General features: G+C 62.6%; 46 protein-coding genes and 3 pseudogenes (1 of these 49 only partly in view). 24 read left to right on the top strand and 25 right to left on the bottom strand.

All coding sequences use genetic code 11. The features are described 5' to 3' along the window. Positions 1 to 108: 108 nt before the first annotated feature. The 14 genes from hutU to SJ05684_RS22890 form a co-directional block, all read right to left on the bottom strand. A complete protein-coding gene (gene hutU, locus SJ05684_RS22955) occupies positions 109 to 1,782 on the bottom strand; it encodes a urocanate hydratase (RefSeq protein ID WP_034857597.1) in 1,674 nt (557 codons plus the stop codon). Between the two features lie 2 nt (positions 1,783 to 1,784). Then, entirely contained in the window at positions 1,785 to 2,600 is an 816-nt protein-coding gene (hutG, locus tag SJ05684_RS22950) for an N-formylglutamate deformylase (protein ID WP_034857598.1), read from the bottom strand. Between the two features lies 1 nt (position 2,601). Beyond that, on the bottom strand, positions 2,602 to 4,137 hold the full coding sequence (hutH, locus tag SJ05684_RS22945; protein WP_034857600.1) for a histidine ammonia-lyase: 1,536 nt from the start codon (positions 4,135 to 4,137) through the stop codon (positions 2,602 to 2,604). Next, the gene (gene hutI / locus SJ05684_RS22940) at positions 4,134 to 5,381 is read right to left on the bottom strand and encodes an imidazolonepropionase (protein WP_034857602.1); all 1,248 of its coding nucleotides are present in this window, start codon (positions 5,379 to 5,381) and stop codon (positions 4,134 to 4,136) included. Before hutI ends, hutH begins: the two co-directional genes overlap by 4 nt. A gap of 224 nt (positions 5,382 to 5,605) precedes the next feature. Continuing rightward, positions 5,606 to 6,193: a phosphonate metabolism protein/1,5-bisphosphokinase (PRPP-forming) PhnN gene (gene phnN, locus SJ05684_RS22935; protein ID WP_034857603.1), complete on the bottom strand. Its 588-nt coding sequence runs from the start codon at positions 6,191 to 6,193 to the stop codon at positions 5,606 to 5,608. Continuing rightward, positions 6,190 to 7,329: an alpha-D-ribose 1-methylphosphonate 5-triphosphate diphosphatase gene (locus SJ05684_RS22930; RefSeq protein ID WP_034857605.1), complete on the bottom strand. Its 1,140-nt coding sequence runs from the start codon at positions 7,327 to 7,329 to the stop codon at positions 6,190 to 6,192. The genes phnN and SJ05684_RS22930 overlap by 4 nt, the downstream gene beginning before the upstream one ends. A 1-nt stretch (position 7,330) precedes the next feature. Next, complete coding sequence (locus tag SJ05684_RS22925; RefSeq protein WP_034857606.1) at positions 7,331 to 8,038, bottom strand: DUF1045 domain-containing protein; 708 nt, start codon at positions 8,036 to 8,038, stop codon at positions 7,331 to 7,333. Between the two features lie 121 nt (positions 8,039 to 8,159). Further along, positions 8,160 to 9,677 carry a phosphonate ABC transporter, permease protein PhnE gene (gene phnE / locus SJ05684_RS22920; protein ID WP_034857607.1) on the bottom strand — a complete coding sequence of 506 codons (1,518 nt, stop codon included), beginning with the start codon at positions 9,675 to 9,677 and terminating at the stop codon, positions 8,160 to 8,162. 9 nt (positions 9,678 to 9,686) lie between these two features. Beyond that, entirely contained in the window at positions 9,687 to 10,649 is a 963-nt protein-coding gene (gene phnE / locus SJ05684_RS22915; RefSeq protein ID WP_034857608.1) for a phosphonate ABC transporter, permease protein PhnE, read from the bottom strand. Between the two features lie 99 nt (positions 10,650 to 10,748). Beyond that, a complete protein-coding gene (gene phnD / locus SJ05684_RS22910; protein WP_034857679.1) occupies positions 10,749 to 11,654 on the bottom strand; it encodes a phosphonate ABC transporter substrate-binding protein in 906 nt (301 codons plus the stop codon). Between the two features lie 87 nt (positions 11,655 to 11,741). Beyond that, on the bottom strand, positions 11,742 to 12,584 hold the full coding sequence (gene phnC, locus SJ05684_RS22905; RefSeq protein ID WP_034857609.1) for a phosphonate ABC transporter ATP-binding protein: 843 nt from the start codon (positions 12,582 to 12,584) through the stop codon (positions 11,742 to 11,744). A 428-nt stretch (positions 12,585 to 13,012) separates the two neighbouring features. Then, positions 13,013 to 14,902 carry a molecular chaperone HtpG gene (gene htpG, locus SJ05684_RS22900; protein WP_034857610.1) on the bottom strand — a complete coding sequence of 630 codons (1,890 nt, stop codon included), beginning with the start codon at positions 14,900 to 14,902 and terminating at the stop codon, positions 13,013 to 13,015. 143 nt (positions 14,903 to 15,045) lie between these two features. Beyond that, positions 15,046 to 16,521: an NAD-dependent succinate-semialdehyde dehydrogenase gene (locus tag SJ05684_RS22895; RefSeq protein WP_034857611.1), complete on the bottom strand. Its 1,476-nt coding sequence runs from the start codon at positions 16,519 to 16,521 to the stop codon at positions 15,046 to 15,048. Between the two features lie 179 nt (positions 16,522 to 16,700). Continuing rightward, positions 16,701 to 17,969: a 4-aminobutyrate--2-oxoglutarate transaminase gene (locus SJ05684_RS22890; RefSeq protein WP_034857612.1), complete on the bottom strand. Its 1,269-nt coding sequence runs from the start codon at positions 17,967 to 17,969 to the stop codon at positions 16,701 to 16,703. 192 nt (positions 17,970 to 18,161) lie between these two features. On the opposite strand from SJ05684_RS22890, the gene SJ05684_RS22885 reads away from it, so the two are divergent. The 5 genes from SJ05684_RS22885 (at position 18,162) to SJ05684_RS22865 (ending at position 24,498) form a co-directional block, all read left to right on the top strand. After that, entirely contained in the window at positions 18,162 to 18,989 is an 828-nt protein-coding gene (locus SJ05684_RS22885) for a MerR family transcriptional regulator (RefSeq protein WP_034857613.1), read from the top strand. A gap of 410 nt (positions 18,990 to 19,399) precedes the next feature. Further along, positions 19,400 to 20,560 (top strand): acyltransferase family protein, encoded by a 1,161-nt coding sequence (locus tag SJ05684_RS22880; protein WP_034857680.1) that lies wholly within the window; start codon positions 19,400 to 19,402, stop codon positions 20,558 to 20,560. A gap of 2 nt (positions 20,561 to 20,562) precedes the next feature. After that, on the top strand, positions 20,563 to 21,678 hold the full coding sequence (locus SJ05684_RS22875; protein WP_034857614.1) for a glycosyltransferase family 2 protein: 1,116 nt from the start codon (positions 20,563 to 20,565) through the stop codon (positions 21,676 to 21,678). A gap of 28 nt (positions 21,679 to 21,706) precedes the next feature. Then, positions 21,707 to 22,711, top strand: coding sequence for a glycosyltransferase family 2 protein (locus tag SJ05684_RS22870; RefSeq protein WP_034857615.1), 1,005 nt, complete (start codon positions 21,707 to 21,709; stop codon positions 22,709 to 22,711). Continuing rightward, complete coding sequence (locus SJ05684_RS22865; RefSeq protein WP_034857616.1) at positions 22,711 to 24,498, top strand: ABC transporter ATP-binding protein; 1,788 nt, start codon at positions 22,711 to 22,713, stop codon at positions 24,496 to 24,498. The genes SJ05684_RS22870 and SJ05684_RS22865 overlap by 1 nt, the downstream gene beginning before the upstream one ends. A 66-nt stretch (positions 24,499 to 24,564) precedes the next feature. On the opposite strand, the gene fba is transcribed toward SJ05684_RS22865, so the two are convergent. Continuing rightward, complete coding sequence (gene fba, locus SJ05684_RS22860) at positions 24,565 to 25,608, bottom strand: class II fructose-bisphosphate aldolase (protein ID WP_034857617.1); 1,044 nt, start codon at positions 25,606 to 25,608, stop codon at positions 24,565 to 24,567. A gap of 714 nt (positions 25,609 to 26,322) precedes the next feature. On the opposite strand from fba, the gene SJ05684_RS22855 reads away from it, so the two are divergent. The 7 genes and pseudogenes from SJ05684_RS22855 to SJ05684_RS22825 all read left to right on the top strand — a co-directional run. Next, complete coding sequence (locus tag SJ05684_RS22855; RefSeq protein ID WP_050980132.1) at positions 26,323 to 27,921, top strand: peptide ABC transporter substrate-binding protein; 1,599 nt, start codon at positions 26,323 to 26,325, stop codon at positions 27,919 to 27,921. A 52-nt stretch (positions 27,922 to 27,973) separates the two neighbouring features. Then, positions 27,974 to 28,897 carry an oligopeptide ABC transporter permease OppB gene (oppB, locus tag SJ05684_RS22850; protein ID WP_034857618.1) on the top strand — a complete coding sequence of 308 codons (924 nt, stop codon included), beginning with the start codon at positions 27,974 to 27,976 and terminating at the stop codon, positions 28,895 to 28,897. Next, on the top strand, positions 28,890 to 30,020 hold the full coding sequence (locus SJ05684_RS22845; protein ID WP_034857619.1) for an ABC transporter permease: 1,131 nt from the start codon (positions 28,890 to 28,892) through the stop codon (positions 30,018 to 30,020). The genes oppB and SJ05684_RS22845 overlap by 8 nt, the downstream gene beginning before the upstream one ends. Before the next feature lies 1 nt (position 30,021). After that, positions 30,022 to 31,623, top strand: coding sequence for an ABC transporter ATP-binding protein (locus SJ05684_RS22840; RefSeq protein ID WP_034857620.1), 1,602 nt, complete (start codon positions 30,022 to 30,024; stop codon positions 31,621 to 31,623). Between the two features lie 333 nt (positions 31,624 to 31,956). Continuing rightward, positions 31,957 to 32,889, top strand: a complete 933-nt coding sequence (locus SJ05684_RS22835) for a VOC family protein (RefSeq protein ID WP_034857622.1) — start codon at positions 31,957 to 31,959, stop codon at positions 32,887 to 32,889. A 163-nt stretch (positions 32,890 to 33,052) separates the two neighbouring features. Continuing rightward, positions 33,053 to 33,658, top strand: coding sequence for an alpha/beta hydrolase (locus SJ05684_RS22830; RefSeq protein ID WP_034857626.1), 606 nt, complete (start codon positions 33,053 to 33,055; stop codon positions 33,656 to 33,658). Positions 33,659 to 33,700: 42 nt separating this feature from the next. Beyond that, positions 33,701 to 33,925 (top strand): annotated as a pseudogene (locus SJ05684_RS22825) (type II toxin-antitoxin system Phd/YefM family antitoxin); the annotation flags it as partial. 20 nt (positions 33,926 to 33,945) lie between these two features. Here SJ05684_RS22825 and SJ05684_RS22820 read toward each other — a convergent pair. The 9 genes from SJ05684_RS22820 to SJ05684_RS22780 all read right to left on the bottom strand — a co-directional run bounded on the left by SJ05684_RS22820 (position 33,946) and on the right by SJ05684_RS22780 (position 43,507). Next, a complete protein-coding gene (locus tag SJ05684_RS22820) occupies positions 33,946 to 35,058 on the bottom strand; it encodes an ABC transporter permease (protein ID WP_034857629.1) in 1,113 nt (370 codons plus the stop codon). A gap of 1 nt (position 35,059) precedes the next feature. Further along, entirely contained in the window at positions 35,060 to 36,205 is a 1,146-nt protein-coding gene (locus SJ05684_RS22815) for an ABC transporter permease (RefSeq protein ID WP_034857632.1), read from the bottom strand. Next, positions 36,205 to 37,947, bottom strand: a complete 1,743-nt coding sequence (locus SJ05684_RS22810) for an ATP-binding cassette domain-containing protein (protein WP_095694351.1) — start codon at positions 37,945 to 37,947, stop codon at positions 36,205 to 36,207. The genes SJ05684_RS22815 and SJ05684_RS22810 overlap by 1 nt, the downstream gene beginning before the upstream one ends. Then, entirely contained in the window at positions 37,944 to 38,951 is a 1,008-nt protein-coding gene (gene hlyD / locus SJ05684_RS22805) for a secretion protein HlyD (RefSeq protein ID WP_034857634.1), read from the bottom strand. Before hlyD ends, SJ05684_RS22810 begins: the two co-directional genes overlap by 4 nt. Further along, positions 38,948 to 39,640 carry a CerR family C-terminal domain-containing protein gene (locus tag SJ05684_RS22800; RefSeq protein ID WP_034857636.1) on the bottom strand — a complete coding sequence of 231 codons (693 nt, stop codon included), beginning with the start codon at positions 39,638 to 39,640 and terminating at the stop codon, positions 38,948 to 38,950. Before SJ05684_RS22800 ends, hlyD begins: the two co-directional genes overlap by 4 nt. Before the next feature lie 114 nt (positions 39,641 to 39,754). Beyond that, entirely contained in the window at positions 39,755 to 40,936 is a 1,182-nt protein-coding gene (locus SJ05684_RS22795) for an HPP family protein (RefSeq protein WP_034857637.1), read from the bottom strand. Between the two features lie 164 nt (positions 40,937 to 41,100). Continuing rightward, entirely contained in the window at positions 41,101 to 42,453 is a 1,353-nt protein-coding gene (locus SJ05684_RS22790) for an ATP-binding protein (protein WP_034857639.1), read from the bottom strand. Further along, on the bottom strand, positions 42,450 to 43,124 hold the full coding sequence (locus SJ05684_RS22785) for a response regulator transcription factor (RefSeq protein ID WP_034857640.1): 675 nt from the start codon (positions 43,122 to 43,124) through the stop codon (positions 42,450 to 42,452). Before SJ05684_RS22785 ends, SJ05684_RS22790 begins: the two co-directional genes overlap by 4 nt. A 104-nt stretch (positions 43,125 to 43,228) precedes the next feature. Continuing rightward, positions 43,229 to 43,507: a PepSY domain-containing protein gene (locus SJ05684_RS22780; RefSeq protein WP_034857641.1), complete on the bottom strand. Its 279-nt coding sequence runs from the start codon at positions 43,505 to 43,507 to the stop codon at positions 43,229 to 43,231. Positions 43,508 to 43,765: 258 nt separating this feature from the next. Here SJ05684_RS22780 and SJ05684_RS22775 point away from each other — a divergent pair, with 258 nt between their 5' ends. The 4 genes and pseudogenes from SJ05684_RS22775 to SJ05684_RS30960 all read left to right on the top strand — a co-directional run. After that, on the top strand, positions 43,766 to 45,457 hold the full coding sequence (locus tag SJ05684_RS22775) for a phosphoethanolamine transferase (RefSeq protein ID WP_034857643.1): 1,692 nt from the start codon (positions 43,766 to 43,768) through the stop codon (positions 45,455 to 45,457). A gap of 95 nt (positions 45,458 to 45,552) precedes the next feature. Next, positions 45,553 to 45,933 (top strand): hypothetical protein, encoded by a 381-nt coding sequence (locus SJ05684_RS22770; protein WP_034857645.1) that lies wholly within the window; start codon positions 45,553 to 45,555, stop codon positions 45,931 to 45,933. A gap of 283 nt (positions 45,934 to 46,216) precedes the next feature. Beyond that, entirely contained in the window at positions 46,217 to 46,882 is a 666-nt protein-coding gene (locus SJ05684_RS22765; protein WP_034857646.1) for a metallophosphoesterase family protein, read from the top strand. A 79-nt stretch (positions 46,883 to 46,961) separates the two neighbouring features. After that, a pseudogene (locus SJ05684_RS30960) lies at positions 46,962 to 47,178 on the top strand (HAD family hydrolase); the annotation flags it as partial. A gap of 1,305 nt (positions 47,179 to 48,483) precedes the next feature. Here SJ05684_RS30960 and SJ05684_RS22745 read toward each other — a convergent pair. Further along, positions 48,484 to 49,212 carry a GntR family transcriptional regulator gene (locus tag SJ05684_RS22745; RefSeq protein ID WP_083846231.1) on the bottom strand — a complete coding sequence of 243 codons (729 nt, stop codon included), beginning with the start codon at positions 49,210 to 49,212 and terminating at the stop codon, positions 48,484 to 48,486. Between the two features lie 129 nt (positions 49,213 to 49,341). On the opposite strand from SJ05684_RS22745, the gene SJ05684_RS22740 reads away from it, so the two are divergent. The 8 genes and pseudogenes from SJ05684_RS22740 to SJ05684_RS30560 all read left to right on the top strand — a co-directional run. Further along, positions 49,342 to 50,385, top strand: a complete 1,044-nt coding sequence (locus SJ05684_RS22740) for a Gfo/Idh/MocA family protein (RefSeq protein ID WP_202947471.1) — start codon at positions 49,342 to 49,344, stop codon at positions 50,383 to 50,385. Next, a complete protein-coding gene (locus SJ05684_RS22735; RefSeq protein ID WP_095694350.1) occupies positions 50,382 to 51,398 on the top strand; it encodes a Gfo/Idh/MocA family protein in 1,017 nt (338 codons plus the stop codon). Before SJ05684_RS22740 ends, SJ05684_RS22735 begins: the two co-directional genes overlap by 4 nt. After that, on the top strand, positions 51,395 to 52,450 hold the full coding sequence (locus tag SJ05684_RS22730; RefSeq protein WP_034857650.1) for a Gfo/Idh/MocA family protein: 1,056 nt from the start codon (positions 51,395 to 51,397) through the stop codon (positions 52,448 to 52,450). Before SJ05684_RS22735 ends, SJ05684_RS22730 begins: the two co-directional genes overlap by 4 nt. A gap of 53 nt (positions 52,451 to 52,503) precedes the next feature. Beyond that, a complete protein-coding gene (locus tag SJ05684_RS22725) occupies positions 52,504 to 53,772 on the top strand; it encodes an ABC transporter substrate-binding protein (protein ID WP_034857652.1) in 1,269 nt (422 codons plus the stop codon). Between the two features lie 84 nt (positions 53,773 to 53,856). After that, on the top strand, positions 53,857 to 54,825 hold the full coding sequence (locus SJ05684_RS22720) for a carbohydrate ABC transporter permease (RefSeq protein WP_034857653.1): 969 nt from the start codon (positions 53,857 to 53,859) through the stop codon (positions 54,823 to 54,825). Then, the gene (locus SJ05684_RS22715; RefSeq protein WP_034857654.1) at positions 54,818 to 55,873 is read left to right on the top strand and encodes a carbohydrate ABC transporter permease; all 1,056 of its coding nucleotides are present in this window, start codon (positions 54,818 to 54,820) and stop codon (positions 55,871 to 55,873) included. Before SJ05684_RS22720 ends, SJ05684_RS22715 begins: the two co-directional genes overlap by 8 nt. Before the next feature lie 27 nt (positions 55,874 to 55,900). After that, the gene (locus SJ05684_RS22710; RefSeq protein ID WP_034857656.1) at positions 55,901 to 56,980 is read left to right on the top strand and encodes an ABC transporter ATP-binding protein; all 1,080 of its coding nucleotides are present in this window, start codon (positions 55,901 to 55,903) and stop codon (positions 56,978 to 56,980) included. A gap of 308 nt (positions 56,981 to 57,288) precedes the next feature. Next, positions 57,289 to 57,671: pseudogene (locus SJ05684_RS30560) on the top strand (HAD family hydrolase); its annotated part runs 18 nt beyond the window's last position; the annotation flags it as partial.

Here is a 57,671-nt window from a genome sequence, read left to right as displayed (position 1 = left end):
TCCCGCAACAATTGCATTGAGCAGGGCTCGCCAGAGTTGGAACGACCGGCGTTTCCGCCGGTCGTTCTGCCAGGCTATCGAGAAGGAGACCACTGCGGGGGCCTCCCGTCAGTTCCCGAGAATGGCGGGCAGGCGCAGCCCCTGTTCCTCGGCGCAGTCCACCGCAATGTCGTAGCCCGCATCGGCGTGGCGCATGACGCCGGTCGCCGGATCGTTCCAGAGTACCCGCGCGATGCGGCGGTCCGCATCCTCGCTGCCGTCGCAGCAGATCACCATGCCGGAATGCTGCGAGAAGCCCATCCCGACGCCGCCGCCATGGTGCAGCGACACCCAGGTGGCGCCGGAAGCGGTGTTGAGCAGCGCGTTGAGCAGAGGCCAGTCGGACACCGCATCGGATCCATCCTTCATCGCTTCCGTCTCGCGGTTCGGCGATGCCACCGAGCCGGAATCAAGGTGGTCGCGGCCGATGACGATAGGCGCCTTCAACTCGCCCGTTCGTACCATCTCATTGAATGCGAGGCCGAGGCGATGACGCTCGCCAAGGCCAACCCAGCAGATGCGTGCCGGAAGGCCCTGAAAGGCGATGCGTTCGCGCGCCATGTCGAGCCAATTGTGCAGGTGCCTATTGTCCGGCAGCAGTTCTTTCACCTTCCGGTCAGTCTTGTAGATGTCTTCCGGATCGCCGGAAAGGGCGGCCCAGCGGAACGGTCCGATACCCTTGCAGAAGAGTGGGCGAATATAGGCGGGCACGAAGCCGGGGAAGTCGAAGGCACGCGCCAGGCCCTCGTCCTTCGCGACCTGGCGGATGTTGTTGCCGTAGTCGAGCGTCGGGATGCCCACGTCCCAGAAGGCGAGCATGGCTTCGACATGCTCGCGCATCGATGCGCGGGCTGCCCTCTCGACCTCTTTCGGATCGCTTTCGCGCTTGGCCTTCCATTCGGCCATCGTCCAGCCCTTGGGCAGATAGCCGTTGATCGGATCGTGCGCCGAGGTCTGGTCGGTGACGATATCGGGGCGAATGCCGCGGCGGACCATTTCCGGGAGAATTTCCGAAGCGTTGCCGAGCAGCCCGACGGACTTTGCCTCGCCTGCCTCTGTCCAGCGCTCGATCATCGCCATCGCGTCCTCGAGCGTCTCCGCCTTCTCGTCGAGATAACGGGTGCGCAGGCGGAAATCGATCGAGTCCGGATTGCACTCGACCGCAAGGCATGAGGCGCCGGCCATGACAGCCGCGAGCGGCTGCGCGCCGCCCATGCCGCCGAGGCCGCCAGTCAGGATCCATTTGCCCTTGAGATTGCCGCCATAATGCTTGCGGCCTGCCTCGGCGAAGGTCTCGTAGGTGCCCTGCACGATGCCTTGCGTGCCGATGTAGATCCAGGAGCCGGCCGTCATCTGGCCGTACATGGCAAGGCCCTTCTTATCCAGTTCGTTGAAATGGTCCCAGGTCGCCCAGTGCGGCACGAGGTTGGAATTGGCAATCAGCACACGCGGCGCATCCTTATGGGTGCGGAAAACGCCGACAGGCTTGCCGGACTGGACGAGCAGGGTCTCGTCCTCGTTCAGGTCCTTGAGTGTCGCGACAATGCGGTCGAAATCGGCCCAGGTCCGGGCCGCGCGACCGATGCCGCCATAGACGACGAGTTCGTGCGGGTTTTCGGCAACCTCCGGGTCGAGATTGTTCATCAGCATCCGGAGCGGCGCTTCCGTCAGCCAGCTCTTGGCATTGAGCTCGGTTCCGCGCGGGCTGCGCACCTCGCGGATATTGTGGCGCGGATTGTTCATGTTCATGCCTCACTCCCTATGCGTTTGATGTCGCATGCCTTTGTTTCGATGCGTTCCAGGATGGCCTTGAGATGGACGCGAAGCCGTTCTGCCTTGGCTGCGTCGAGCGCGAAGGGCGGCGCTTCCGTTGCAAGATGCGTCGACTGCGCCAACTCCATCTGAATTGCGTGCACGCCGTCTTCCGGCCTGCCATAGTGGCGGGTCGTCCAACCGCCCTTGAAGCGCCCATTCAGGACATGGCTGTAACCCGCGGCTTTTGCGGCACATTCGACTGCCGCGGCCTCGATTGCCGGGGCACAGGTCCGGCCCATATCCGTACCGATATTGAAGTCCGGCAGCTTGCCCTCGAAGAGAAAGGGAATATGCGAGCGGATCGAATGACAGTCATAGAGGACTGCGACGCCGTGGATCGCCTTGACGCGAGCGATCTCCGTGGCAAGTGCGGCATGATACGGTGCGTGAAAATCGCGCAGCCGCGCTGTGACGTCCGCGTCTGTGGGGCCTTCGCCCTCCTGCCAGATCGCCGTGCCGTCAAAATCGGTCTCCGGCACAAGACCCGTCGTATTCTGACCCGGATAGAGGCTGACGCCCTGCGGGTCGCGATTGGCGTCGACGACGTAGCGATGGATGGTCGCCCGCACCGTCGTCGCTTCCGGCAGCAGGCCTTCATAGAGTTCGTGGATGTGCCAGTCGGTGTCGGCCAGCAGCCGGCCGTTGTCGTTCAGCCGCTGCCAGATCGGCGCCGGCACGTCTGTGCCCGTGTGGGGAAAGCTGAGGATCACGGGCGAGGTGCCCCGCCGGATTTCGAAGACGGCCATGTCAGTTCTCCAGTTCCGGCAGGATACCCTTGGAGACGGCGGAGGCGAGCCGGCCGGTGGCGACGAGTTCGCCGGCCGCCCGCAAGTCGTCGGCCATGTAGCGATCCTCATCGATCGTTGGCGAGACGGCGCGCACCGCGGCGGCGGCCTTCTGCAGTTCCGGGCTAGTCGTCAGCGGGGCGCGGAACTCGATGCCCTGCACGCCGGCGAGCGCCTCTATGCCGACGATCGAGAAGAGGTTGTCGGTCATCTGCCCGAGACGGCGGGCGCCGTGGCAGGCCATGGAAACATGATCTTCCTGGTTTGCCGAGGTCGGCGTCGAGTCGACCGATGCGGGGTGCGAGAGTTGCTTGTTCTCCGACATCAGCGCCGCCGAGGTGACCTCGGCAATCATCAGGCCGGAATTGAGCCCGGGGTTGCGGGCAAGGAAGGCGGGCAGGCCGTAGCTCAGCGCAGGATCGACGAGAAGTGCGATCCGCCGCTGCGAAATGGCGCCGATCTCGCAGACCGCAAGCGCGATCTGATCGGCGGCGAAAGCCACCGGCTCGGCGTGGAAATTGCCGCCGGAGACGACGGTATCGTCCGAGAGCACCAGCGGGTTGTCCGTCACGGCATTGGCCTCGACGGTCAGCGTGGCGGCGACGGAACGCAGGAGATCGAGACAGGCGCCGTCAACCTGCGGCTGGCAGCGGATGCAATAGGGATCTTGCACCCGTTCGTCGCCTTCGACATGGCTCTGGCGAATGGCCGATCCATCGAGCAGGCGGCGAAGCGCGGCGGCAGTGTCGATCTGACCGCGGTGGCCGCGCAGCGCATGGATATCCGGATGGAAGGGGGCGGAGGAACCCATGGCGGCGTCGGTCGAGAGCGCGCCGGTGATGAGCGCTGCCTGCGCAGCGCGATGGGTGCGGAAGAGGCCGGCGAGCGCCAGCGCCGTCGAAACCTGCGTGCCGTTGATCAGCGCCAGGCCCTCCTTGGCAGCGAGCGTCACCGGCGAAAGCCCGGCTGCTCTGAGCGCGGCGGTCGCCGTCATGCGCGCGCCTGCGAAGAAAGCTTCGCCCTCGCCGATCATCACCGCAGCCATGTGAGCGAGCGGAGCGAGGTCGCCTGAGGCGCCGACCGACCCTTTTTCGGGGATCAGCGGAATGACGCCGCGCTCCAGCATTGCCTCGATCAGACGAACGAGTTCCAGCCGCACGCCGGAGGCGCCGCGGCCGAGCGAGATCAGCTTGAGTGCCATGATGAGGCGCACGATGTTCTCCGGCAGCGCCTCCCCAACGCCGCAGCAATGCGAGCGGATGAGGTTGCGCTGCAGCGTCGCCACGTCGGCGCTGTCGATCTTGATCGATGCCAGTTTGCCGAAGCCGGTATTGATGCCATAGACCGGGGCGTCGCCGGCAACGATCTCCGCAATCCGGCCGGCAGCCTTCTCTATCGGGGCATCGAAGGCGCGATCGAGCAGGGCCGGCTCGCCGGTCCAGAAGATCGTCTGCAGGTCATTGAGCGGAACCGAGCCGGGCTTGAGGGTGATAGTCATCGCAGGGTCCTTTCGCCCTTGAATATTCGCTCGTGCAGGGGATTGAAGCCGATGCGATTGATCAATTCCGCCGGTTCCTCGATGTTCCAGACCGCAAGGTCGGCCGACTTTCCGGCTTCGATCGTGCCGGTCTCATCCAGAAGGCCGAGTGCACGGGCTGCTTCGCGGGTGGCGCCCGCCAAACACTCTTCGAGCGTTAGCCGGAAGAGCGTCGCCGACATGTTCATCGTCAGCAATATCGAGGTTAGTGGTGAGGTGCCCGGATTGCAGTCCGTGGCGATGGCGATGTGGGCCCCCGCGGCGCGCAGCGCTTCGATCGGCGGCAACTGCTTTTCCCGAAGCGTGTAGAAAGCGCCTGGCAACAGCACCGCGACGGTTCCCGCCTTCGCCATGGCGGCCGCCCCCTCGGCATCGAGATATTCGAGGTGGTCGGCCGAGAGCGCGGCGTAGGAGGCGGCAAGCTTGGCGCCGCCGAGATCGGAAAGCTGCTCGGCGTGAAGCTTGACCGGAAGTCCGAGCGCCGTCGCCCGCTCGAAGACGCGCGCGATTTCCGCCGGCGAGAAGGCAATGCCCTCGCAAAATCCGTCGACCGCGTCGATGAGACCTTCGGAATGCGCACGGTCGAGGCCGGGAAGGACGACCTCATCTATGTAGGCACCGTTGCGGCCCTTGTATTCCGGGGGCGTGGCGTGAGCGGCGAGATAGCTGGTGACGATGCGGACGGGGCGATGTCGTTCCAATTGCCGCGCCGCGCGCAGCATCTTCAGCTCGGCATCGATATTGAGGCCGTAACCGGATTTGACCTCGACCGTCGAAACGCCTTCGGATAGCAGCGCATCGAGTCTCGGAAGCGCCGCTTCGACGAGTTCATCGACCGCGAGGGCATTCGTCGCCTTCACGGTGGAGGCGATGCCGCCGCCCGCGCGCGCAATCTCCTCATAGGTCGCGCCTTCCAGTCGCAGCTGAAACTCGCGGGCGCGGTTGCCGCCGTGAACGATATGCGTGTGGCAGTCGATCAGCGCCGGCGTCATCCAGCGGCCATGGCAATCGATGACGTCGCCAGCATTGGTAAGTTCCGACGGCAGTTCGCTCTCGGCCCCGGCATATACGATCCGGCCATCGCGAACCACGACGGCGCCATTTTCTAAGATGCCAAGCGGACCCGATCCTTCACGAAGGGTCGCCAGGTGCAGATTGCGCCAGAGGCGCGTCCGCTTCGCGCCCCGCTTTTCGTTTGCGTTCATCCGTTCCGTTCTCCCTGATGTATTATAATGTATATACATAATATCTGGGGCGCAAGGAGAAAATCACGCCCTCCAGGTCAGAGGTAACGCGGCGCGGCCAGCAGGCGAGGAGCGAAAACGAAAAGCCCCGGAACCGCGGTCCGGGGCCTTGCATCGATCAGAAAAGTTGCAGCGACTATTGCGCGTCCGAAAACGCGTTGCGCTGTTGTGGGCCGACACATTACTCAGGCGGGGTGATGCATCTCGGCTGAGCAGCCCTCGACAAGTGCGACGAAGCGGTTTCCCGCGACTTCAAGCCGGCCGCTATTGTCGATCACCGTCACGTCCGGACCGGCGATGATTTCGGGTGCCTGGCGCGTCAGACGGCGCAGCACGTCCGCCTCGCATTCGCGTCCCCTCTCTGCGAGGCGTCTGGCGAGAACCGGTGGCTCAGCCGTAACGAGCGCCACCGAAATCTCGCCGAATGCGGCCCGGAAGGCCGGCAGGGCCGTGCGGCTGCCGTTGACGATCGCGATCATGCCGTTTGCGACCTTGTCGGCGATCTCCCGCGGAACGCCATAGCTCAACCCGTGCGCCTGCCACGAAACGGCGAATGCGCCGCACCGGAGCATTTCTTCGAACTCCGCGGCAGAGACGCTTTCATGCACTTCGCCGCCGGCGTCCGAAGGGCGCGTGATCACCCGCCGGACGAAGAGGATGTCCGGGCGGTTTGCGAAGTGGTGGGCGGCAAAACCCATGACGCTATCCTTGCCGGCCCCGCTCGGACCGACGACGGCAATGAGGGTCCCCCGACCTTTTGCTTGTCCCATCATGCAACACGCCTCCCTTCACGCCAGACGGAGCGCACCACCGGAACGCCCTCACGTCGATGGATGCGGGCGATGTCGGCCCGTAGCCCGACGGCGATCCGGCCGCGATCGTTGAGCCCGACGGTCCGCGCCGGCGTTGCCGTGACCATGGCGATCGCCTTCGGCAGGTCGATCGCCTCGATCTCGTCGGCAAGTACAAAGGGTGCATGGATCAGGCTGAACGGCACATAGTCCGAAGATAGCACATCGAGCACGCCGCGCTCCGCCAGGTCGCGCGCGGCAATATTGCCGGAATGCGACTTCCCCCGGACGACATTCGGCGCGCCCATGAGCACACTCAGACCCGCGCGGTGCGAGGCTTCCGCCGCCTCGAAACTCGTCGGAAACTCCGCCAGGCGAACGCCGTAGCCGATGGATTCCTCGACATGTTCGATCGTCGCGTCGTCATGACTGGCGATTGCGATGCCGCGGAGTTCGCAAGCCTCGGCAAGCGCCGTGCGGTGCGGCGTGGCATAGCGGGCGGAAAGCGCCTGCTGGCGCTCGACGAAGGCGGCAAAGGCTTCGTCGGACAGGCCGCGCTTGGTTTTGTAATAGAGCGTGTATTGGTCCATCGTCTGGAACTGGCGCTGGCCGGGCGCGTGGTCCATCATTGATACGAGCCGAACCTGCGGGTCATTCTGAAAATCCTCGAATTGATCGAGAACATCGGCGGTCGACACCTCGCAGCGCAGGTGGATCAGGTGGTCGGCCCTGAGCCGCCCCTCGTCCTTGGCCTGTGCCAGTGCATCGGCCATGCCACGCATTTCGCCCTTCGGGAAGCCATTGTCCTCGTCGGTGCCTAGTCGCAGGCAGTCGAATACTGTGGTGATGCCGGAAGTGACGACCTGCGCGTCATGGGCCTGGATGGCGGCGATCTTGAGCCAGCGGACGCCGGGCCGGGGCGAGTAATGGGCCTCCAGATGGTCCGTGTGGAGCTCGATCAGGCCGGGCAGGAGATAATCGCCCTCGAAATCGTCGCCGACACTGCTTCCGCCTTCGGAAATGTCGGCAATCCAGCCGTCGCGGATAAGCACCGAACCGTCGACAATGTTGTCTTCCAGGACGATTCGGGCATTGGTCAGAACCTGTTCATTGCTCATGTCATGCGGTCTTTCGTGTGGAAGCGCTGCCGAGCGGCAGCAGGGAATGAACGGTAAACGGAGCACCGCGGCTGGTCTCGGCAAAAAGCGCAACCGTATCGACGGCAAGCGGTTTGCCGATGAAGTCGGCGAAAGCGGCTTCGAGTGTTTCCCGCACAAGGTCCTGCATCTCTTCGGCCACCGGTCCGGTGAGGGTTAGATGGAACAGGAACTCCTCGAAAACATAAGGGTACCCCCAGGCGGCAAGGTATTCCCGCTGACGCTGTGTCAACCTCTCCGGGTTGCGGCGGGCAATATCCACTCCCGAAAGCGGCGCCCTGAAGGGCTCGAACCGGCGTACCGCCTGGGCCGCCAGGTCGTGGAGCGCCGTGCAATTCTCCTTCGCAACCAAGGCAAAGAATGGTCCAAGCTGCTGAAGCGCCATTTCCGGCACGACAAAGGACTCGATCTCCGCGGCGAATTCATCGAAGGCCGCAATCAACTCGGCCTCGCTGCGGCCGGGCGCAAGTGCGAAGGGCGCCTTCAACGTGCCGTGGAAGCCGTAGCGGCGCGGTTCGGCAGTCAGGGCAAGCTGCTGCTCGGGAGTGAAAACAGAGCCTTCCGGCCACGCCAAGGCACCGCCGGTGAAGGCGTCCCGCCCGAGCCAATGGGCTGCCGTCAGCGACAGCCGGTCATCGGCCGGCGGCGCGAAGTAGATTGCGTAACGCACGGGCTTCACTTTCCGTATCTATTTGTCGCCGGCCTGCGGCAATGGGCTGTTCGCGGGTTGAGATGCGCAGCTACCCGATTTGCGTGACAACATCATGATACCGATGCGCAAATAGAACCTATCAGTGAACCTTGCCTCCCACCAGCCGCGAGCGGCACGCGTTGGAGATGCTGTCGAAGACGAAGACAACCATCAAGATCAAAAGCACCATATAGGCGACATTTTCCCAATCCGAATTGGTGCGCATCGCTTCCCAGAGCTTGAGCCCGATACCCCCGGCGCCGACGGCGCCGATGATCGTGGCCGAACGCGTATTCGACTCCCAAAAATAGAGCGCCTGACTCGCAAATACAGGCAGTACCTGTGGCAAGACGCCGAAACGCTGCACCGCGACCGGTGCTGCGCCGACCGATTTGACGCCTTCGCGCTGCTTGTCGTCGATATTTTCCAGGGATTCGGAATAGAGCTTGCCGAGCGTGCCCGTGTCGGTGAAGAAGATGGCCGAGATGCCGGCGAGCGGACCGGGGCCGAAGGCGCGGGTAAAAAAGAGCGCCCAGATGAACATGTCCACCGATCGCAGGAAGTCGAACAGCCGCTTGACGGCCTGGTTGGCGAAAAGGCTTGGCGTGATATTCCGCGCCGCCAGGAAGCAGAGCGGAAAGGCGACCAGCGACGCGAAGAGCGTGCCGACGAAGGCCATGACGATCGTCTGCAGGAGCTTGGTCCAGACGTCGAGATGCTGCCACTCGGCATTGTAGAGAATGTTGTTCCAGGCAAGCGAGAGATTGGAGCGTGCAGGATCGATCCGCTCCGCGGAAAGCAAGAGCGCAAACACCTCGCCATAGGACTTCCCAAAGAAGGGCGAGTTGGTGTCGAACAGGAAGTTCGCCCAGCCGAAGAAACGGTTGCGGATCGAGATCTCGTCGCCTTCGACTTCGGCCCAGCCGGTCGGGCCGAAAGAGAGCGTGATTTTTTCGCCCGGTCGCTTCTGCGTCGCCCAGCCGGGCAGGGGGCCTTGCGGTATCACCAGGCCGTCGCCGTCGACCCGCATGGCGAAGGTCTCGCCGGCACGGGTTGCTATAACCAGCTTGTCCGTGACTTCGATGTGCGTCGAGTGGTCATAGGTGACGACGGCACGCGTGACGACCTCCTCGGCGCGGGTCGCGGCCAAATCCGACTCTTCGGCGGAGCTCCGGTCTCCCCCGCGTGGCGCGGCCGGTGCCATGAAATCGAAAGAAGAACTCGCCTTCGGCTTCGGCGTCGCAGCCGCCGCCGGTGTCTCGCCCATGCGCGTGACGGTTTTAGTATCGAGCGCAACCCAGTCGGGGTTTGGATTGGGACCGAGCGGCGAGTTGCGCGGGTAGGAAACGCGCATCGTTCCGTCGCGGGCAATTTCGATCTCGGGGCGAACCTCATAGGATACCCAGTCGGCGAGATAGGTCCCGGCGATACCCCAGTTGCCGTTCGAAAGCACGTGGCCGATAGAGAAGAACCACCAGCAGAAAATCATGTAGAGAAAGACGCCGCCGACCACAGCCGCGAGCCTCAACCGCTCTATCGCGGAGGATTGCAGCAGGTGCGGGTGACGGGCCGCTATGGCTTCCATTTCGCGCACGCTGGGTATGGTCGAGGCAATCATGGCGCGCTCCTATTGGGCAAGTTGAAAGGCCTGGTCGCCGACGAGGCGGCGGCGAAGCCAGGCGGAAAACTGATCGACGGCGCAGATCGCCGTGAAGAGCAGGATGACGATCGCCAGTGTCTTTGCCGGATGGTTCTGGCTGATCGAGAGGCGCAGCAGCTCTCCAATGCCACCGCCGCCGACCGCGCCGATGATCGTCGAGGCGCGGACATTGATCTCGAGGCGCAACAAAAAATAGCTCATGAAATTCGGCAGAACCTGCGGCACGATGCCGAACCAGACGCGCTCGATCCAGTTGCCGCCGGCGGCGCGCAGGCCTTCTTCCGCCTTCATGTCCGCATTCTCGACGACCTCGAAAAACAGCTTCCCGAGTGCTCCGACCGTATGGATCGAAACCGCGGCGATGGCGGGGATCGGGCCGAGCGAAAGGATTGCCAGGAAAAATCCGGCGATCACCACCTCGGGAAATGCGCGCACCACTTCCATCACACGGCGCACGGAACCGCGGATCCACGGATTGGGCATCAGGTTCCGCGCCGCGAGAAAGCACAGAATGAAGCCGAAGAAGGCACCGATCACAGTCGAGAAGATGGCGATGTTCACGGTCTCCAGCATCTTGTGCACGTATTCGGGGATGTAGATGCTCTCGGTGAGATAAAGCCGGCCGTCCGGGTAATCATACTTGAAGCTGCCGTCGTCATGAGGCGACGGCAGGTCGAACATGGCGCGTACAATCTCCGTCCCGTCGTGTGGCATGAGGTCGCCGACGAAATCGAAGAGATGCGGCAGGCGGTCGAAAAACTTGCCGGCATTGGAATCGTTGGCGAACCAGAGCGAGGCAGAGAGCGTCACCGCAAGCGCCGACAGGCCCAGCCAGGTGTAGAGACGCCGGCGGGCGTTGAGCTCTTGCCAGTGACGTTCGATCAGGTTGCCGTTCTCGCTCAAATGCCGGGAAAGCACGGAATTGGCCATGGGATTTCCGGCAGCGCCGGCCTCTGCAACGGGCCCGAGAGGCCCTGACAGTCAAAGGCCGGCCGCTGAGGCGGCCGGCCGGCACGATGGGAATAGCGGTCAGCCGCCGATCGTCGCCTTACGGGCTTCGATGATCGGCTTGTAGAAATCGCTGTCGACTTCGACATAGCCGGTGAAATCGCCGCCCTGGATGGCGGAGAAGCAGGCGGCGTCGGTCTTCGGCAGATCCATCATGAATTGCTTGAACTTCGCCTTCACGTCGTCGTTCAGCGAGGTGCGAATAACGATCGGGCCGTTCGGGATCAGCGGCGACTTCCAGAGTTCGACGAGATCGTTCATGTCGAGGATGCCCTTCTCGACCATCTTGTGCAGATTGCCGGAAGTGTAGCCGTCCTTGAATTCGCCGACGCCCGAACCCCAGGTCGTGCCGGCGTCGAAGTTGCCTTTGACCACTTCGAGCACGAGGTTCTCATGGCCGCCGCCAAAGCCGGTCTCGCCAAAGAATTCCTTGACCGGCGCGCCGATCGCTTCCGGCAGGGTGACGAGCGGAACAAGGTAGCCTGAGGTGGAATCCGCATCAGCGAAGCCGAGCTTCTTGCCCCTCAGGTCGTCGAGCTTGGTGATGCCGGAATCCTTGCGTGCGACCATAATCGAATGGTAGCCGGTCGAGCCGTCGATCTGGACCGTCGTCAGGATCGGCTCGACGGCGTCGGCCTTGGCGAGGTAGATCTTCGCATAGCCGGAGGCGCCGAGTTCGGCATAGTCGAGTGTGCCGCCGAGCAGGCCCTGGATGACGCCGTCGTAATCGGCCGCCGGGAAGAGCGAGACCTTTTCGACGCCGATCGCGGCCGGGAGCTTCTCGACGAGGCACTGGAAGTTGCGCAGGCGATCGGCTTCGTTTTCACCGCCGAGGATGCCGATGCGGAATTCCTTGAGGTCCTCGGCATGGGCCTGCCCGACGAGGGCAAAAAGCGCGACGGCGCTGAGAACAGCTTTCTTCAACATATGGTTCATCTCCCGTTTTCCGGCCGTACCGGATCAGTCTCGGTTGCTAAGAGGTGCCCTTGACGCGGGCGCTCGATCCTGGCGGTTTCAGATGCCGGCCAGTGCCAGCGGCTTCACGCCGGCCGATGCGGTTTCTTCCCGGGCCGCGGCCGCGGGAATGTTGATGCTGGTCGAGGTCATCGATTCCTCGATCTTCGTGTCGGCGCCGTAGATCTCGGCGACCGCTGCGGCCGTCAGCTCCTTCGGCTGGCCATCGAAGACCACGCGGCCATGCGCCATGCCGATGATGCGCTCGCAATAGTTCCGCGCCGTGTCGAGCGTGTGCAGATTGGTGATGACGGTAATGCCGTCCCGCTCGTTGATGTCGCGCAGCGCGTCCATGACGATCTTGGCATTGAGCGGGTCGAGCGAAGCGATCGGCTCGTCGGCGAGAACCACCTTGGGCTGCTGCATCAGCGCACGGGCAATCGCCACGCGCTGCTGCTGCCCGCCGGAAAGGGTGCCGGCCTGCTGCAGCGCCGTCTGTTCGATGCCCAGCCGCTCGAGCGCGCCGATCGCCATGATGCGTTCCTCGCGGCTGAACAGGTTGAGAATGCTCGATACCGTCGAGCGGTGATTGAGCCGGCCGAGCAGCACGTTGGTCAGCACGTCGAGGCGCGGCACAAGGTTGAACTGCTGGAAGATCATCGCGCAATCGCGCTGCCATTGCCGCAGCGCCGCCCCTTTCAGCGAGGACACCTCGCGCCCCCCGAACTCGATCGAGCCAGAGGACGGGTCGACAAGACGGTTGATCATGCGCAAGAGCGTCGACTTGCCCGCACCCGAGCGGCCGATGATGCCGACCATCTGTCCTGGAGGGATGTTGAAACTTACCGAACTGACGGCAGTCTTCTTGCCAAACCGGCGAGTGACATCCTTCAACTGAAACATGGGGCGCAGGTCCTCTCTTGCAGGGAGACCGATATCGGTATGTCCCCTGCCATAGCTGCGCTTCGTGAAGGTCAAATGTCAGTTTGTTGTAGGTTCTGTTAAAGTACGGGGAATCCGCCGTCTGGATGCGCAAGTTCGGCTGTCCATCGATGATGGAGGATTGGCGTCCGATCGCCAGTCTTGCCAGACTCCGGCGGAACAGCGGATCAGCGCGCTGCCGACCCACAGACAGATTTCACGGGAAGCGGAATTCCAAGCGATCGACTCACCTTGGCCCGAAAACCGCCGAGGGCTTCACATGCAGGTGAATTCACCTGACTACAAAAGCTTTTACAGCGTCGGGCGGCCTTCAAGACGCCCGACGCTGCAAGTCTTTGAGTCTGCGCATCGCGCCTTCGGGAATGCGGGTCCGATTTCGGGCCGATGCTTTAACGCTTCAAAGCCCGGTCGAACACGCGTGAGAGCCGTTCGGCAAAGGCACGCGGGTTCTCCGGCTTGTCGCCGTCGAGGACGCGTGCCTGATCGAAGAGCAGGTTCACCGCGTCTTCGCGGAAGGTCTGGTCTTCCGACGGGCTGGCGGCGAGTGCCGCGATCAGGGCGTGGCCGGGATTGATTTCGAGAATGGGCTTTGCCGCATCGTCGATACGACCGGCTCCCTGCAGCATCTTCTGCAACTGGCGGTCGGGGCCGTGCTCCGGTGCCACAAGGCAGACGGCGCTTTCCGTCAAACGGTCGGAGGTCCTGACATCCGAGACAGCCTCGCCGAGGGTAGTCTTGGCAAAGGCCACGAAGTCGGTCACCGACGGGTTTGCTTCGGGCGAGGCCGCGGCTGCATCGTTCTCCCTGGCAACGGCTGCGAGGTCGGCTGCGCCCTGAGTTATCGACTTGAAGGGCTTACCTTCGAAGTCGGGCGCCGTCGTTACCCAGAAACTGTCGACGGGATCGGTCAGGAGCAGCACCTCGATCCCACGAGCGCGGAAGCCCTCGAGTTGCGGCGAGGCTTGCAGTTGCGCAAGGTTCTCCCCGGTCAGGTAGTAGATTGCCGCCTGGCCGTCCTTCATGTCCTTGACATATTCGCTCAAGGCGCGCGTTTTGTCCTCGGCAGCGGTCGTGCGGAAGCGGGAAAGCGCCAGCAGTTGGGCCCTCCGCTCGAAGTCCTCGTAGATGCCTTCCTTGATGACGCTGCCGAAGTTTTCCCAAAGCTTGGCGAAGGCGTCCGGGTCGCTGTCGATGAGCTTTTCGATGCTCGTCAGCACCCGGTTCGTCAGGCCCTTGCGGATATTGGCGAGAAGAGGGCTCTCCTGGATCATTTCGCGCGAGACATTGAGCGGCAGGTCGGCCGTGTCGACCAGTCCCCGCACGAAGCGCAGGTAGCGCGGCAGCAAGTCCGCTTCGTCGGTGATGAACACGCGCTTGACGTAAAGCTTCATGCGGCCCTTGCGGTCGGGGTCGAAGAGGTCGAAGGGCTTTGAGCCCGGCACGAAAGCAAGCGCCGTATATTCGTGGCGGCCCTCTGCGCGGAAGTGCACGGTCAGCGCAGGCTCGTCATATTGCCCCGCGACGCCGCGGTAGAAGTCCGTATAATCTTCCTTGGAAATCTCGCTCTTCTGCTTGGTCCAGAGCGCCGTGCCATCGGCGACCTGCGCCGGCTCGGCTCCGGGCTTTTCCACGATAGAAATCGGCACCGGCACATGGCCGGATTGATCCTTGACGATGCGTTCCACCGTCCAGCGCAAGGTGTAGGTCTTGGCATCATCCTTCAGGTGCAGGGTTATCCGCGTGCCGCGGGCCGGCGCATCGGCAAGGTCGACGGCGGAAACCGTATAGCTGCCCTTGCCCTCCGAAGCCCAGTGCCAGGCTTTGTCCGAACCTGCGCGGCGGGAGACGACGTCGACATTGTCGGCGACCATGAAGGCGGAATAGAAGCCGACGCCGAACTGGCCGATCAGCTGTGCGCCATCCTTGCTCTGGGCGGCTTCGACACGCTCCATGAAGGCGCGTGTGCCGGAGCGGGCAATGGTGCCGAGGGACTCGACGAGTTCATCGCGGGTCATGCCGATGCCGTTGTCCTCGACGATGAGCCGGGCGTGCTCCTCGTCAAGCGTCAATACGATGCGCGGGGTCGGATCGCTGCCGAGGAGGTCGGGTGCGACGATCGCCTCGTAGCGAAGCTTCTCGCAGGCGTCCGCCGCGTTCGAAATCAGTTCGCGGAGAAAGACATTCTTGTCGGAGTAGACGGAATGCACCATCAGGTGCAGCAGTTTCGCCACGTCGGCTTCAAATACGTGCTTCTCTACGGACATTTCGACTTCACTCATCGCGTTGCGGACCTCTTGAAATCGCGTTTAAAGTTGCGAGGGGCGACATCCATTCAGGGTGGCTGATCCCGCTCCGTCGTTTGCGGCCCCAATTGGCAAGCCGCAGCAAGAATTTCAAGGGGCGTGCGAGGGGGACCGCCGGCTCAGATATTCCCCATGCAGAGATACTTCATCTCAAGATAGTCTTCGAGCCCGTGGCGGGAGCCTTCGCGGCCGATGCCGGACTGCTTGATGCCACCGAAGGGAGCGGCTTCGGAGGACATGCGCCCGGTATTGATGCCGACCATGCCGTATTCCAGCGCCTCGGCCACATGCCAGACGCGCTTCAGGTTCTCCGCGTAGAAATAGGCGGCGAGGCCATAGATCGTGTCGTTCGCCTCGGCCACCACCTGCTCGGCGCTGTCGAAGCGGATGATCGGTGCAATCGGGCCGAAGGTCTCTTCCTGAGCGACGCGCATCTCGTGCGCAATGCCGGTCAGCACCGTCGGTTCGAAAAAGGTACCCTTCGTCCCGATCCGCTTGCCGCCGCAGCGAAGCTCGGCCCCCTTCGCGAGCGCGTCGGCGACATGCCCCTCGATCTTCTCGATCGCGTGGCCGTCGATCATCGGGCCGATCGTGATGCCGGCGGAAAAGCCGTCGCCGACGGTCAGCTCGCGCACCCGCGCGACGAACTTCTCCGCGAAGGCATCGTGCACTGCCGCTTGTACATAGATGCGGTTCGCCGAAACACAGGTCTGGCCGGCATTGCGGAACTTCGCCTGGATCGCACCGTCGACCGCCGCATCGATATCCGCGTCGTCGAAGACGATGAAGGGCGCATTGCCGCCGAGCTCCAGGCTGACTTTCTTGATCTGGTCGGAACATTGCCGCATCAGCAGCCTTCCGACCTCGGTCGAGCCGGTGAAGCTGATCTTGCGCACCTTCGGATTGCTGCACAACTCGCGCCCGATCGGCGCTCCCTCGGCGGCATAGACGAGGTTGAGGACGCCTTCGGGGAAGCCCGCTCTATCGGCAAGCGCGAACATCGCGCCGGCAACGAGCGGCGTCTGCTCGGCCGGCTTCAAGACGATGGCGCAGCCGGCGGCGAGTGCAGGCGCGATCTTGCGGGCAACCATCGAGGCCGGAAAGTTCCACGGCGTGATGGTGCCGACGACGCCGACTGGCTGCTTGATGACGAGCATGCGGCGGTCGTTGGCGGGGGCGGGAAAGGTCTCGCCATAGACGCGCTTGGCTTCCTCCGCATACCATTCGATATAAGAGGCGGCATGCAGGACCTCCCCCTTCGCCTCGCCGAGCGGCTTTCCCATTTCGGCCGTCAGTATCGCCGCGAGATCGTCTGCGTGCTCGACGATCAGATCGTGCCATCGGCGCAGGATCGCGCTCCTGTCCTTGGCTGGCTTGGATGCCCAGAGCGTCTGCGCCGCCTGGGCCGCTTCGATTGCGGCGCGCGCCTCGTCAACGCCCATGTCCGGAAGGGTCGCAAGCAATTCGCCCGTCGAGGGGTTGAGGACGTCGAAGGTCGGACCGGTCCACGGCGCGCAGGGGCGGTATCGGCAGTCGACCGTCGCGAAGAAATCTGCAGCGTGGAGGTGTTTGGTAAGTGCAGGGGTCAGGGCCATGACGTATCCTCCCGCGATGCCTGCCGCAGCCACAAGCGCGATGTTGTTCTTTTTACGGGCGGGCCGATGGCCCACGCCTCACAGCGCGGCGCGTTTCAGACAGCGGCGCTGTAGGGAAAACGCAGTGGGCCGGCGCCTTGCCAGCCGGACCACTGCGATAGCGGTCGTCCGGTGTCAGGTCAACTGCGCGCTTCGAGGATCGACGCTTCGAGAATATCCAGTGCCTCGGCGAAGACCTCATCCTGGATCGTGATTGGCGCCAGGAAACGAACGACATTGCCGTGCACGCCGCAAGTGAGCAGAATCAGGCCCTTCGCAAGGGCATTGAGCCGGACCTTGTTGGCGAAGTCGGCGCTCGGCAGATTCGTTTTCGCGTCATTGAATTCGACCGCATTCATGAAGCCCGGACCGCGGATGTCGACGATTTCCGGTGTCTTTTCGCGGATTGCTGCAAGCCGCTGCTTCAGCCGGTTGCCGAGCTGGTTCGCCCGGTCGCACAGCTGTTCCTCCTCGATCACGTCGAGTACGGCATGGGCTGCTGCGATGCCAATCGGGCTGCCGCCATAGGTTCCCCCGAGGCCGCCTGGTCCTGGGGCATCCATGATCTCTGCGCGGCCGGTTACTGCGGCGAGCGGGAAGCCGCCGGCCAGGCTTTTCGCCATGGTCAGCAGGTCCGGCGCGATATTGTGATGCTCCATTGCGAAGAGCTTGCCGGTGCGGGCAAAACCGGTCTGGACTTCATCGGCAATCAAGAGAATGCCATGCTCGTCGCAGATTTCGCGAAGCGCCTTCATGAAGACCGTCGGTGCCGGATAGAAGCCGCCTTCGCCCTGGACCGGCTCGAGGATGATGGCGGCGACGCGGCCCGGATCGACATCGGCCACAAAAAGCTTCTTCAAGGCTGCAAGCGATTGCTCGACGCTGACACCGTGCAGTTCGATCGGGAAGGGGGCGTGGAAGACGTCGGCCGGCATCGCGCCGAACCCGACCTTATAGGGAACGACCTTGCCGGTGAGCGCCATACCCATGAAGGTGCGGCCGTGAAAGCCGCCGCCAAAGGCGATGATCGCCTGACGTCCGGTGGCCGCACGGGCGATCTTGACGGCGTTTTCCACCGCCTCGGCGCCGGTGGTGACGAAGATCGTCTTTTTTGCAAAGTCGCCGGGGGCCAAAGCGTTCAGCCGTTCGGCGAGATGCACGTAGTTTTCATAGGGCACGACCTGATGGCAGGTATGAGTGAAACGATCGAGCTGCGCCTTGACGGCTGCGATGACCTTCGGATGGCGATGGCCGGTATTGACGACGGCGATGCCGGCGGCGAAATCAATGTAGCGATTGCCATCCTTGTCCCAGATTTCGGCATTTTCCGCACGGTCTGCATAGATCTGCGTGGTCATTCCCACGCCACGGGAAATGGCGGCATTCTTGCGGTCGGTCAGGCTGGTCATCGCTTTCGTCCCTAGGCTCCGTGTAGATAAATTGCAGTTTTTCTGCAACTTTTATCCGGAAGTCGTACATCCTTTCGAAGGGAATGCAAATCAAATTTGTTTATGGAGAAAGCGCGACGCCTGATGGGCGCGCTTGGCAGCCCTGGGCCGCCCAGCTAGATTGCCGCCGGCGATGCCGTGACGGGGAAATAAATGAACGGAGATAGCGAAATACGCTACAAGGTTGCCGAGGCGGCAAGGCTCGCCGGCGTTTCGGCATCGACGCTGAGGCTTTGGGAAACGCAAGGCCTCGTGGTACCGGAGCGGTCGGCGACAGGCCACCGCCAATATACCGAGGCCGACCTTCAGCGCTTGAAACGAATCTCCTGGTTTCGCTCCGAGCGCGGCTTGAACCCGGCTGCTATTCGCGAGGCGCTGGAGGCGGAAGCCCCCAACGACGAGGAGACCGGCCCCGCAGGCGCCCAGGAGAGCAATGTCGATCTGCAAGTCGGCCGCAAGTTGCGCAGCCTCAGGCATGCGGCGGGGAAAACGCTCGAACAGGTGGCCGGGGATATCGGCATCGCGGCATCCGTCCTCTCCACGCTCGAGCGAACGTCGCAGGGCGTGTCGATCGCCGTGCTGCACAATCTCGCGGAGTATTTCAGCACCACGGTTTCGAGCCTCGCCGGCGAGGACGAATTGCGGGACCGGACGCTCGTCCGGGCCGGCGAGTGGCGCACCTGGCCGCGGACCACCCCCGGTGTGACCATCCAGGTCCTCGCCGAAGGTAAGAACCAGATGGACTGCCATCGATTCGTACTCGCGCCCGGCGCGTCGAGCGAGGGGGCCTATGGGCATGAGGGTGAGGAGTTCGTCTACGTGCTCTCCGGCCGCGTCGAATTCGTGTTGGATGGGGATCAGTTCTACGATCTACACCCGGGCGATTCGCTCTATTTCGCGAGTCGCCGCCGCCATGCATGGTCGAACCGACATGACGGTGAAACCGTCCTGCTCTGGATCAATACACCGCCAACGTTCTAAGCCCAAAGAGTTAGGCGCTGATTTCCTGCGCCATGGTCGCTTCCAGCGCAGCTAAATCGCGCATTGCCAAAATTGTTGCAACCAAAAATAAGCCTCTTTGAGGCGCCGCTAAATACAACTACGGCGTTTACGGCCCATCTCGCGAAGAACACGTCAAATTTCTCTTGTTTCGTGAAGGCAAGTTCTTGCGCCCGAAGAGTCGTATTTGACCCAATTCGACCATAGATTTGCCCCAACCGCTTTTTAACTATTCGTGCACCTGCGGCGCCGCGCTTATCAGGAGCGCAAAGGCCGCTGTAGCAGTTTGAATTGCCTCCCGGAGGTGCATTCAAGGAGACATGCAGTAGCAAGCCCACCGCCTGGTAGGGTCGTGAGGAGCCCGCAAAGGTCAGACTCGAAGGGGAATGTTCATGCGGATTGCGCGCGACCAACAGCTGGACGGATTGCGAGCCGTCGCCGTCTCGATGGTGGTTTACGCGCATTTCTATGCGGAAGACGGATCCCACTGGGGCCATATAGGCGTCAGGCTGTTCTTCATATTGAGCGGCTTCCTGATTACCCGGTTGCTCCTGGAAGCACGGGACGACCCGCGCTACGAGCCGGCGACGGCGCTGAGATCTTTCTATGCGCGTCGGTCGTTGCGCATCCTTCCGCCCTATTTCGCAGTTCTTGCAGCCGTCTGGCTGATCGGCCTGGAAAGCTCCGAGAAGGTGCTCGTCTGGCACGCGCTTTACCTGTCGAACTTCTGGTATGCGCTTCAGGACGCCTGGTCACCCTGGGTTCTCTGTCACACCTGGAGCCTCAGCATCGAGGAGCAGTTCTATATCGTCTGGCCGCTGATCGTGCTGACGGCACCGCGGCGTTCGATAGGGGCCATTTGCGTGGGCGTCATCTGCTGCTCGCTCGCTTTCCGCTTCTACTGGCCCGTGACCGGAACGCCGACGCTGGCACGTGATCTGTTGCCGCCTGCCTCGATGGATGCCTTGGCGGCGGGAGCACTGCTGGCGGTGCATCGGTCAAGCGGCGCCGCCATGCCGAACTGGGCGGAACGCTGTTGGAAGCCGCTCCTGATCGTATCCCTGTTCCTGTTCTCGATCAGGACCGTGCCGACGACGCCGTTGCTCGAGTGGTTTGTCTGGATCGGTCTCGAGGTTTTCCCCCTTCTGCCGCTGACGCTGCTCGTCGGAGCATGCTCTCAGGGCATTGGCGGCTATCTCGGACGGTTGGCCCAAGCTCCGCCTGTCACCGCACTCGGGCGCATCAGTTACGGAGTCTATCTCTACCATGCCGTCGTCCTTGCGCTGCTCGTCCAGGCGCAAGCCTTCATTCCGATCAATGTCTCGGAGCAGGGCGCTGGGCGACTCGTTGTCACCGGGGCCGCCACTTTGCTCCTCGCCTCGATCTCCTGGATCGCATTCGAAAGACCGCTAAACGCGCTGAAGCGCCATTTCCCCTATGCGCGGGGAGCCAGCAGCGCCCCCGTTGCGGCAGAGGCGGAAGGCGTGCGCCCAGTCTATCCAGGGATATCGGTCGAGCACGGAAAAGCCCTCCAGGTTTCGAACACGCGATAGACATGAGCCAAGCAACGTCCACACCATTGGTTTCCGTGCTGCTGCCCGTTTACAATGGGGAGCCTTATCTTGTCTTGGCAATCGAAAGCTTACTGCGCCAGGACTACAAAAGCCTCGAGATCATCGCGATCGATGATGGATCGACCGACCGTTCGCTTGAAATACTCGAGCGACTTCGCCAAGCCGATCGGCGAATTTCGATTGTCTCGCGGGAAAACCGCGGCCTCATCGCTACCCTGAATGAAGGGCTCAGGCTTGCCACCGGCGAGTTCGTCGCCCGCATGGATGCCGATGATGTGGCCTATTCCACGCGCCTTTCGCGCCAGATGGCGCTGTTCGACGAGCAGCCTCGTTTGGCGATGTGCGGTACGGGCGTCGATAGGCTGATCGGCAGTCGCGTGCTTCGCGGCAAGCCAGACCCGATCTATCGGGCGGCGAGCCTGCCCGTTCTCTCGGCGTTCTTCACGATCTTCATCCATTCGACAGTGGTCTACAATCGCCGCGTGATCCCCAACGACTTGCTCGTTTACGATTCGGCCTATCCGCATGCCGAAGATTTCGATCTGTTCCGGCGCATCGCCGGGCGCTTTCCGGTTGCGATGATCGATGAGGCCTTGATTGCCTATCGCATTCATGATGGCAGCGTCACAAGCAAGCACCTGAGGCAGATGCGTCAAACACATCTGAAGATCGTTGCCGAAAACATTGAACGCCAAGGACTTTCCGACGATACGGGCGCCCTGCGGGAAATCGGGCTTTCCGTGACGTCAGGCAGCATTCGCTCCCTTGCCCAGTTAGTCCTCGCGCTCGAGCGGACGATTGCCGTCCAGCCGACGGAGACGCGAGGCGCTTACGAGGACGGTTTTCTCCAATTCTTCTATTTCCTCTACCAGCTGATCGCCGATGAGAACCGCCCGGAACTCACGCATGAGTTCCTGACGCGAACGGCCAAGTGGGGGCTCATCCGCCGGCGTGAGCGGTACGGGCTGATGCCCGCCGTACGCGCCCCCTGGTGCAGCCGCCTTTCGCTCGCAGCCAGCCGCAAGGCGGACGATCTGGCGCGCTATCTGCAGTCGGTGCCGGCCGCGACGGTCCTGCCTCAATTTGGTTGGCTGTGAGATGGCATTCACACGTTCCTTCACAGAGATGAAGCATTGCGATGCCGTGAGGACGGTATCTCGGGCCTCGACCGATCGAGTGCCATTTGCGAGCTTCATCGTCTGCACGCGCAACCGGGCGAAGGCGCTTGCCGCATGCATTCGCTCCATCGAAGAGACTTGCCGCGCCTACCCCGCGATCACAACGGAGCTCGTGGTAGTCGACAATGGCTCGACGGACGAGACGCAGGCTGAGCTCCGCCGCATCTCTGCCGCCTCGGGCGTGGCGATCACCATCGTCATGGAAGGCCGGCCGGGGCTTGCCTTTGCCCGCAATGCCGGGATGCAACGGGCGCGCGGACGCGTCCTGGTCTTCATAGATGACGATTGCGAAGTCGGTCGCGGCTATCTCGGCGATTTGCAGCGGTATTACACCAAGGGTAACCGAGTCATTCGGGGCGGGCGCGTCGAGCTCGGCAATTCTTGCGACCTGCCGTTCACGGTCAAACGATCACTGGTACCTGCGCGGTTCACTCCCGACGTCCACCCGGGCGGTTTCGTGCTCGGTTGCAACATGACCATGCATAGGGAAGTGGCCGCCCGCATCGGCCGTTTCGATGAACGCTTCGGCGCGGGCGCGCCGCTGCAGTCCGCGGAGGACACCGATTATCTCGTGCGCGCCTACGCGCTCGGCATCCCGGTCGAATACGTGCCGGATATGATGGTATACCATCATCATGGGCGACGGGAACGTGCGGAGATCGAGAAGCTTCACCGAAGCTATAGCCTTGGCAACGGCGCCCTATGCCTGAAGCATCTCTTCAAGGCGCCGTGGCTGCTGAAGCACTTCTTCTGGACAGTGCGATCGGCTTTCGGCGAAACTTTCTCCGGCGCGAGGTTCGATGCCGATTTGCAGCTTTCCCACTGGCCGATCGTGCTGATGAATCTCGTCGGAGCGGTGAGGTTCGCGCGCCTCTGGCTCGCCGGCCGAGCAACACCGACCGAACTGCACGACGTCAGCGAGGCGGTATCAAGGCTGGAGCGAGGTCCTTAATGTTGCGAATGCTTGTACCCGGCTTTCAGCTGTTGCGTGACACCCTCGGGCGGCAATTGCGACTGCTGCCGGCGGTCGTGCTTCTCGGTCTTGCGAGTGCCACGCTCGAAGGCGCCGGCATCGGCCTCATTATCCCGATGCTGGGCATCATCGCGGGCAACGATGACACCTCCGGGCTCAGTGGGATCTCCGCTCTCTTCGAGCAGGTGGGGGAAGGCCTTGACGACGGCGAGCGGCTGCTGGCGATCGCAGGCGCGGTGTTGGCGCTGATCTGCCTTAAGAACGTGCTCGCCTTCGCGAATGCGGTTCTGACGACCTTCATCTATGGCAAGGCGAGCCATGCCATCCGAAGCGCACTCTCCGACCAGTTGCTGCGGATCGGCTATCCCTTTTTCCTTCAGGAAAACCCCGGCCGCCTGCTCAACATCATTTCGAACGAATCGTGGCGCGCGTCCGATGCCGTCCAGACCGCGCTCTCGGCGATCGTGCACGCCTGCGCCGCGGTGATCCTGCTTGCCTTTCTGCTGCTTTTGTCCTGGCAGATGACGCTGTTCGTGGCGACCGGCCTCGTCCTCGTCCAGCTCGCGCATGCCGCGCTCTCCGCTACGCTCAAGGGGCCAAGCCGCGATGTGACCTCCTACAACAGCGAGCTTGCGGCCCGAATGCTTCATCTCGTGCATGCGGGGCGGCTGATCCGCGTCTTCGGCCAGGAGGATCGCGAGAAGTCCGCCTTCGATACCGCCTCCGATGCCGTCCGTCGCGCCGGCTTCGTCCTGCAAACCCGTCAGGGCGCATTGCCGCCGCTCACGGAGGTGCTGCATTCCGCTTTGTTCCTGGCGGCAGTCGTGAGCGCCTGGCTCGTCGGCGTGCGCTTTCCGGTGATCGTCGCTTTCGTCGTTCTCCTCTATCGACTCCAGCCCCATATGCGGGCGCTGCAAATGTCCTGGAGTCAGTTCCAGGGTTGGAGCGGTTCTCTGGAAGAGGTGCGTTGGCTGCTCGACTCCTCCGACAAGCCGAAGCCGCCGTCCGGAAGCCTGCCGGTCGAGGGCCTCGGCGAGCGAATCGAATTCGAAAGGGTGAGCTTCAGGTACCCGGGTTCCGGCGCCCGAACCATTGTCTTGCACGCGGCGAATTTCGAAATCCGCAGCGGATGCTCGACTGCGATCATCGGCCGCTCGGGCGCCGGCAAGACCACCATCGTCAATCTCCTGTGTCGGTTCGTGGAACCGGATGAGGGGCGCATTCTTGTGGACGGCGTGCCGCTTAGCGAAATCGATCCGGCGCAGTGGCGGCGCCAGATCGCCGTCGCCAGCCAGGACCTGGAATTGGTGGACGGAACGATCCTTGAAAACATTAGCTATGGCCAGCACGCGACCTTCGCCGAGGTGGAGCGCGCGGCAAGGCTGGCGGAGGCGCATAGCTTCATCGAGCAGTTCCCGGAAGGCTATGGAACGGTCGTCGGCTACAGGGGGGCCAGTCTCTCGGCCGGACAGCGACAGCGGATCGCGCTCGCCCGGGCTTTGGTGCGCGACCCGGCCGTCCTGATCCTCGACGAAGCGACGAATGCGGTGGACGGCCTCTCGGAGGCGGCAATCGTCGAGACTCTGAAATTGAGGGCTGGACGGCGCACGACAATCGTCATCAGCCACCACCGCAGCACGATCTCCTTCTGCGATGATATCGTGGTTCTTGGTAGCGGCCGCGTTAAGAGCCAGTCACGGCTTTCGGATGTGGCCTCCCTCACCATGGATCAGCTCTATGAGCACGAGGCGCCGGCAATGAGGTGATATACAAGGCAAAGCCGCACCCCTTTCGAGAGCGCGGCTTTGCCATGTCTACGTCAGTCGCACGCCTCAGGCGGCCGCATAGCGCTTAGCCATCTCCGGCAGTCGAAGGACGCGAATCTTCGAAGCCTGGCCGGCCGCGCGGAACGCTTCGAACCGCTCCTTGCAGACGTCAGTCATATGCGCGATCGCCGGCTTCAGATAATTGCGCGGATCGAAATTGTCCGGATGCTGCAGGTGATGCTTGCGGATCTCGCCGGTGAAGGCGAGGCGCAAGTCGGTGTCGATATTGACCTTGCGGACGCCGAGCGGAATGGCCTTCTGGATCTCCGAGACCGGCACGCCCCAGGTCTTTTTCATCTCGCCGCCATAGGCGTTGAAGAGCTCCTGCAACTCAGCCGGCACGGAAGACGATCCGTGCATCACGAGATGGGTGTTCGGCAGCTTCTTGTTGATCTTGGCGATCGTGTCGATCGAAAGGATCTCGCCGTCGGGTTCGCGCGTGAACTTGTAGGCGCCATGGCTCGTGCCGATCGCAACGGCCAGCGCATCGACGCCGGTCTTGGAAACGAATTCGTACGCCTGCTCCGGATCGGTCAGCAGTTCCTCACGCGACAGCTTGCCTTCGAAGCCGTGTCCGTCTTCCTTGTCGCCGGCGCCGGTTTCGAGATTGCCGAGGCAGCCGAGTTCGCCCTCGACGGAGACGCCGGCCGCATGGGCGATCTTCACCACCTCGGCGGTCACGGCGACATTGTATTCGTAGCTCGCAACCGTCTTGCCGTCCTTTTCGAGCGAGCCGTCCATCATCACCGACGTGAAGCCGTTGGTGATCGCGGAGATGCAGGTCGACGGCTGGTCGCCATGGTCGAGGTGGAGACAGATCGGAATATGCGGATATTCCTCCGCGGCGCCGAGGATCAGGTGGCGCAGGAAGGCGTCGCCCGCATAGGCGCGCGCCCCGCGGCTTGCCTGCAGGATAACCGGAGAGTCCGTCGCATCGGCGGCGCGCATTACCGCTTGGATGTATTCGAGATTGTTCACATTGAAGGCTGGCAGCGCATAATCGTTCTCCGCCGCATGGTCGAGCAATTGCCGCAACGTGATCAATGCCATTCGAATCTCCCTGATGTACGGCACCTCACTCCGGGCGCCGCGATATGGATGGACGAATTCTCGCCCGCGAAAGCGCGTTCGACCCTTTGCCGGTCCTGTTTCGGTGCGGGTTGATGCACGCTCCGACACTCCCGAAACCGACGGGAGGGCTCAAGTAAAGGGCACAATAATTGATGCCGGTCATTTGGCAACGGGCCTGGCGACCGCGCAGAGCATTTGATTTACGTGCGTCAGTCGCATTTGCTGTGGATGGAGAGCCACAGCGTCGGAAATCGCGACATTCGCGCTCTGGTGGTGTCTGGAACCTGAGCCCGTTCGATGTCCGCTGTTGTGCCGTTCCGCCCCGGCCGGGCACTTGCCCCTCAAGACGTCTGAAACGACCGGCGTAACAAGATTGCGAAAAACCTTCGCATTCTTTCTGCATATTACGTAAGGTGCAGGTTTAATTCGTGAAGTTTGCATGAGGGCAGAAACGGGTGTGAATGGCGGCGGTCGAAACGGAACTGAAACGTTGCAGTGGACGGCGCCTGAGTCATAATTGGACGGCGGCCGGACGTCGCAATGGCGGCGTAATCGAGCGCAGAAGAGGCACAACCATCGCGATAATTGAGTGTTCCGCTTTATAGGAGAGGCTGCACAAATCACCTTGCCTTTCGAGGGAATTTGCACTTCTCTCCTGCAATCAACACCAGAAAGAGGGGAAGGAGAAGTACGATGGCTTCACTGAAACTCAACCTCGGCGCGGCAGCGCTCATCGGTTCGCTGCTCATCGGCGCGAGCCCGGCGCTTGCCGAGGCTGTGCTCCATCGCGGCAATGCCGGAGAGCCGCAGACGCTTGATCAGGCACACACCTCCATCAACATCGAAGAATTCATTCTCAAGGACCTCTATGAAGGCCTGACGATCTACGACGCCTCCGGCAAGATCGTGCCCGGTGCTGCCGAGACCTGGGACCTGTCGGACGACGGTACCGTCTATACGTTCAAGCTGCGCGCCGATGCCAAATGGTCGGACGGATCACTGGTCACTGCCGAGGACTTCGCCTTCTCCTTCCGCCGTGTCGAGGATCCACAGACGGCAGCCGAATACGCCCATATTCTCTTCCCGATCAAGAATGCGGAGAAGGTGAACAAAGGCGAGCTGCCGGTCGACCAGCTGGGTGTGAAGGCCGTGGACGAAAAGACGCTTGAAATCACCCTCGAGCGCCCGGCCCCGTTCTTCCTTGAGCTGCTTGCCCACCAGACCGCGCTTCCAGTCAGCAAGGCGAGCGTCGAGAAGAATGGCGCCGATTTTGTCAAACCGGGCGTCATGGTCTCGAACGGCGCCTTCCGGCTGACCGCACATGTGCCGAACGACAGCCTGACGGTCGAAAAGAATACGCATCACTGGGATGCCGCCAGCGTCAAGCTCGACAAGGTGATCTTCTATCCGATCGACGACCAGGCGGCCTCCGTCCGCCGCTTCGAGGCGAAGGAGATGGATCTCGTCTATAACTTCTCCGCCGACCAGCTCGATCGCCTGCGCCAGTCCTATGGCGATCAGGTCCATGTCTCGCCGACGCTTGCCACCTATTACTATGCCTTTGACACGCGGCAGGAGCCCTATAGCGACGTCCGAGTTCGCCGGGCGCTGTCGATGGCCGTCGACCGGGATTTCCTTGCCAATGAAATCTACAGCGGTTCGCAGATTCCGGCCTATTCCATGGTGCCGCCGGGCATCGAAAGCTATGGCGAGCCTGCAAAGGCAGACTTCGCCGACCTGTCGCAACTTGATCGTGAGGACAAGGCGATCGAGTTGATGAAGGAAGCGGGCTACGGGGAGGGCGGCAAACCGCTCAGTATCGAAATCCGCTACAACACCAACCCGAACCATGAGCGCGTCGCTACGGCCGTTGCCGATATGTGGAAGAACACGTTTGGGGCACAGGTCTCGCTCGTGAACCTCGACGTCTCCTCGCACTACGCCTATCTGCAGGAAGGCGGCAAGTTCAACGTTGCCCGCGCCGGCTGGGTCGCGGACTATGCCGATGCGGAAAACTTCCTCGCCCTCTCCATCAGCACCAACAAGTCTTTCAACTACGGCAAGTTCGAGAACGCGGAATACGACGCGCTGATGAAGAAATCTTACGAGGAACAGGATCCCGCCGAGCGCTCGAAGATCCTGCATGAAGCTGAAGCGTTGCTGATGAAGGAGCAGCCGATCGCACCGCTTCTGACTCAGGCCGATCTCTGGCTCGTCTCGGATCGCGTGAAAGGCTGGCAGGACAATTCGCCGAACCAACATCTGAGCCGGTTCCTGAGCGTCGCCGAATAAGGAACTGAGGCGACGCGCGGGACGGCCCGCGCGTCGCCACCGGAGCACGTCCATGATCGCCTTTGTCCTTCGCCGCCTGGCGAGCGCGGTGCCGACGTTGTTCATCGTCGTCACCATATCCTTCTTTCTGATGCGGTTTGCCCCCGGCGGCCCCTTCAATCTCGAGCGTCCTCTTCCTCCGCAGACAATGGAGAACCTGATGAGGACCTATCACCTCGATCAGCCGCTCTGGAGCCAGTATGTTCATTATCTCGGCAACGCGGTGACGGGCGATTTCGGTCCGAGTTACATCTACCACGACAACAATGTTGCGGAGCTGATCGGCAAGGGCCTGCCCTATTCGGTGGAGCTTGGCTTCTATGCGCTTCTGCTTGCCTTCGTCGGCGGCGTCATCGCCGGCACGATTGCCGCGCTTCGCCAGAACAGTTTCATCGACTTCGCGGTTATGTCGATCTCGACGATCGGCGTGACGGTGCCGAATTTCGTCGTCGGCCCGGTGCTGACGCTCGTCTTTGCGATCGGGCTCGCCTGGCTGCCGGCCGGCGGGTGGGGCGACGGTTCGCTCCGCTTCCTGATTCTGCCGATGATCGCGCTCGCGCTGCCGCAGCTCGCCGTTTTCGCCAGACTTACGCGCGGCTCGATGATCGAGGCGCTCAACACCGACCATATCCGCACGGCCAGGGCCTACGGTCTGCCGTCGCGCACCGTTGTCGTCACGCATGCGATGCGCGGTGCCATGCTGCCGGTCGTTTCCTATCTGGCGCCTTGCGCAGCGGCGCTTCTCACCGGATCCGCGGTCGTGGAAACGATCTTCACCATCCCCGGGGTCGGTCGTTATTTCGTTCTCGGGGCGATCAACCGCGACTACACGCTGGTCATGGGCACCGTGATCCTTGTCGCCATCTTCGTGATCGTCTTCAACCTTCTGGTCGACCTTCTCTACGGCCTGCTCGATCCGAGGGTTCGTCATGACTGATATCGTCCAGACCCCGTCCGTTTCCCCGGAAACGAAGGGCCGCAGCCTCTTTCAGCTCGCGGCCATGCGCTTCCGCCGCAACCGCGCCGCGATGGCGGGCTGCATCATGCTGGTGCTGATTGCGCTCTTCTCCTTTGTCGGACCGCTGTTTTCGCCGCACAGCTACGATCAGGTCTTCCCGTCTTACGTGACGATCGGTCCGAGCCTCGAGCCGCGGCCCGATGTTTCGACGCTCGAGGAGGTGATGGAGGGCATTGCAGCCCGTGCCCGCGTCACGCTGAAGGAATTCGCCGTTGACGGCGGAACCTTCACCGCCACCGTTACATCGGAACGACCGATCGACCCACGCTCGACGCGATACTTCGATCGAGCCAACGAATTCGAGAACACGACGGTCGTCGCAACGGAAGATCACGGCCGGACGATGAACGTCCAGGGACAGGTGGCCCGCGAATACTTCCCCTTCGGTACCGATTCCAACGGCCGCGACCTGCTCGTGCGCGTCATGCTCGGGGGGCAAATCTCGATTGCCGTAGGCCTGCTCGCAAGCCTCGTCTCGCTTGGCATCGGCGTCGTCTATGGCGCGACCTCCGGCTATATCGGCGGCCGCGTCGACAATGTGATGATGCGCCTCGTCGAGATCCTCTATTCGCTGCCCTTCGTCTTTCTCGTCGTCGTACTTGTCGTCTTCTTCGGCCGCAGCTTCATCCTGATCTTCCTGGTGATCGGCGCGGTCGAGTGGCTGGACATGGCGCGGATCGTGCGCGGGCAGACGCTGGCGCTGAAGCGGCGGGAGTTCGTGGGAGCGGCCCAGGCGCTTGGCCTGACCGACTGGCAGATCATCCGCCGCCACATCATTCCGAACACGATTGGTCCGGTCATCGTTTTCGTCACCGTGATCGTGCCGAAGGTCATCCTGCTCGAGAGCTTCCTGTCCTTTCTTGGTCTCGGGGTACAGGCGCCGCTGACGAGCTGGGGGGCGCTGATCTCAGAAGGCGCCAATAACATCCAGTCGGCGCCGTGGCTCTTGATCTTCCCGGCGATCTTCTTCGTCGTCACGCTGTTTTCGCTGAATTTCGTGGGCGACGGCCTGCGCGACGCGCTCGACCCGAAAGACCGCTGACATGGCAGACATGAAGGAAACCATTCTTGCCGTGCGCGGCCTCAAGGTGGATTTCGAGACACCGGATGGAACCGTCGATGCTGTGAAGGGCATCGATCTCGACGTGAATGCCGGCGAAACGCTGGCGGTCGTCGGCGAGTCCGGTTCGGGCAAGAGCCAGACCATGATGGGCATCATGGGGCTGCTTGCGAAAAACGGGACGGTTGCCGGTTCTGCGCGCTATCGCGGGCAGGAACTCATCGGGCTTTCGCCGAAGGCGCTGAACCGCGTCAGGGGCTCGAAGATCACCATGATCTTCCAGGAGCCGATGACATCGCTCGATCCGCTATACACGATCGGGCGACAGATCGCCGAACCGATCGTCCACCACCGCGGCGGCACCTTCAAGGAGGCGAAGAAGCGCGCGCTCGAACTCTTGGAACTCGTCGGCATTCCCGAGCCGGTCCGCCGCATCGACAGCTACCCGCACGAACTGTCCGGCGGGCAGCGCCAGCGCGTGATGATCGCCATGGCGCTTGCCAACGAGCCGGACATCCTGATCGCCGACGAGCCGACGACGGCCCTTGACGTGACCATCCAGGCGCAGATCCTGGAACTTCTGAAATCGCTGCAGAAGCGCTTTGGCATGGCGATCGTGCTGATCACCCACGATCTCGGGATCGTCAAGCATTTCGCCGATCGTGTCGTCGTACTGCGGCGGGGAGAGGTGGTGGAGCAGGGGCCGACAGCGGAGATATTCACGCGGCCGAAGGCCGATTACACGAAGATGTTGCTCGCTGCCGAGCCGAGCGGTCGCAAGGCGGCGCCAGCGGACCTTGCCCCAATCGTCCTCGAGGGTCGCGACGTGGCGGTGGATTACACGATCTCCGGCGGGTTCTTTCGCGGCAGCTCTTCCGTGTTCCGTGCCGTCGATGGCGTCAATCTCCGGCTGCGCCAAGGCCAGACGATCGGCATCGTCGGCGAATCCGGGTCGGGCAAGTCGACGCTCGGGCGAGCGCTTCTGCGGCTTCTCCCTAGCAGCGGCTACTACCGCTTCGGCTTGACGGACATTTCCGGCTTCGATCGCGGCGCGATGCGGCCGCTGCGCCGCGAGATGCAGCTGGTCTTCCAGGACCCCTACGGCTCTCTGTCGCCGCGACGGACCGTCGGCGAGATCATCACCGAGGGCCTTTATGTGCACGAGCCGGAGCTCAGTCGGGCGGAGCGGGACCGCCGCGCGACCGCCGCGCTCAAGGAGGTCGGGCTCGACCCGGCCGCCCGTAACCGCTATCCGCACGAGTTCTCGGGTGGCCAGCGTCAGCGCATAGCGATCGCCCGCGCGATGATCCTGAAGCCGAAGGTGGTGATCCTCGACGAGCCGACCTCGGCGCTCGATCGGTCGGTGCAGGGTCAGGTGATCGAGCTCCTGCGTGAGCTGCAGGCGAAGCACGACCTTTCTTACATCTTCATCAGCCACGACCTTTCGGTCGTGAAGGCGATCTCTGACTATGTCATCGTGATGAAGAACGGCCGCATCGTCGAAGAGGGACAAACGGACGCGATCTTCGAGGCGCCTAGGGAACCCTATACCAAGACCTTGATCGGGGCGGCGCTCCACGTGTGAGGCGGCGAACGGCGCCGGTTGTTTCGGCTGCAATGGCCCCTCATCCGGCCTGCCGGGCACCTTCGCCCCGCAAGCGGGGCGAAGGGGACCCGCGGCGAACGCCGAGGAAAAACCCCTTTCCCCTCTTGCGGGGAGAGGGGCTGGGGTGAGGGGCAATCGGGGGCAATCACAGCCACCGAAATGCGCTTCACACCTCCTGCAAACGAGCAGACAATCGCGTCAACGCCGCATTGACAATGCGTCTGTTTCCCCGGCCTTTTCTCGCATGGTCAAAAGGCGCATCTGTTCGTCACGAACGCGCCCGATCGAAGATGGGCAGAAAGGCAGCGAAACATGCTCGACCAGATCAAAGGCCTGCATCACGTCACGTCGATGGCGGATGACGCCCGCACCAACAATCACTTCTTCACGCACGTGCTTGGGCTGCGCCGCGTCAAGAAGACGGTGAATTTCGACGCGCCCGACGTCTACCATCTCTACTACGGCGACGAGATCGGCACGCCCGGTACGGTGATGACCTATTTCCCCTTTCCCGAGATGCCGCGCGGCCGCGCCGGTACCGGAGAGGTCGGGACGACGGTGTTCTCGGTTCCGCAAGGCGCGCTCGATTTCTGGCGCGATCGCCTGGCGGCGCTCGGCGTCAGCGGTCTGAGGGAAGAGGAGGCCTTCGGCGAGAAGCGGCTGAATTTTGCCGGCCCGGATGGCGACGGCTTCGCTCTCGTCGAAGTCCGGGACGATCCGCGCATGCCCTGGACCGACGGCGGGATAGCCGAGGATCACGCCATCCGCGGATTCCACTCGGTCTCGATGCGGCTGCGCGACGAGGGCGCCACGGCCGAACTGCTCAAGTTCATGGGCTATGAGGAACTCGATCGCAAGGATGGCGTCACACGGCTGATCGTGCCCGGCGGCAACGGCGCGAGCCTTGTCGACATCGAGACGATGCCGAACGTCAACCGGGCCGCGCAGGGCGCGGGCTCGGTGCACCACGTCGCCTTCGCCGTCGACGACCGCGAGAAGCAGCTTGTGGTGCGCAAGGCGCTGATGGACACGGGCTATCACGTCACGCCGGTCATTGACCGCGACTATTTCTGGGCGATCTACTTCCGCACGCCGGGCGGCGTGCTCTTCGAGGTCGCGACCAACGAGCCGGGCTTCGATCGCGATGAGGATGTCGCCCATCTCGGCGAAGCATTGAAGCTGCCGCAGCAGCACAAGCACCTGCGGCCGATCCTCGAAAGCCATCTACAGAAGCTCGAGGATTAAGCGGAACCCTATCCCGCCTCTCGCGCCTGCCAGGGGAGGGGCAGTCGCATAAGCGCATCGGTCCGATAGGCGGACCCGATTTTCGGAAAGCGGATGTGTTGAATTCAAAAACCATTGGCCGTCCGAAAGGACGCACGGCGCTGTAGACCCAAAGGAGATACCGATGCCCGACCACGGCTACGTGCATAAGTTGAAGACCGGCCCCTCCGGCAGCCCTATCCTTTTTGTCCTACATGGTACGGGCGGTGACGAGAACCAGTTCTTCGGCTTCGGCGCCGAGTTGTTGCCGGATGCGACCATCGTGTCGCCGCGGGGCGACGTTTCGGAACATGGCGCCGCCCGCTTCTTCAAGCGTACGGGGGAGGGCGTTTACGACATGCCGGACCTCGCCCGCGCGACGCGGAAGATGGCGAGCTTTGTCAAGGCGCTCGCAACCGAGCATGGCGCCTCGGAAATCATCGGCCTCGGCTATTCGAATGGCGCCAATATTCTTGCCAATGTTATCATCGAGGAGGGCATCTTCGACAGCGCGGTTCTCATGCATCCGTTGATTCCATTTCGGCCGAGGGACAACCCGACGCTCGAGGGCCGAAGAATATTGATCACCGCGGGCGAACGAGACCCGATCTGCCCCGCGCCGTTGACGCAGGCGCTTGCGGGCTACTTCATAGAGCAAAAGGCGAAGCTTGAACTCGAATGGCACCCCGGCGGCCACGACATTCGCCAGACCGAGATCGCTGCGATTGAGCGGTTCACGAGGGCAAGTTAAGCTAGGTTCGGTAGGCTAAGTTCATGCCCACGGAGATACTCGGTGGAGACCATTAATATACACGGGGCGCAGACGCACCTGTCGCGGCTGGTTGAGAAGGCCGCGCGGGGTGAGCCTTTCATTATCGCCAAGGCGGGAAAGCCCACGGTGAAGGTCGTGCCGATCGATCAACCTTCCGGGGGCGAAAAACGGCGCCTTGGCTTTCTTGCGGGCCAGATCAGCGTTCCCGACGATTTCGATCGGATGGGCAGTGATGAGATCAGAGAGGCCGTTCGGCGAATGAACCTTCACTCCAGCCGCCGACGGAAGAGCCACGCGGCGGCGGAGAGGGTGACGAGGGCAATGATGCAGAGCGGCGCCGTCTGGCGCGCAATCTCGGCAAGAGGCAGGTCCTTGAGGAATACGCCCTTCACGATCACCAGGAAATAGCGCAGCGGGTTTATGAATGTCACCGACTGCAGCCAGCCGGGCATGTTCTCGATCGGCGTGGCGAAGCCCGAAAGCAGCATCGCTGGCACCATGAACAGGAACGCGCCGAGGATGGCCTGCTGCTGCGTCATCGAGATCGCCGATATGAAAAGACCGATGCCGACGACCGCGGCGAGATAGAAGATGGCGCTGCCGTAAAGCAGGAACAGCGAGCCGCGCAACGGCACGCCGAAGATGAAGACGGCCGCCAGAATATAGATCGTGATGTGGAAGAGTCCGATCATCATCGGCGGGATGAGCTTGCCGAGGAGAATTTCGTGCGTGCGCAGCGGCGAGACGATCAACTGGTCGAAGGTGCCGAGCTCGCGCTCGCGAGCGACCGATAGCGCCGTGACGATGAGACCGATCAGAAGCGCGATGCTCGCCACCAGGTTCGGCACCATGAACCATTGATAGGTGAGGTTGGGGTTGAACCAATTGCGGAACTCGATCCTGACTGCATTGGATAGGGCGCGCTCGCCCGCCGGCGTCCTGGCTGCAAGCGTCCCGACGATTCGGCCGAGATAGCCGGAAACGATTTGCGAGGCATTGGAGCGCCTTCCGTCGAGGATCACCTGCACTTCCGCCGGCCGCCCCGCTTCTATGTCGCGCGAGAAGCCGGGTCCGATCTCGAGCGCAGCGAGCACGCGTTGGCTATCGATTGCCGCGCGGATCTCCCTTGGGCTTGTCGCAAAGCGGATCGTGCGGAAGGTTGGCGACCCGCCGATCTCTTGCACAAGTTCCTGGCTCCAATGGCCCGCATCGCGGTTCAGCACGACGAGATCGACATTCTTCACTTCGAGCGTTGCCGCATAGGAGAATACGAGGAGCTGGATGATCGGCGGGCCGATGAGGATGGTCCGGCCTTTCGGGTCGCGCAGGACTGCCAGCAATTCCTTGACGATCAGCGCCTTCAGTCTCGCCCACCACATGTCAGTTGATCCTCTTCCTGGTATTGCGGGCGGCAAGCGCGAAGAAGATGGCGCCGATCAGCAGCATGACCGCGATCGCCTGCGCGAACATAGGCCAGATATCGCCGGCGAGAAACACGGTCTGCAGGCTCGGGATCAGATAGCGCGCCGGCACCACATAGGTGATCCATTGTATGACCGTCGGCATCGAATTGATCTCGAAGAGAAAGCCGGAAAGCAGGAAGGCGGGCAGGAAGCCGGAGATCAGGGCGAGCTGTGAGGCGAGGAACTGGTTCTTTGTGACGGCCGAAATCAGGAGGCCTTGTCCGAGGGCCGGCATGAGGAAGGTGGCCGAGAGCACGTAAAGGGCGCCAACCGAGCCGCGGAACGGCACGTCGAAGAGGAAGACCGCGATCAGCACGCAGAGCGTCATGGCGGTGAGACCGAGAATGAAATAGGGCAGGAGCTTGCCGGCGAGCAGTTCCGCGGCCGAGACCGGCGTTGCCATCATCGCCTCCATCGTGCCGCGCTCCCATTCCCGGGCGACGACGAGCGACGTGAGCAACGTACCGACGAGCGTCATGACGATGGCGATCGAGCCCGGAACGAGAAAATTGCGGCTTGTCAGCTCGGGATTGAACCAGAAACGCTGCCCGGCGGCAATCGCCGGAGGAAGCGCCAGACCCTGGTTCGTGCGCTGTCGTTCCCAGTTGGCGACGGCGCCCTGCACATAGTTCTGGACGAAGTTCGCCGTGTTCGGATCGGCCCCATCGACAATGACCTGGATCGTCGGCTCGCGCCCTGCTTCGAGATCGGCGGCGAAGCTTGCGGGGATCACTACGAGGCCGCGCACGCGTCCGAGCACCAAGTCGTCCTTGAAATCGCGGCGGTCACGCCCCTCGACGACGGCAAAATAGCGCGAAGCCTCGAAGCTCGCGGCGAGGTCGCGCGTGAGCGGCGTCTCGTCTTTGACGACGAGGCCGATCCGCGTGCGAGTCGTGTCCAGGGAAACGCCATAACCGAACAGGAAGAGGAGGATCATCGGCAGCACGAAAGCAATGAGGATGCTGCTCGGATCGCGTATGATCTGGTAGCTTTCCTTGCGCACCAGGGCGGCAAAGCGTCGTACGCCGCCGGCGCGCGCCTTCCAGCTTCTGGGCGTAACCATCAGGCTGCCTCCTCCGACGCCTGGATCAGCGCAATGAAGGCATCTTCCATAGTCGGATCCGGCAGGTTCTCGCTTGCGGCGCGCGTTTTCATCTCGTCCGGCGAGCCGAGCGCGATCGAGCGGCCGCGATAGATCAGCGAGATCCGATCGCAATATTCCGCCTCCTCCATGAAATGGGTGGTGACGAGTACGGTCACTCCCCTTTCGACGAGGCCATTGATATGGGTCCAGAACTCTCGGCGGGTGATCGGGTCGACGCCGGAGGTTGGCTCGTCGAGAAAGAGTACTTCCGGTTCGTGCAGCACGGCGCAGGCAAGCGCGAGCCGTTGCTTGAGACCGAGCGGCAGGTCCTTCGCCGACATGTCGAGGATTGGCTGGAAATCGAAGATTTCCTTCATCAGTTCGATACGTTCGCGCTTCTTCGCGCGCGACAGGCCATAGACGCCGGCGAAGAAATTCAGATTCTGGATGACGCTCAAGTCGCCATAGAGGGAGAACTTCTGGGCCATATAGCCGAGCCGGTTGCGCGCCTCGGGCGCGTCGCGCCGCAGGTCGAAGCCGGCTACGCGTCCTTCGCCGGCGGTCGGCTTCAAAAGGCCGCACAGCATCTTGAATGTGGTCGACTTGCCGGCGCCATTCGGCCCCAGCAGACCAAAAATTTCGCCGCGAGGAATGTCGAAGGTGATTTCGGCGGCCGCGGTGAAATCGCCGAAGCGCTTGGTAAGTCCGCGTGCCTCGATGACGGGGCTGTTATCGTCGACGACGAAGCATCGCTGGGTTTCCGCCAGGCGGGACCGGCCGCCGGGTCCGCCGCCGAGCATGTCGACGAAAGCGTCCTCGAAACGCGGCGGCGCGGCGGTGGTGCGACCCGCCGATTCGTTATCTTGCAGGGGCCGGGGAGGGGTAACACCGGGCTTCATCACGAGGCGAATGGCTTCGCCCTGGATCACGCCGTCGATGACGCCTTCATCATCGAGCAGGCGCGCGAGCCGATCGCGGCGCCGGCCATCGATGCCTGTGAGGCGATAGACGCGGTCGTCGACGCGTGCAGTCATTTCCCGAGGCGGACCGGTAAACATGAGCCTGCCGCGGTTCAGCAGGAGGACGTGATCACATGCTTCCGCCTCTTCGAGATAGGCGGTCGACCAGACGACGCCGATGCCTTCCTCCGTAAGCCTCCCGACCATTTGCCAGAGTTCGCGCCGCGAAATCGGATCGACGCCCACGCCGGGCTCATCGAGGAGCAGCAATTGCGGCTTGCGCATCAGCGCGCAGGCGAGGCCGAGCTTCTGCTTCATGCCGCCGGAAAGGCGGCCGGCCAAGCGCGTCGTGAAGCGGGTGAGATCAGTGAATTCGAGCAGTTCGGCGAAGGTGCGGGCGCGTTCTTCCGCCGGCAAGCCGCGCAGATCGGCGTAGAGATCGAGATTCTCCTGCACCGACAGGTCTTCATAGAGGCCGAAGCGTTGAGGCATATAGCCGATGGCCGCCTGTATCGCGGCAGGATGCCGGCGGGTGTCGTGGCCAAGTACCTCGACGGTTCCGTGCTCCGGCAGCATGAGCCCCGTCATCAGCCGGATCAAGGTCGTCTTCCCGGCACCGTCGGGGCCGACGAGACCGGTGATCTCACCGCCGCGGATGATCGCTTCGATGCCATCGAGTGCCGGCGGGGCCCGGCCGAAGCGCTTGGTGACCGCCGTCAGGCGCGCGAAGGCAGTAGGCCCGCGCTCGTCGCGGGCCGTCATCGCGATGCCTCCTCCTTAGGCTGCAGGTGAATGGTCACCGGCATGCCCTGGCGCAGGTCGGGGCCGGGTTCGTTGACGACGATTCGCAGCCTGTAGACAAGGTCGGTTCTAAGCTCCGGCGTTTCCACCGACTTTGGCGTGAATTCCGCCACGGGCGAGATGAAGCCGACCGTTCCCCGGTAAGGGCGCTCGGGGCTGGTGTCGGATGTGACCGCGACCTCCATGCCGGGATGGACGCGCCCGAGATCGGTTTCGGGAACATAGGCGCGCACCCAGACCGGCTTTGTGAGCGAAAGGACATAGACCGTATCGGCAGGGGAAACGATCGCCCCCGTTTCGCGCACGCGTGACAGAACGATCCCGTCGCTGGGCGCAAGCAGTGCCGCGTCCTCGAATGCGATACGGGCGCTTGCTGCCTTTGCCTCGGCGGCTGCAAGCTGCGCTTCAGCCGCCGTTATGTCCTCCGGGCGGCTGCCCTCCTCGAGCAGGGCGAGGGCCTCGCGTGCCGATGCGGCGCGGGCAACGGCGGCGGTGCGGGTAGCACTCGCCTGGTCGAGCTCTGCCTGCGATATCGTACCGGCCGGCCGCAATCGCTCGGCACGCTCATGGGCAAGCTTGGCATGTTCCAGTTCTGCAAGGCGTTCCTCATACGTGGCCTGTGCCTGCGCGATCTCACCCTTGCGGGCACCGGTCTTCAGTTTTGCGAGCGCCGCCCTGTGGGCGTCCGCTTCCGCTTTCGCCGCGTCCAGCGCCTGCTTCAGCGGCTCGGCATCGAGCCGGGCGAGCACGTCGCCAGCTTTGACGGCGTCGCCTTCGTCGACGAGGAGTTCGGCGATGCGGCCGCTGACGCGAAAGCCGAGCGACACCTGGCGGATGTCCACATTGCCGTAGAGAATTTGGTGCTGGTTCGTCTCCATCCAGCCAAGCCGCTCCGGGGCGTCGAACCACCAGCCGGCGGCGATGGCTGCCGTAAGAAGAAGCAGGATGAGGGCGACTCTTCTCATGGTCGGTCGCCCTTCTCGGCACCGAGCACGGCTACAAGTTCGGCGGCGTGGCGCTGCAGGATCTCAAGCTCTCGCGGTCCGGCCGTCTTCCATTCGAGCTGCGCGAAGACGGCCGCATGGGCGGTACGGAAGACCAATACGCTACCGATGAAGGACAACGTCCTGAGTCTTATGTGTTCCGATGCCGGATTCTCCCCCAGAATGGCGCCGATCAAACGGCGCGCCATCTCGATCATCGGCCGCATTATCTTACCGTAGATGCGCTGGAAAGCTTCCGTCGGCTCCATCTGCTCGCGGATGATGAACCGTGCCCAGCTTTCCGATTGCTTGCTGACGAAGAGCATCATCATTCTCTCGATCATCTGTGTGAGAAAGCCACGTGCCTCGGCAGACGTCATCTGTCTGCTTTCGACGTCGAGTTCGGCGAAACGGTTCTGCAGCACGACGCGTAGGTCGTCGACGTGGCCGCCGATGAGAGAGGCGAGATGTTCGGCCGCGGCGATGAAGAGGCCTTCCTTGCCGCCGAAATAATAGGGGATTGCCTGGAGATTGACGCCTGCCGCATCGGCGAGCTTGCGGGTCGTGGCGCCGTCGAAGCCGTAGCGCCCGAAGACGTCGATCGCGGCATTGAGAAGCTTGTCGCGCGTGGCGTCGCCGCGGGGCTGCATGATGGGGTCATTCTTTGCCATGGCATCAATCGTCTATCATTCATATGAATAAGTCAATCGAATGAATTTCTCCGATGGCCGTCCAGATGCGGAAGTCGTCGTTCTAGCTGACTACAAGAGGTATGCCGACAAAGTTCAGGCGACGTCGCGCGAGTTCTCGCCGGCGTCGAGGCGCCGCTGGAATAAAGCGGCGATCAAGTCGGATTGGGTGACAATCCCGACGACGCGATTGTCCCCGTCCACCACCGGCATGTGATGCAGCCCCATGTCCGCCATCGGCGGGACGAGCTTGGCGATCATGGTTGCCGGCAAAGCGGATTGGACGCGCCGCGTCATGATCTCGGAAACGAAGCGTGGCGATTTCGCCGGCAAGCCGATGATGTTGCCGATTCTTTCGCGCAGACCGACTTGGAGTCTGCCGTCCGGCGTCAGCGTCGCGTGCTTCATGAAGTCCGTTTGGGTGATGATCCCGACGAGGCCGTCCTTTTCGGTGACGACCGGAAGCGCCTTGAAGTGGTGATCGACGAGCATGCGCCACGCCTTGCCTAGCGGAGCTTCCGGGGTAACGGTCGCCACGTCGCGAGACATGATCTCGCCGCAGGTGATTTCACCGGACCGGCGGGTGAATGCGCGGATCTGCGCCTGATGGATGAAACTATCGAGATCTTCGGGGCTGATGTCGACGACCTCGCCATATTGCGCCAACACCGCCTGCAGGTCCTCCGGCGCGACGCCTAGGCGTTTGCTTGGCAGCGGGTCCTGTGTGTTGTGCGGATTGGCGGGCGGCGCCAGGTGAGGATAGCGGCGGCCGGTCAGATTGTTGAAGACGAGCGCGACTGCAAGAATGAGCAGCGAATTTATGGCGACGGGGGAGAGCACGAAGGCATAGCCCGCCTCGCGAATGGCCGGACCACCCAGCACGGCCGTGAGCGCGACGGCGCCGCTTGGCGGGTGCAGGCAGCCGAGAAGAAGCATCACGCCGATCGCAACGGCGACGGCGACAGCGGCGGCAACGACCGGATCAGGTATGAGAAGCGCAGCGGTCACACCGACAGCCGACGAAACGATGTTGCCGCCGAGAATCGACCAGGGCTGTGCCAGCGGGCTCGACGGCGCGGCGAAGAGCAACACGGCGGAGGCGCCCATCGGGGCGATGAGAAGCGGCAGGCTCGCATCGTCGCCGATTGCAAGCGTGCTGATGAACCCGGTCAACAGGATTCCGAGCAGAGCGCCGCCTGACGAGCGAAGTCGCTCGACCTGGCTGACCGGCACGAGAGAGGGAAAGAAACGGCGAAGCAGGAGTGTAGCCTTGGACATGAATGCTCGGGGGCCGTGGGGCTGCTTTGGACTAGGGCAGGTGACGTTGCACAGCTGAATAGCATGTGACTGCATAATGGGCACGAAAACGGCATCCAAGAATAGGATCCGGATTAAAAAATATGCATCGTGCCTATAAATGCCACGCCAGCGCGCGGTATTGCTTACTCGGACGCCGCGAAACCGATGGTGATTTTCGTCCCGCGGTCGCGCGCCGTGTCGATTGCGATTGTCGCCCCGTGGAGTTCGGCGATGCGATGAACGATCTTCAGGCCGAGGCCAAGCTGGCCGGAGCGCTTGACGTAGCCGAGATCCTCGTTGTGCTCCGGCAGATCGACGAGACCCCGGCCATTGTCCTCGATGGTCACCCGTGGGCCGGGTCCGCAGGTGACGACGATGGCGGTGTCTGGAGGATTATGCTTGACCGCGTTCTCTATCAGGTTTCTGAGCATGTTCTCCACCAGCCCGGGGATAACGGTTACCGGCACCGTGCCGTGGTCGACGAACTCGATCGACTTGCCCTGATCGAAGACGAAAGGCGCCGTTGCTTCCGCAACCTCGGCGCCGATGTCGGAAAGACTGGCCCGCTGATAGGCGGAAGGGTCGACGGCATCGGCGCGGGCAAGCGACGTCAATTGTTCCAGTACATGGGTGAGCGCGTCGAGATCGCGTTCGGCATTGCGTGCACGGGGATCCGCGATGCGACTCAATTCCATCTTGGCGATCGCGACCGGGGTGCGAATTTCGTGGGCTATCGAAGAGGAGAAGACTTTCTGCGACTGGATGAGGTCGCCGAGACGTGCGAGCAGCCGGTTGAAAGCACTCACCAGTCGCTCGATCTCCTGCGGCATTCGGGTCACCGGCAGGCGCGCGCCGCTGTCGCGCGGGTCGATGGCGTCCGCGGCCTTGACTGCCCTGGCGACCGGCTTCAACGCGCTGCGGATCGACCAGATGGTGGCGCCGATGACGAGACAGAACATGAGCGTCATCGGCACTATCATCGAATCGATCATCTCGTGCAGCAGGACACTGTACATGAAGCCGTTCGGGTCCTTGATAATCGCCAGCTCGACCAGCACCGGCGCGCCGTCGCGATCGAAGGATTGGCCGCCGGCGACGCTGAAGGGTTTGCCTGGCTCGATGACGCGTTTCCAGAAACTCGGCACGTCGACACTCAATGGCAGAAAGTGCTCGGCGCACTCGGTCGTACAGTTGGAGAAGAGCACGGAGCCTGACGCGGTACGCACCCGGACATAAATTGCACCTACGTCGCCATCGCGCTCCAGATAGCGTTGTCGCAACTCGTCATCGGGCCTGTAGGTCAGGCGTCCCTCGTGCCTGGTGATCGCCCTGGAAAGAGTCTCGGTCTCCTGCTGCAGCATGAGAATACTGAGCTTGTAGTCGTCGAACCAATAATCGGCGAAGACGACGCCGATCTGCAGGACCATCGCAAGCAGCGAAAACGCCAAGATGCGCCGCGCGACGATGCCGATCAGCGACGGATTTTGTAGTTTCATGCGGCTGTCCGCAGGAGATAGCCAATTCCGCGCACGGTCTCGATCAACACGCCCGTATCGAGCGGCTGCAACCGCTTGCGGACGCGGGAAACGGCGAGTTCCAGCGCATTGGCGCTGAGTTCCTGCCCGTATTCGGAAAGCGCGACCTCGAGCCGGCGCTTTGGAACGACGCGGCCGACCTCGCGCATCAATATCTCGATCAAGGAGCGTTCGCGCGGCGGCAGCGGCACGACGGCACCGTCGCAACTGAGTTCCGCCGTCGCAGGGTCGAAGCGCATGGCTCCCGCTTCAAGCACGGGCTGGATTGCAAGCGGGTTACGTCGAAGCATGGCCCTGCAGCGCGATATCAATTCGCGGTGATGGAACGGCTTCACCAGATAGTCGTCGGCGCCGGCGTCCAGTCCCTGAACGCGCTCGTCAACCGAGCCGCGGGCCGTGATGATCAGGACTGGCAGGCCGGCGTGCTCCTGTCTGATCCATCTCAATAGATCGAGCCCCTCGCCATCCGGCAATCCGAGATCAAGCAGCACGAGGTCGTGCTCCCGTTCGGCAATGGCGGCCTCTGCCGCGCGCACGCTCGAAACGGCATCAAGTCGCCATCCTGCTTCACGCATAGTCTCGCTCACGAGTTCGATAAGGCGTGGACTGTCTTCAACGAGCAGCAGGCGCATGCGTTTCCTTGAAATTCAAACCTTCTTACGGCCGGGGACGATGGACCATATGAGGTTTTCCTGAAAGTGCAACATTCGAGAAATGCAGCGAAAAGGAGCGAGCATCAGTCTTCAATTTCTGCCCTGACGATTTCGGCGTTGACGGGGTTCATGTAGACATCGGCGCGCTCGTGCTTTGTCGTGAAGGCGTAGATCTCATAGCAGTTGCCCACCACTTTGATGCCTTGCACGTCCGAATAGCCGTCCTGTCGAAGCTCAAAGACGGCTTCGTCCGGTGTCATCCAGGCCGACCGAGGTTCATTCGTGCAGGATGTATCGTCGCCGGCACTGGCGAGGCAAGGGAGAGCAGCCACCGCCAGCGCACAGATAAACATCGATTTCATGAACGCTCCATTTGATCAAAGGCCGCGTCGGCGACGGCGACCGACTCTGCCGTCGCAAAGCTGTCGAAATACTGTCCGCGTCTCACATCAACAAAGCGCCTTCCGTGCCCGCGGCGATCCCCTGACAGTCGTTCGACAGTTAGCCGCGTTATTGGCGGATGTGTCGAGCCGTGCCGCATCGGTTGCAGCAACGCAGGCGATGCCGGCCCGAGACCCGCGACGTGATCGAGCGAGAAGCTCGCACTTGGAGATATTGTTTTGGCTGTTTTCCGAATTCGCCGGCCCGAGATCGGTAGCGTGGGCCTGAGCGCCGTCGTCACCCTGTATTTGCTGCTGCTAACCAACAAGGCTTTCTGGAGCCATGCGGCGATCTATTTCGATCGCGCGTGGGTGGGGTTGGTGGCGCTAGGTGCCGCGCTCTGGCTCACAACCTTTTCAGTCCTGACGGCACTGTCCATGAAGTACGTGACGAAGCCGGTCCTGATTTTCTCCATTCTCGTCTCGGCATCCGCCTCCTATTTCGTCGATACGTTCGGCGTCATCATAGACAAGGACATGATCGGCAATATCGCGGTCACGACCGGTGCCGAGGCTAGCCACTTGCTGACCGGCCACCTTGCGCTTCATCTCGCGCTGTACGCCCTCATTCCCTCGCTTCTGATCGCCTGGACCAAAATCAGGCACAGGCGATTCTTCGCCAAGGCCGGCGTCAATTTCCTCTTCATCGCTCCATCTCTCATCCTGAGCGGACTGCTCATCTACGGAAATTTCGCCACCATCGCCTATGCACTGCGGGAGCACAGGGACTTGATGCCCCGCTTCAATCCCGCGGGGCCGATCTCGGCGGCGGTGCGTTACGGTCTTTCGACCTATCGCGAACGCAACCTTGTGGTTCAGCCACTCGGAACCGATGCACATGTCGGGCCTCGACTCGCGAGAGCCGGCAAGCCTGTGGTTGTCGTCGTGGTCGCCGGCGAAACGGCTCGGGCGATGAATTTTTCATTGAATGGTTACAAGCGCGACACAAATCCGGAGCTGGAGGCGCTGGAGGATGTCGTCGGCTATCGGAATGTAACGAGTTGCGGCACGGCGACCGCCGTTTCGCTACCCTGCATGTTCTCCGTCTATACGCACGCGCAGTACAGTGACTGGAAGGCACGCTCAACCGAAAACCTGGTGAACGTGCTGACCCATGCCGGCGTTTCTGTCGCCTGGTGGGACAACAATACCGGCAGCAAGGGGATTGCCGACCTCATCAGCTTTGCCAGCATGACGCGCCAGAAGGAGAGCCCGCTCTGCCACAACGGCGAGTGTCTCGATGAAATCCTTCTCGGGGAATTGGACAGAAAGCTCGGCACTTCGACGAAAAGCAGCGTCATTGTGCTGCACCAACTCGGCAGCCACGGGCCGTCCTATTATCTGCGGTATCCTGAGGCCTATCGCCGCTTCACCCCCGACTGCCGAACACCGGAGCTTATGCGCTGCACGCGCGAGGAGATCGTCAACGCCTACGATAACACGATCCTTTATACGGACCATATCCTCGCAAGCGTTGCCCGGCTGCTCCGGAAACATCAGGACCGCGTTGCTGGTGCAATGATCTATATGTCGGACCATGGGGAATCGCTTGGCGAAAACGGCCTCTATCTGCACGGTGCGCCCTATGCGTTTGCGCCGAAGGAGCAGACGCGGGTGCCCTTCATCGCCTGGTTCTCGCAATTCTATCAGGAGAAAATGGGGGTCGACGTCGCTTGCCTGGCCAAGGACGCCGAGAAGCCGAAATCGCACGACAACCTTTTTCACACGGTGCTCGGGATGATGGACGTGCGAACGAGCGTCTATGATCGCTCCCTCGACGCCTTTGCCGCCTGTACGCGAAAAAAGGCCGCTGCGCCCGGCTATCGGGCGGCAGCAGATGTCAGTGGTGCCGCGCCGATCGAAGCCCTCTAGGACATCCAATTAAGCCCCAAATCTGCTAGACTTGCTGCGGCCCTGTCCCGGTCACCAGGCGCGATCATGGCGCCGTCCATGGTAGGAGGAAGCCGATGCAATTCGTTGGCATACAGATCCATCCCGAACGCGGCGGAAAGGCGGGCTACACCGTCGAAATCGTCGGCGCGGACGGCGAGATCGTCACGGTCCTCTGCCCGCAAAATGCGGAGGGTACGCTCAACAGGTTGAATGCCGTTGCCCGTGCGAAGGAAATCCTTGCTGCCGCTGCACAGGCGGAGGAGGCTCCGCCCGGCATCACCGCCAGGAGGCAGTCGGCTTCGGTGCCGGAAGGGGCTCTCGCAAATGCCCGTCAGGCGCATGACCAGCACGCGATGGAAGAGCAATTGGAGGAGGGGCTCGAGGATACGTTTCCGGCAAGCGATCCCGTCTCCATCACCGGTTCGACGATCCCGCGGGGCACCCCGCGGCGGTGAGGCGTTGCAATTTCAGCGAGCCATAGTGCTCCGAGGCTGCTGCCCTTGGCCGGTCTCCCCCAACTCCGTACCGACGTGTCCGTTCGGGCAACGGACGTTTACCCTAACGTCTTGAGTTTCTGCATCTTGTGCGGAAATCGATTACGATCTGGAAGAGAATGCGTTAAGACCACTTCGGTAGGTTTTCGCACAAGAAACATTCGTGCGCTGCTAGCCCGCCGGCGCTGAGTTATCAATTGCAAGTGGAGAATGCCGGTTTGAGCGGAAAGAGGAGTACCGGTTCATGAGTGGCCGACGTCTCACTTTCGCAGTCGGCGACATACACGGTTGCCTTGCGCAACTCGACGCGCTCCTTACAAGCATCGAGTCCGCCGCACCGGGCGGGAGGGTCGTCTTTCTCGGCGATTTGGTCGACCGCGGGCCGGACAGCCGCGGCGTCGTAGCACGAATCATGGCCGGCCCGACCAGCCCAGGCTGGCAATGGACCACTCTCAAGGGAAATCACGAGGAGATGCTCGTGGCCGCGCGCAAGGGCATGGCCGAAATGAGCATGTGGCTGATGAACGGCGGTTATGAAACGCTGGAGTCCTATGGCGGCGCTATACCGCTGAGCCATCTGGTCTGGATGGCCGAACTGCCGTCGATCCTCGTCGACCGCTTTCGGATTTTTGCCCATGCCGGCGTCGACGAAGCTGTGCCGCTGGACGAGCAGAGCGACGAGGTTCTGCTCTGGATCCGCACGGATCCCGATTATTCGGGTCGCTACTGGGGTCGGCATCTCTGCCACGGTCACACACCGAGCCGCAGCAATCCGCGGACGATCGGCAACAGGACCAATGTCGACTCGGGCGCGGTGTTCGGCGGCATGCTCTCATGTGCCGTCTTCGACGACGAGGTGCCAGGCGGGCCGATCGAGTTCCTTGTGGCGGCCGGAGAAGACGCGTATTAGCCGGAAAGGAGCAAGGGCTTGCGTCGATCGCTTCAGGTTGTCGAGCCGCGTTTAAGCCCGCGGGGCGAAAGGAGCCGACTTGGATCTCTCGTCTTCAGCGATCTTCCCGAATGATTTTGCCGCCTGTTCGACATGGACGGGACGCTGCTCAACTCCATTGCCGTCGTCGAAAGGGTCTGGGGTGCCTGAGCCATTCGCAACGGGATCGACCCGGCCTGGCTGATGAAAACGGTGCACGGCGTCAGCGGCGGACGATCCGCAATCTTGGCATGCCGGTCGATCCTGAGCGCGAGGCCTGCGAGAGGGAATCGTAAGTCCTCCCTAGCCCGCAACCGTGACCATCCCGCACCGATGTCGGTAGCATGTTGAACCGAGTCTGGAAACCGCCGGTGGCGCGGATGGCTGCACCGCCTGTTCGGCAGGATAGGTGTTCCGTTTGGAAGCGCTGGCCAAAGCTCAAACGACGTAGGCGGCGAACTGATTCAGGCGCTCGGTCAGGTCGGCTAGCTCGGATTTTCGCGCGCCGGTCGGGAAAGTGGGTGAGCACGTGAAACTGCGGCTCGACGTCCTCCGGCGCAATGGTTGCGGTGAAGGTTCCTGCGACGAGGGCGGTTGTTTTCGAGGGATGCGGTTTTCATCATGCCTCTCCCTCGACAACCGTAGGTTCGCGGCGCTCGATGCGGGCCTGACATCAGGGCGCCGGCAATGATGATGCCGCCGGGGGTTTTCTCGTCGGACGTTGCGAAAACCGGGTCCAGAACGGGTCGGCAGCATGTGAAGTGTACGGCTCGCGGTCGTCGCCGCCGACAAGCGCGATTTTTCCGGCAAGCGGCTGCGGGTAGCCGTCAAAGATTGTGAAGGCGGTCAGCCCTTCCTCATCGACAAACAGCGAATGCCCTCATCGAAACGCCAAGCTCGAGAAGGCGGCAGCCGAGTAGGTGATAAAGAGGTTTGAAGCTAATCCCGTTCGGAAGCGCGACAGCCTTGAACAGCGTCGTTTCCGCGTCCAGCAGGTAGCAGATATTCTCCATGATTCTAGCCCTTTCCTTTCCGCGAAGCGGTCTAGCTCTTGCCGGAGGACAGGAGCCCCCGCTCCTCCTCCGCGAGCTCGCGCGGAGCAGCGGGCGAGAGGGAGGCAAGGGAACAAAACGGAGGGGTTCGCCCGCCCGAGGCCAAAGCCGAAGGGGCGACGCAAAATCCGAGGCACGCGGATCCGCGTCGATCCTGCACGAAGCGAGCCGAAGGCGAGGGGAGGAAGGACGGGGAGACCGTTTTTCCCTTGTGAGCGAGAGAGGGCAGCGCCCGTTGCGCGAGGAGCCGGAAGATGGCGCGCGGATCGCGGTCCTCGCGGGACCCCACGCGACGCCGATGCCAAGGTCGCTCAAGGCCACCCCCTGGCTGTAGAGCATGCGGAAAACGTGGTGATCAGGGACGATTAGCAGCTCGGCGGGCGGGGAAGGCGCCGTCCTCGACCCACCAGCGCGGGCGCTATGTCCGTGGGGCGAGGCGATGAGCCCGGCGATGGACTCCTAGAGCGGTTGGGCAAGGCCGGGCAGGGCCGTTGCGGAGTTGGGAGACATGGACGTCTGTCCTTTCCGGGGTCACTCGAAGAAGTCCTTGTTAGCCTGGATGAGGCTCGACAGGGCGCCGAGGATCGAGCGCAGATGCGCCCGCATCGCCGCCAGCGCCGCGCCGGTGTCGCGCTCGCGGATCGCGTTCAGAATCGCACGGTGTTCCTCCAGCAGGCAGGTCATATGGTTGGTGTCGCTGAGCGAAAAACCCCGCAGCCGGTCCAGCGCCGCCTTTTCGCGCACCAGCAGCGTTTCGGCGCGGGCAAAACCCGTCGCGCGTGCCAGCGTGGTGTGGAATCGGTCGTCCTGCATCTGGAATTCCAGCATGTCGTCGCAGGCGACGCAGCGACCCTGCACGTCGAGAATACCGGTCAGCGCGTTTACCACCGCGTCGGGCAGGCCGGTCTCGCAAAGCCGCTCCACATTCGCCAGTTCCAACCCTTCGCGGATAAACTGCGCCTCGCGGATGCGCGCCTCCGACAGGCGCGAGACATAGTTGCCCCGGCTCGGCCGGGTTACGATTAGCCCGTCTGTGCGCAGCTGCGTGAAGGCCTCGCGCACAGGGGTGCGGCTGGCGCCGAAGCGCTGGCCGATCTCGCTTTCCGAGATCAGGCAGCCCGGCGGCAGCTCGGTTTTCAGAATTGCCGATTTGAGCGCCGAGAATATCTGTTCGCCCGCCGGCCGGTTCATGTCGAGCGGCGGAAAGGAGATGGCCTTGAGGTTGGTTGTCGTTTCGTCGGTCCGGGAATTTTCGCTCATGCTGCGGGCTCGTTTCCTGTGGATTCCACGTCGGGGATCTTGTCCCGGTATACCGGTATCCTGGATGCTTGACAAGCAGAATACCGGTATGCAACATAACTCCAACTACAAAATGGGGGATGTGTTTCCGTGGCCGAAAGCGATCGATTAACCTGCGTGCTGGTGGGTTCGGGCATGGTGGCCCGCACCCACTTGGCGGCCCTCAGGGCTGCCGCGCCGCGTGTCCGGCTCAAGGGGGTGGCGGCCCGCCGCGTGGAAAGCGCGCGGGCCTTTGCCGAGGCGGCGGGGGGTGATTCCCTGCAAGTCTACCCCAATATCGACGCCATCGCCGCCGACAATGAGGTGGATTTCGCCGTTATCGCCACGCCGCCCGACGCTCGCGCCACGCTGGTCGAGCCGTTGGCCCGCGCGGGCAAGCACATCCTGCTCGAAAAGCCCGTTGGCCGTACATCTGCGGAAGCGGAGGAGGTCGTGCGTATCTGCGACGAGGCGGGGGTGGCGCTCGGGATCTTCTTCCAGCACAGAAAGCGGGCGGCCTCGCTCAAGGCCTCTGAGCTGGTGGCCTCGGGCGATCTGGGGGCGCTCGGACTGGCCGAGATCACCGTTCCCTGGTGGCGTGAGCAGGCCTATTACGACGAACCCGGGCGCGGCAGCTATGCGCGGGATGGGGGCGGGGTGCTGATCTCACAGGCGATCCATACCATAGACTTGGCGCTCAGCCTGGCGGGGCCGGTCACTGAAGTGCAGGCCATGACCGCGACGAGCCGGTTTCACCGGATGGAATCGGAGGATTTCGCCACCGCGGGGCTGCGCTTCGCAAACGGCGCCGTGGGTTCGCTTATGGCCAGCACCGCCTGTTTCCCTGGCGGTGCCGAGACCATTACGCTGCATTTCGACAAGGCCAGCCTGCATATAGGCTCCGGAGTGCTGACCGTGCGCTGGCGCGACGAGCGCGAGGAAAGCTTCGGCGCCACCGCCACCACCGGCGGCGGGGCCGATCCGATGGCGTTTACCCATGAATGGCACCAGGCGATCATCGAGGACTTCGCCGATGCCCTGGCCGCGGGCCGCCCGCCTGTCGCCTCGGGCCGCGAGGCGCTGGCCGCTCATCACCTGATCGACGCAATTGCCCGCTCTGCCTCGACGGGCTGCATCACGGAAGTATCTAAATGACAAGACCCCTGAAAATCGCCGTGCTCGGTATTGACCACCGCCATATCTTCGGGATGGCGGGCAACATGATGGCCGAAGGCGCCGAGTTCAAGTGCTGGTGGACCGAGGGTGAGCCCGAGACACTCGCGGGCTTCGTCAAACGGTTCCCCGACGTGCCCCGCGTGGCCGGCAAGGACGAGATCCTGAACGACCCCGAGATCGATCTGATCCTGATATCCTCGATTCCGCGTGACCGGGCTGAGCTGGCCATCGCCACGATGGAGGCAGGCAAGGACGTGATGGTGGACAAGCCCGGCTGCACGACAATGGCGCAGCTCGACGCGATCCGCGAGACGGTGGCGCGCACGGGCCGGATCTGGTCCATCGACTTTTCCGAGCGTTTCGAGGTGCCCGCCGTGACCCGCGCCGCCGAGTTGGTAGCCCAAGGGGCGATCGGCCGCGTGGTGCAAACCGTGGGTCTCGGCCCGCACCGGCTCAACCGTCCGACCCGGCCGGACTGGTTCTTCGAGCGCGACGCCTATGGCGGCATCCTGACCGATATCGGTAGCCACCAGATCGACCAGTTCCTATTCTTCACCGGCTCGACCGATGCCGAAGTGACCATGGCCAATGTCGCCAACTACGCCAATCCCGATAATCCGGGCCTGCAGGATTTCGGGGAGGTCGCGCTGAAGAGCGACAAGGGTCACTGCTATATCCGGGTCGATTGGTACACGCCCGACGCGCTGCCCACCTGGGGCGACGGGCGGCTGACCATTCTGGGGACCGAGGGCTATATCGAGCTGCGCAAATATGTGGATGGGGGGGGGGGCGGGGGCACCGATCACCTGATCCTTGTCAATGGCGATCGTTGCGAGAAGATCGCCTGCGCCGATGCCGGAATACCCTATTTCGAGCGGCTGACCGTTGACATCCGTAACCGCACCGAAACTGCGATGACACAGGCCCATGCCTTCAAGGTTTGCGAACTGTCGCTCAAGGCACAGGCCATGGCGGAAGGGGCAGGCGCATGACCCGGGTTGCCATCATCGGAGCCGGGATCGGCGCACAGCATCTGGCGGGCTACCGCGCGCTACCCGCGCGCTTCGAGGTACGGACTTTCTGCGATCTAGACGCCGACCGCGCCCGGGGCGTCGCGGGTGAGGATGACAGCATCACCGTGACGGACGATCTCGACGCCGTGCTGGCCGACCCGGATATCGACCTCGTCGACATCTGCCTGCCGCCGCATCTGCACTTTCCGGTCTCTGTGAAGGTGCTGACGGCCGGCAAGCACGTCGTGTGCGAAAAGCCGCTGGTGCGCTCGCTGGCCGAAGCCGACGCGCTGATCGACGTCGCGCAGAAGGCCGGGCGGCGGGTTTTTCCGGTTTTCCAATACCGCTATGGCAAGGGCACGGCGCAACTGAGAGCACTGATGGATGCAGGTCTTGCCGGCAAGCCTTTTGCCGCCAGCCTCGAAACCCACTGGAATCGCGGCTCCGATTATTACGCCGTGCCGTGGCGCGGCACCTGGGCAGGGGAATCGGGCGGTGCTGTGCTGGGCCATGCGATCCACAACCACGATCTTCTGTGCAGCATATTCGGGCCAGTCGCCGAGCTGTCCGCCAGCGTCACCACCCGCGTGAACGAGATCGAGGTCGAGGATTGCGGCGCGATCCTGATGGTGCATGAGAGCGGCGCGCTGTCGACGAGTTCCATTACGCTCGGCGCGGCAATGGATACGACCCGCCTGCGCTTTACCTTCGAGGGCCTCACGGCCGAAAGCGGCACCGCGCCATATGCGCCAGCCGAGGGTGGGTGGCGCTTTACCGCCCGCGCGCCGCGGGATCAGGCGGCAATTGACCAGGTTCTTGCCGGGCTGCCAGCCACGTTGGCGGGGTACGCAGGCTATTTCGATGCCATCGCCGACGCGCTCGAGGGGCGCGGCGGCCGGGAAGTGACACTGGAGGACGGACGGCAGTCCATCGAACTGGTGACCGCCGTCTACTATGCAGCGAGGACGGGGCAGCGCGTGTCGCTGCCGCTGAGCAGGGCCGCCCCGCTCTACGAGAGTTGGCTGCCTTAACCCGGGGAATGGATCCCCGACTGGAAGACCAGCAAATCAGGGAGGAAAACAAAATGAAACAAAAGATTTTGGCGACAACGGCGCTCGCGGCCGTGCTCTATGCCGGGGCGCTGAGCGCCAGCGCACAGGAAATTCGATTCATGTGCTCGTCGGACGGTGCCGAATGCGAGGTGCTGAACGAACTGGCCACCCGCTTCGAGGCCGACCGTCCAGGCGTCGACGTGATCATGGACGTGGTTCCCTATCAGGCGATTCTGGAAAGCCTGCCGGTACAGTTGGCCGCAGGGACGGGCCCGGACCTCGCCACGGTAACCGATCTTGGCGGGCTGAACCGCTATTACCTGGATCTGGAGCCCTACGTGGACCGCGATTATTGGGAGGCCAGCTTCGGCGATGTGCTGGACTGGTATCGCGCCGACCCGGATGACGACGGCATCTACGGCCTGCATATACTGATGACCGTCACCGGCGCCTTCATCAACCGCACCCTGTTCGAACAGGCCGATGTCGAGGTGCTCGGCGCGGATGCGTCCTGGCAGGAGTGGGCTGAAGCCTCGCGCGCCGTGGCCCAGGCCACCGGCACCACCTTCCCGATGGCGATGGACCGCTCCGGCCATCGGATCGCGGGGCCGGCGATTTCCTACGGGGCCAAGATCTTTGATGAGAACGGAGAGCCGATCCTGGTGGACGACGCCTTCACCGGCTATGTGCAGAAGTTCGTCGACTGGCACGAGGACGGCACAATGGCGCGCGACGTCTGGGCGGGGCAGGGTGGCGGTAGCTACCGGGATGCGGCGCAGGAATTCATCAATGGCGAGCTGGTCTACTACTATTCGGGGAGCTGGCAGACCGGCCGTTTCGATGAACAGATCGCCGATTCCTTCGACTGGCAAGTCGTGGGGTCCCCCTGCGGCGAAGGTGGCTGCACCGGTATGCCCGGCGGCTCGGGCCTTGTTGGTTTCAAGCAGACGAAGCATCCCGAGATCGTGGCGGCACTGATGGACTATCTCGCGCAGGAACGGACCTACGGCGAGTTCTCGGGGCGCACCCGAAACATTCCTGCCCATCGCGCCGTTGCGTCGGCAGGTGTCGATTACGAAGGCGCATCTAAATCGGCCGCTGCCGCGCTGAAAGCCTGGGGCGCTCAGGTGGGACGTGTCTCTCCGATCGCCTTTGCCTATCAGGGCTATCGCAACAACCGCGCCATGTTCAATATTACGGTGCAACGTGTGACACAGGCCATCGTCGGCGAACTGACGGTCGGGGAGGCCATGGAGCGCGCCAAGGCGGACCTGGCTGCGGTACTCACGGAAACCAAGTAAGACCGGTAGTTGCAAGCGACCGGCGGGGCACCAGGATTTACGTGCCCCGCCACAGCAGAGAACGGGCATCGGAGGGCTCGGACCATGTACACCATTGTCGCACCGGTCATGCGGATCGTCGAGATTCCCTTCGCCTTCGTGCAGAGCCGCCTCGGAATCCCACGCCTTGCCTGGCTGTTTCTCGCGCCCAACCTCATTCTTTTCGGCGTTTTTGCGTTTCTGCCGATCATCTTGAACTTTCTCTATGCGCTGACGGGGGGCGACCAGGTGCTGCTCGGTGCCCGGCCATTTGTCGGGGCTGCGAATTTCCAGAGCCTCGCCAATTGCGAGAATGTCTTTGACCCCAATTCCTGCGAGCGCGACTTGTTCTGGCGGGCGATCTGGAACTCGGTCTTGTTCGTGGTGCTGCAGGTGGGCCTGATGGTAGGTTTCTCTCTGCTGACGGCGCTGGTTCTGAACCGCGATATCCGCGCGCGCGGCTTCTTCCGCGGCGTCTTCTTCTTCCCTGTGCTGCTGTCGCCCGTGGTGGTGGCGCTGATCTGGAAATGGATCCTGCAACGTAACGGCGTGCTGAACGCGGGGCTCGAGGCCATGGGTTATATGCCTGTGTTGTGGCTATTGGACCGGCAATGGGCCTTTGCCTGGTCGGTGTTCCTGTCGGTCTGGGCGCATATGGGGTTCTATACGCTTATCCTGCTGGCCGGGCTACAGGCGATCCCGGGGGATGTCTACGAGGCCGCGCTGATGGATCGCGCGAGCCCCTGGCGGACTTTCCGCAAGATCACTTTGCCGCTGCTCGCTCCAACCATGCTGGTCGTACTGGTGCTGGCGCTGATCAAGGGCGTGCAGACCTTTGACGAGGTCTATGCCTTCACCGGCGGCGGTCCAGGTTCTGCAACGACTTTCATCATTCAATATATTTATCAGACCGGTTTTTCCGGGGCGCCACGCCTCTTTGGGTTGGCTGCGGCGGCTTCGATCCTGCTGGCGCTGGTTCTGGCGGTGCTAACCGGAGTGCAGCTCTGGGTTAATCGGAGGAATGTTGATGGGTAAGATCATGTCTTTCATGACCCGCACCCGCGCCGGAAAGGGCCGGATGGATTGGACCGACTGGCTGACCTATGGATATCTCTTTGTGGGCATCGTCTTGATGTTCGGTCCAGTGGTCTGGCTGGTGCTGTCCTCGTTCAAGACGGAGGCCGACCTGCAACGCTTCCCACCGCGGCTGCTGCCCTATGCGCAGGAAACGGTCAAGGTGGAGGGATACGATCAGCCGCTGGCGCTGTTCGATATCGTGGGCGGCGATCATGAGGGTCGGAAACTGGCGATGGTCCGCCGCGTGGGGCTGGTAGCGCAGATGGTTGACCCGGCCTCGCCCCACGAGAGGCTGCGCGTCAACGTGGCCGACTGGCAGCCGATCGAGCGGATTTCGCTGGCGGTCGAGAACTACACCGAGCTGTTCGAGCGCTTCGACTTTCTGCGCTACCTATGGAATTCAACCTTCATCACGGTGATGGCCACGGCGATCATGCTGCTGGTGAATTCAATGGCAGCCTTCGCGCTCTCCAAGTACAGGTTCCGCGGCCGGACCACGGTTCTGATGCTGGTTATTGGCACCTTGATGATCCCGCAAACCGTGGTTCTGGTGCCGCTCTTTCTGATCACGCACGAATTGGGGATGCTGAACAGTCTCTGGGGCGTGATCATCCCTGGCGCGGCTACACCGACAGGGGTGTTCCTGCTCAGGCAATACATGATCACCATCCCCGATGAGATCCTCGACGCCGCGCGGATGGACAAGGCCAGCGAGTGGAAGATCTTCTGGCGCATCATCCTACCGCTCTCGGCGCCCGCCATCGCGGTGCTGGCAATACTTGCGATCATGTGGCGCTGGAACGATTTCCTCTGGCCGCTGATCGTGCTGAGCGAGACCGAGAACTTTACGCTGCAACTGGCGCTCAATTCGTTCCAGGGCGAGATGTCCACGCAATGGAGCAACCTGCTGGCGATGACCGTGCTGACGCTGCTGCCGATCGCGCTCGTCTTCATGTTCCTGCAGAAATACATCGCCACCGGCATTGCGTCGACCGGCGGAAAATGACCGGCGAGGGGAAAGGGAGGGTCTAACATGAGCAGTATCCAACTGAAGGATGTCCGCAAGAGCTATGGCTCGGTCGAGGTGATCAAGGGCATCGATCTGGACATCAAACATGGTGAGTTCTGCGTCTTCGTGGGGCCGTCAGGTTGCGGCAAGTCCACGCTTCTGCGGATGATTTCGGGGCTCGTGGAGATCACGGGCGGCGAGATCGCCATCGGCGGCGAGGTGGTCAACGACATCGCCGCCGCTGACCGGGGCCTTGCCATGGTATTCCAGTCCTACGCGCTCTACCCGCACATGACGGTGCGCCAGAACTTGAGCTTCGGCCTCGAGAACATCAACACACCCAAGGCCGAAATCGCTGAGAAAATCGACTCAGTCGCGAAGATGCTGCAGATCGACCAACTCCTGGACCGGCGGCCCAAGGATCTGTCGGGCGGCCAGCGCCAGCGGGTGGCCATCGGGCGCGCCGTGGTACGTGAGCCCAGGGTATTTCTCTTCGATGAGCCGTTGTCCAATCTCGACGCTGAGTTGCGCGTCGACATGCGCGGCGAGATCGCGTCGCTGCACCGTCGCCTTGGTAACACGATGATCTATGTCACCCACGACCAGGTCGAAGCCATGACCATGGCCGACAAGATCGCCGTTCTGCGCCTTGGCGAGGTGGAACAGTTCGGCGCGCCGCTGGAACTCTACAACCGGCCCCGAAACCTCTTTGTTGCGGGCTTCATCGGCTCGCCCAAGATGAATTTCCTCACGGGCAGGATCGACGAGGGTAATCGCGGCGTGGTGCTTTTGCCCACGGGCGAACGGGTGGTGATCCCCGAGGAGGGGTTCAACCACCGGCCGGGGCAGGACATTACGCTCGGCATCCGCCCGACTGAGATGCAGCCGGCCGCCGATGGTCCTATCGCTGTCGAGGTGCGCAGCGTCGAGCAACTCGGCGGCGAATCCTACCTCTACGGTACGATGAGCGACGGCACAAAGGTGACCGTGCACAGCCTTGGCCAGACCGGCGTGCGCATTGGTGAGACGATCGCGCTTTGCGTGCCGCCCGCGCGGATCCACCTCTTCGACACGCAGGACGGCCTCAGCTTACGGGCGGATTAAGACCCTGATAAGGGCATCGGAAAGGATGATAGATGAAGCAGACTTGACGGTGGTTCGGGCCCTGCGGATGAGTCGTCATTCAGGAAGCCTACATTCAAGGCATCTCGACGCGCTCGGTTGATAATCCGGTCAAGGTGGGGATGAGCGGTATCTCCAAGAGCCAGGTGTCGCGGCTAAAGTAGAAGCACGCGTGGGGCATACTTCCGATGGAGCGAGCCGCACTTAAGAATGCGCCAGTTTGAGTTAAGTTTGGCATTTAGAGGGCATAGCGTTGTTTAGCGGAAAACCAACTCTACGCCCTCTGCGAGCTTACGGCAGCTGAAATCGCCGATGTCGAGGGTGTGGTCGAAATACCTGGCGCGATCGCCTTCCTCGGCTCTCTGCCGCCGGTGCGTTGGGCAATCGTGACGCCGGCGCCGCTCGAACTGGCAACGCGCCGGCTCGCCGCGGCGGGCATCCCGGTTCCGCGCACATCGTGTCCGGCGAGGATTGCCTCGTCTTCGAGGACGCTCCGGCCGGTATCCTCGCGGGCAGGGCCGCCGGCGCCGAGATTGTTGTCATCACCGGAGCCCACGCCGCTGCGGCCGAAACGCCGCATGGGAGTTTCGCGCATTACGCGGATGTGGAGGCCCGTATCGGCGTGAGCGGATGGCTGTCGCTGCACCGGCGCCGGGACGAACCTCGCTTCGAC

Origin of the sequence: Sinorhizobium sojae CCBAU 05684 (assembly GCF_002288525.1) — a bacterium.
Taxonomy (GTDB): Bacteria; Pseudomonadota; Alphaproteobacteria; order Rhizobiales; family Rhizobiaceae; genus Sinorhizobium; species Sinorhizobium sojae.
The sequence above is the reverse complement of the archived record's forward strand: the minus strand, read 5'-3'. Positions and strand labels throughout refer to the sequence as shown.

Coding starts and splice junctions, on each gene's coding strand:
- hutU (WP_034857597.1), bottom strand. CDS start 1,782: ATGAACAATCCGCGCCACAATATCCGCGAGGTGCGCAGCCCGCGCGGA.
- hutG (WP_034857598.1), bottom strand. CDS start 2,600: ATGGCCGTCTTCGAAATCCGGCGGGGCACCTCGCCCGTGATCCTCAGC.
- hutH (WP_034857600.1), bottom strand. CDS start 4,137: ATGACTATCACCCTCAAGCCCGGCTCGGTTCCGCTCAATGACCTGCAG.
- hutI (WP_034857602.1), bottom strand. CDS start 5,381: ATGAACGCAAACGAAAAGCGGGGCGCGAAGCGGACGCGCCTCTGGCGC.
- phnN (WP_034857603.1), bottom strand. CDS start 6,193: ATGATGGGACAAGCAAAAGGTCGGGGGACCCTCATTGCCGTCGTCGGT.
- SJ05684_RS22930 (WP_034857605.1), bottom strand. CDS start 7,329: ATGAGCAATGAACAGGTTCTGACCAATGCCCGAATCGTCCTGGAAGAC.
- phnE (WP_034857607.1), bottom strand. CDS start 9,677: ATGATTGCCTCGACCATACCCAGCGTGCGCGAAATGGAAGCCATAGCG.
- phnE (WP_034857608.1), bottom strand. CDS start 10,649: ATGGCCAATTCCGTGCTTTCCCGGCATTTGAGCGAGAACGGCAACCTG.
- phnD (WP_034857679.1), bottom strand. CDS start 11,654: ATGTTGAAGAAAGCTGTTCTCAGCGCCGTCGCGCTTTTTGCCCTCGTC.
- phnC (WP_034857609.1), bottom strand. CDS start 12,584: ATGTTTCAGTTGAAGGATGTCACTCGCCGGTTTGGCAAGAAGACTGCC.
- htpG (WP_034857610.1), bottom strand. CDS start 14,902: ATGAGTGAAGTCGAAATGTCCGTAGAGAAGCACGTATTTGAAGCCGAC.
- SJ05684_RS22895 (WP_034857611.1), bottom strand. CDS start 16,521: ATGGCCCTGACCCCTGCACTTACCAAACACCTCCACGCTGCAGATTTC.
- SJ05684_RS22890 (WP_034857612.1), bottom strand. CDS start 17,969: ATGACCAGCCTGACCGACCGCAAGAATGCCGCCATTTCCCGTGGCGTG.
- SJ05684_RS22885 (WP_034857613.1), top strand. CDS start 18,162: ATGAACGGAGATAGCGAAATACGCTACAAGGTTGCCGAGGCGGCAAGG.
- SJ05684_RS22880 (WP_034857680.1), top strand. CDS start 19,400: ATGCGGATTGCGCGCGACCAACAGCTGGACGGATTGCGAGCCGTCGCC.
- SJ05684_RS22875 (WP_034857614.1), top strand. CDS start 20,563: ATGAGCCAAGCAACGTCCACACCATTGGTTTCCGTGCTGCTGCCCGTT.
- SJ05684_RS22870 (WP_034857615.1), top strand. CDS start 21,707: ATGAAGCATTGCGATGCCGTGAGGACGGTATCTCGGGCCTCGACCGAT.
- SJ05684_RS22865 (WP_034857616.1), top strand. CDS start 22,711: ATGTTGCGAATGCTTGTACCCGGCTTTCAGCTGTTGCGTGACACCCTC.
- fba (WP_034857617.1), bottom strand. CDS start 25,608: ATGGCATTGATCACGTTGCGGCAATTGCTCGACCATGCGGCGGAGAAC.
- SJ05684_RS22855 (WP_050980132.1), top strand. CDS start 26,323: ATGGCTTCACTGAAACTCAACCTCGGCGCGGCAGCGCTCATCGGTTCG.
- oppB (WP_034857618.1), top strand. CDS start 27,974: ATGATCGCCTTTGTCCTTCGCCGCCTGGCGAGCGCGGTGCCGACGTTG.
- SJ05684_RS22845 (WP_034857619.1), top strand. CDS start 28,890: ATGACTGATATCGTCCAGACCCCGTCCGTTTCCCCGGAAACGAAGGGC.
- SJ05684_RS22840 (WP_034857620.1), top strand. CDS start 30,022: ATGGCAGACATGAAGGAAACCATTCTTGCCGTGCGCGGCCTCAAGGTG.
- SJ05684_RS22835 (WP_034857622.1), top strand. CDS start 31,957: ATGCTCGACCAGATCAAAGGCCTGCATCACGTCACGTCGATGGCGGAT.
- SJ05684_RS22830 (WP_034857626.1), top strand. CDS start 33,053: ATGCCCGACCACGGCTACGTGCATAAGTTGAAGACCGGCCCCTCCGGC.
- SJ05684_RS22820 (WP_034857629.1), bottom strand. CDS start 35,058: ATGTGGTGGGCGAGACTGAAGGCGCTGATCGTCAAGGAATTGCTGGCA.
- SJ05684_RS22815 (WP_034857632.1), bottom strand. CDS start 36,205: ATGGTTACGCCCAGAAGCTGGAAGGCGCGCGCCGGCGGCGTACGACGC.
- SJ05684_RS22810 (WP_095694351.1), bottom strand. CDS start 37,947: ATGACGGCCCGCGACGAGCGCGGGCCTACTGCCTTCGCGCGCCTGACG.
- hlyD (WP_034857634.1), bottom strand. CDS start 38,951: ATGAGAAGAGTCGCCCTCATCCTGCTTCTTCTTACGGCAGCCATCGCC.
- SJ05684_RS22800 (WP_034857636.1), bottom strand. CDS start 39,640: ATGGCAAAGAATGACCCCATCATGCAGCCCCGCGGCGACGCCACGCGC.
- SJ05684_RS22795 (WP_034857637.1), bottom strand. CDS start 40,936: ATGTCCAAGGCTACACTCCTGCTTCGCCGTTTCTTTCCCTCTCTCGTG.
- SJ05684_RS22790 (WP_034857639.1), bottom strand. CDS start 42,453: ATGAAACTACAAAATCCGTCGCTGATCGGCATCGTCGCGCGGCGCATC.
- SJ05684_RS22785 (WP_034857640.1), bottom strand. CDS start 43,124: ATGCGCCTGCTGCTCGTTGAAGACAGTCCACGCCTTATCGAACTCGTG.
- SJ05684_RS22780 (WP_034857641.1), bottom strand. CDS start 43,507: ATGAAATCGATGTTTATCTGTGCGCTGGCGGTGGCTGCTCTCCCTTGC.
- SJ05684_RS22770 (WP_034857645.1), top strand. CDS start 45,553: ATGCAATTCGTTGGCATACAGATCCATCCCGAACGCGGCGGAAAGGCG.
- SJ05684_RS22765 (WP_034857646.1), top strand. CDS start 46,217: ATGAGTGGCCGACGTCTCACTTTCGCAGTCGGCGACATACACGGTTGC.
- SJ05684_RS22745 (WP_083846231.1), bottom strand. CDS start 49,212: ATGAGCGAAAATTCCCGGACCGACGAAACGACAACCAACCTCAAGGCC.
- SJ05684_RS22735 (WP_095694350.1), top strand. CDS start 50,382: ATGACAAGACCCCTGAAAATCGCCGTGCTCGGTATTGACCACCGCCAT.
- SJ05684_RS22730 (WP_034857650.1), top strand. CDS start 51,395: ATGACCCGGGTTGCCATCATCGGAGCCGGGATCGGCGCACAGCATCTG.
- SJ05684_RS22725 (WP_034857652.1), top strand. CDS start 52,504: ATGAAACAAAAGATTTTGGCGACAACGGCGCTCGCGGCCGTGCTCTAT.
- SJ05684_RS22720 (WP_034857653.1), top strand. CDS start 53,857: ATGTACACCATTGTCGCACCGGTCATGCGGATCGTCGAGATTCCCTTC.
- SJ05684_RS22715 (WP_034857654.1), top strand. CDS start 54,818: ATGGGTAAGATCATGTCTTTCATGACCCGCACCCGCGCCGGAAAGGGC.
- SJ05684_RS22710 (WP_034857656.1), top strand. CDS start 55,901: ATGAGCAGTATCCAACTGAAGGATGTCCGCAAGAGCTATGGCTCGGTC.